At 73.6% G+C, this 56,231-nt stretch carries 47 protein-coding genes, 1 tRNA gene and 1 riboswitch (1 of these 49 only partly in view); of the genes, 24 read left to right on the top strand and 24 right to left on the bottom strand.

Annotation, left to right across the window (positions count from 1 at the left end; all coding sequences use genetic code 11):
* On the top strand, positions 1-202 hold the 3' portion of the coding sequence (gene fxsT / locus FRAQA3DRAFT_RS20230; protein ID WP_198286938.1) for an FxSxx-COOH system tetratricopeptide repeat protein. Its footprint begins 2,432 nt before the window's first position; the window shows 202 of its 2,634 coding nt (coding positions 2,433-2,634); its start codon lies beyond the left edge, outside the window; the stop codon is at positions 200-202.
* 157 nt (positions 203-359) lie between these two features.
* Here the strand turns inward: fxsT and FRAQA3DRAFT_RS20225 are convergent.
* From FRAQA3DRAFT_RS20225 to FRAQA3DRAFT_RS20215, 3 genes are all read right to left on the bottom strand, one after another.
* Positions 360-446, bottom strand: a tRNA-Ser gene (locus FRAQA3DRAFT_RS20225).
* A gap of 258 nt (positions 447-704) precedes the next feature.
* The gene (gene tadA, locus FRAQA3DRAFT_RS20220; RefSeq protein WP_009740914.1) at positions 705-1,151 is read right to left on the bottom strand and encodes a tRNA adenosine(34) deaminase TadA; all 447 of its coding nucleotides are present in this window, start codon (positions 1,149-1,151) and stop codon (positions 705-707) included.
* 37 nt (positions 1,152-1,188) lie between these two features.
* Positions 1,189-1,680, bottom strand: a complete 492-nt coding sequence (locus FRAQA3DRAFT_RS20215; protein ID WP_009740913.1) for a tRNA adenosine deaminase-associated protein — start codon at positions 1,678-1,680, stop codon at positions 1,189-1,191.
* A gap of 439 nt (positions 1,681-2,119) precedes the next feature.
* On the opposite strand from FRAQA3DRAFT_RS20215, the gene FRAQA3DRAFT_RS20210 reads away from it, so the two are divergent.
* The 3 genes from FRAQA3DRAFT_RS20210 (at position 2,120) to FRAQA3DRAFT_RS20200 (ending at position 5,032) form a co-directional block, all read left to right on the top strand.
* Complete coding sequence (locus FRAQA3DRAFT_RS20210; protein ID WP_009740912.1) at positions 2,120-3,370, top strand: MurT ligase domain-containing protein; 1,251 nt, start codon at positions 2,120-2,122, stop codon at positions 3,368-3,370.
* Complete coding sequence (locus FRAQA3DRAFT_RS20205; RefSeq protein WP_009740911.1) at positions 3,367-4,128, top strand: type 1 glutamine amidotransferase; 762 nt, start codon at positions 3,367-3,369, stop codon at positions 4,126-4,128. Before FRAQA3DRAFT_RS20210 ends, FRAQA3DRAFT_RS20205 begins: the two co-directional genes overlap by 4 nt.
* 235 nt (positions 4,129-4,363) lie before the next feature.
* On the top strand, positions 4,364-5,032 hold the full coding sequence (locus FRAQA3DRAFT_RS20200) for a PHB depolymerase family esterase (RefSeq protein WP_009740910.1): 669 nt from the start codon (positions 4,364-4,366) through the stop codon (positions 5,030-5,032).
* A 789-nt stretch (positions 5,033-5,821) separates the two neighbouring features.
* Here the strand turns inward: FRAQA3DRAFT_RS20200 and FRAQA3DRAFT_RS20195 are convergent.
* From FRAQA3DRAFT_RS20195 to corA, 3 genes are all read right to left on the bottom strand, one after another.
* Entirely contained in the window at positions 5,822-6,940 is a 1,119-nt protein-coding gene (locus FRAQA3DRAFT_RS20195; protein ID WP_232291678.1) for a C40 family peptidase, read from the bottom strand.
* A gap of 5 nt (positions 6,941-6,945) precedes the next feature.
* A riboswitch (cyclic di-AMP (ydaO/yuaA leader) is annotated at positions 6,946-7,115 on the bottom strand.
* Positions 7,116-7,477: 362 nt separating this feature from the next.
* Positions 7,478-7,861, bottom strand: coding sequence for a hypothetical protein (locus FRAQA3DRAFT_RS20190; protein WP_009740908.1), 384 nt, complete (start codon positions 7,859-7,861; stop codon positions 7,478-7,480).
* 416 nt (positions 7,862-8,277) lie between these two features.
* Entirely contained in the window at positions 8,278-9,600 is a 1,323-nt protein-coding gene (gene corA / locus FRAQA3DRAFT_RS20185; RefSeq protein WP_009740907.1) for a magnesium/cobalt transporter CorA, read from the bottom strand.
* Between the two features lie 286 nt (positions 9,601-9,886).
* Here corA and FRAQA3DRAFT_RS20180 point away from each other — a divergent pair, with 286 nt between their 5' ends.
* Positions 9,887-10,600, top strand: a complete 714-nt coding sequence (locus FRAQA3DRAFT_RS20180) for a PhzF family phenazine biosynthesis protein (protein ID WP_009740906.1) — start codon at positions 9,887-9,889, stop codon at positions 10,598-10,600.
* A 136-nt stretch (positions 10,601-10,736) separates the two neighbouring features.
* Positions 10,737-12,437: a DUF4139 domain-containing protein gene (locus FRAQA3DRAFT_RS20175; RefSeq protein ID WP_009740905.1), complete on the top strand. Its 1,701-nt coding sequence runs from the start codon at positions 10,737-10,739 to the stop codon at positions 12,435-12,437.
* A gap of 95 nt (positions 12,438-12,532) precedes the next feature.
* On the opposite strand, the gene FRAQA3DRAFT_RS20170 is transcribed toward FRAQA3DRAFT_RS20175, so the two are convergent.
* A complete protein-coding gene (locus FRAQA3DRAFT_RS20170) occupies positions 12,533-12,889 on the bottom strand; it encodes a hypothetical protein (RefSeq protein ID WP_157467517.1) in 357 nt (118 codons plus the stop codon).
* Positions 12,890-13,092: 203 nt separating this feature from the next.
* On the opposite strand from FRAQA3DRAFT_RS20170, the gene FRAQA3DRAFT_RS20165 reads away from it, so the two are divergent.
* The 6 genes from FRAQA3DRAFT_RS20165 to FRAQA3DRAFT_RS20140 all read left to right on the top strand — a co-directional run bounded on the left by FRAQA3DRAFT_RS20165 (position 13,093) and on the right by FRAQA3DRAFT_RS20140 (position 19,169).
* Entirely contained in the window at positions 13,093-13,878 is a 786-nt protein-coding gene (locus FRAQA3DRAFT_RS20165; protein WP_009740903.1) for a hemerythrin domain-containing protein, read from the top strand.
* 240 nt (positions 13,879-14,118) lie between these two features.
* Positions 14,119-15,315 carry a PP2C family protein-serine/threonine phosphatase gene (locus tag FRAQA3DRAFT_RS20160; protein WP_009740902.1) on the top strand — a complete coding sequence of 399 codons (1,197 nt, stop codon included), beginning with the start codon at positions 14,119-14,121 and terminating at the stop codon, positions 15,313-15,315.
* Positions 15,315-17,129 carry a CHASE3 domain-containing protein gene (locus FRAQA3DRAFT_RS20155; protein ID WP_009740901.1) on the top strand — a complete coding sequence of 605 codons (1,815 nt, stop codon included), beginning with the start codon at positions 15,315-15,317 and terminating at the stop codon, positions 17,127-17,129. The genes FRAQA3DRAFT_RS20160 and FRAQA3DRAFT_RS20155 overlap by 1 nt, the downstream gene beginning before the upstream one ends.
* A complete protein-coding gene (locus FRAQA3DRAFT_RS20150) occupies positions 17,126-17,566 on the top strand; it encodes a response regulator (RefSeq protein WP_009740900.1) in 441 nt (146 codons plus the stop codon). Before FRAQA3DRAFT_RS20155 ends, FRAQA3DRAFT_RS20150 begins: the two co-directional genes overlap by 4 nt.
* 227 nt (positions 17,567-17,793) lie before the next feature.
* Positions 17,794-18,453, top strand: coding sequence for a TIGR03085 family metal-binding protein (locus FRAQA3DRAFT_RS20145; protein ID WP_009740899.1), 660 nt, complete (start codon positions 17,794-17,796; stop codon positions 18,451-18,453).
* A 236-nt stretch (positions 18,454-18,689) separates the two neighbouring features.
* Entirely contained in the window at positions 18,690-19,169 is a 480-nt protein-coding gene (locus FRAQA3DRAFT_RS20140; RefSeq protein WP_009740898.1) for an NUDIX hydrolase, read from the top strand.
* Between the two features lie 123 nt (positions 19,170-19,292).
* Here the strand turns inward: FRAQA3DRAFT_RS20140 and FRAQA3DRAFT_RS37470 are convergent, their stop codons facing one another.
* Positions 19,293-20,153, bottom strand: a complete 861-nt coding sequence (locus FRAQA3DRAFT_RS37470) for a glycoside hydrolase family 26 protein (RefSeq protein ID WP_232291677.1) — start codon at positions 20,151-20,153, stop codon at positions 19,293-19,295.
* Between FRAQA3DRAFT_RS37470 and FRAQA3DRAFT_RS37465 the strand changes: the two genes are divergently transcribed.
* From FRAQA3DRAFT_RS37465 to FRAQA3DRAFT_RS20125, 3 genes are all read left to right on the top strand, one after another.
* Entirely contained in the window at positions 20,152-20,343 is a 192-nt protein-coding gene (locus FRAQA3DRAFT_RS37465) for a hypothetical protein (protein ID WP_232291676.1), read from the top strand. The two genes, FRAQA3DRAFT_RS37470 and FRAQA3DRAFT_RS37465, sit on opposite strands and share 2 nt — an antisense overlap.
* Positions 20,344-21,218: 875 nt before the next feature.
* Positions 21,219-21,857, top strand: a complete 639-nt coding sequence (locus FRAQA3DRAFT_RS20130) for a CD225/dispanin family protein (protein WP_009740896.1) — start codon at positions 21,219-21,221, stop codon at positions 21,855-21,857.
* Positions 21,858-21,869: 12 nt separating this feature from the next.
* Entirely contained in the window at positions 21,870-22,385 is a 516-nt protein-coding gene (locus FRAQA3DRAFT_RS20125) for a CD225/dispanin family protein (protein WP_009740895.1), read from the top strand.
* Here FRAQA3DRAFT_RS20125 and FRAQA3DRAFT_RS20120 read toward each other — a convergent pair.
* The 5 genes from FRAQA3DRAFT_RS20120 to FRAQA3DRAFT_RS36180 all read right to left on the bottom strand — a co-directional run bounded on the left by FRAQA3DRAFT_RS20120 (position 22,354) and on the right by FRAQA3DRAFT_RS36180 (position 25,976).
* Positions 22,354-23,151 (bottom strand): cytochrome b/b6 domain-containing protein, encoded by a 798-nt coding sequence (locus FRAQA3DRAFT_RS20120; RefSeq protein ID WP_009740894.1) that lies wholly within the window; start codon positions 23,149-23,151, stop codon positions 22,354-22,356. The genes FRAQA3DRAFT_RS20125 and FRAQA3DRAFT_RS20120 overlap by 32 nt on opposite strands.
* The gene (locus FRAQA3DRAFT_RS20115) at positions 23,138-23,797 is read right to left on the bottom strand and encodes a molybdopterin-dependent oxidoreductase (protein WP_009740893.1); all 660 of its coding nucleotides are present in this window, start codon (positions 23,795-23,797) and stop codon (positions 23,138-23,140) included. Before FRAQA3DRAFT_RS20115 ends, FRAQA3DRAFT_RS20120 begins: the two co-directional genes overlap by 14 nt.
* Before the next feature lie 141 nt (positions 23,798-23,938).
* Positions 23,939-25,045 (bottom strand): CD225/dispanin family protein, encoded by a 1,107-nt coding sequence (locus FRAQA3DRAFT_RS31705; protein WP_009740892.1) that lies wholly within the window; start codon positions 25,043-25,045, stop codon positions 23,939-23,941.
* A 140-nt stretch (positions 25,046-25,185) separates the two neighbouring features.
* A complete protein-coding gene (locus FRAQA3DRAFT_RS20105; RefSeq protein ID WP_198286937.1) occupies positions 25,186-25,629 on the bottom strand; it encodes a hypothetical protein in 444 nt (147 codons plus the stop codon).
* Positions 25,629-25,976, bottom strand: a complete 348-nt coding sequence (locus FRAQA3DRAFT_RS36180; RefSeq protein WP_198286936.1) for a hypothetical protein — start codon at positions 25,974-25,976, stop codon at positions 25,629-25,631. The genes FRAQA3DRAFT_RS20105 and FRAQA3DRAFT_RS36180 overlap by 1 nt, the downstream gene beginning before the upstream one ends.
* A gap of 145 nt (positions 25,977-26,121) precedes the next feature.
* On the opposite strand from FRAQA3DRAFT_RS36180, the gene FRAQA3DRAFT_RS20100 reads away from it, so the two are divergent.
* Positions 26,122-26,565 (top strand): hypothetical protein, encoded by a 444-nt coding sequence (locus FRAQA3DRAFT_RS20100; protein ID WP_009740890.1) that lies wholly within the window; start codon positions 26,122-26,124, stop codon positions 26,563-26,565.
* Positions 26,562-27,206, top strand: coding sequence for a dTMP kinase (locus FRAQA3DRAFT_RS20095; RefSeq protein ID WP_009740889.1), 645 nt, complete (start codon positions 26,562-26,564; stop codon positions 27,204-27,206). Before FRAQA3DRAFT_RS20100 ends, FRAQA3DRAFT_RS20095 begins: the two co-directional genes overlap by 4 nt.
* A gap of 81 nt (positions 27,207-27,287) precedes the next feature.
* Here the strand turns inward: FRAQA3DRAFT_RS20095 and FRAQA3DRAFT_RS20090 are convergent, their stop codons facing one another.
* Positions 27,288-27,803 carry a hypothetical protein gene (locus FRAQA3DRAFT_RS20090; protein ID WP_009740888.1) on the bottom strand — a complete coding sequence of 172 codons (516 nt, stop codon included), beginning with the start codon at positions 27,801-27,803 and terminating at the stop codon, positions 27,288-27,290.
* A 142-nt stretch (positions 27,804-27,945) separates the two neighbouring features.
* The gene (locus FRAQA3DRAFT_RS20085; protein WP_009740887.1) at positions 27,946-28,884 is read right to left on the bottom strand and encodes an acyl-ACP desaturase; all 939 of its coding nucleotides are present in this window, start codon (positions 28,882-28,884) and stop codon (positions 27,946-27,948) included.
* 258 nt (positions 28,885-29,142) lie between these two features.
* Between FRAQA3DRAFT_RS20085 and FRAQA3DRAFT_RS20080 the strand changes: the two genes are divergently transcribed.
* Together FRAQA3DRAFT_RS20080 and FRAQA3DRAFT_RS20075 are read left to right on the top strand one after the other, a co-directional pair.
* Entirely contained in the window at positions 29,143-29,862 is a 720-nt protein-coding gene (locus tag FRAQA3DRAFT_RS20080; RefSeq protein WP_009740886.1) for a response regulator transcription factor, read from the top strand.
* The gene (locus FRAQA3DRAFT_RS20075) at positions 29,859-31,460 is read left to right on the top strand and encodes a HAMP domain-containing sensor histidine kinase (protein ID WP_009740885.1); all 1,602 of its coding nucleotides are present in this window, start codon (positions 29,859-29,861) and stop codon (positions 31,458-31,460) included. Before FRAQA3DRAFT_RS20080 ends, FRAQA3DRAFT_RS20075 begins: the two co-directional genes overlap by 4 nt.
* 18 nt (positions 31,461-31,478) lie before the next feature.
* On the opposite strand, the gene FRAQA3DRAFT_RS20070 is transcribed toward FRAQA3DRAFT_RS20075, so the two are convergent.
* A complete protein-coding gene (locus FRAQA3DRAFT_RS20070) occupies positions 31,479-32,636 on the bottom strand; it encodes a YafY family protein (protein WP_009740884.1) in 1,158 nt (385 codons plus the stop codon).
* 98 nt (positions 32,637-32,734) lie between these two features.
* Here FRAQA3DRAFT_RS20070 and FRAQA3DRAFT_RS20065 point away from each other — a divergent pair, with 98 nt between their 5' ends.
* Positions 32,735-33,190 (top strand): VOC family protein, encoded by a 456-nt coding sequence (locus FRAQA3DRAFT_RS20065; protein ID WP_009740883.1) that lies wholly within the window; start codon positions 32,735-32,737, stop codon positions 33,188-33,190.
* Between the two features lie 12 nt (positions 33,191-33,202).
* Here FRAQA3DRAFT_RS20065 and FRAQA3DRAFT_RS20060 read toward each other — a convergent pair whose 3' ends face one another.
* Positions 33,203-33,817, bottom strand: coding sequence for a DinB family protein (locus FRAQA3DRAFT_RS20060; RefSeq protein ID WP_009740882.1), 615 nt, complete (start codon positions 33,815-33,817; stop codon positions 33,203-33,205).
* 183 nt (positions 33,818-34,000) lie between these two features.
* Here FRAQA3DRAFT_RS20060 and FRAQA3DRAFT_RS20055 point away from each other — a divergent pair, with 183 nt between their 5' ends.
* Complete coding sequence (locus tag FRAQA3DRAFT_RS20055) at positions 34,001-37,165, top strand: toll/interleukin-1 receptor domain-containing protein (protein WP_009740881.1); 3,165 nt, start codon at positions 34,001-34,003, stop codon at positions 37,163-37,165.
* A gap of 24 nt (positions 37,166-37,189) precedes the next feature.
* Here FRAQA3DRAFT_RS20055 and FRAQA3DRAFT_RS20050 read toward each other — a convergent pair whose 3' ends face one another.
* Positions 37,190-37,660, bottom strand: coding sequence for a hypothetical protein (locus FRAQA3DRAFT_RS20050; protein ID WP_009740880.1), 471 nt, complete (start codon positions 37,658-37,660; stop codon positions 37,190-37,192).
* A 188-nt stretch (positions 37,661-37,848) separates the two neighbouring features.
* Entirely contained in the window at positions 37,849-39,006 is a 1,158-nt protein-coding gene (locus FRAQA3DRAFT_RS20045) for an amidohydrolase family protein (protein ID WP_009740879.1), read from the bottom strand.
* A 432-nt stretch (positions 39,007-39,438) separates the two neighbouring features.
* On the opposite strand from FRAQA3DRAFT_RS20045, the gene FRAQA3DRAFT_RS20040 reads away from it, so the two are divergent.
* Positions 39,439-41,067 (top strand): glutamine synthetase family protein, encoded by a 1,629-nt coding sequence (locus FRAQA3DRAFT_RS20040; protein WP_009740878.1) that lies wholly within the window; start codon positions 39,439-39,441, stop codon positions 41,065-41,067.
* A 62-nt stretch (positions 41,068-41,129) separates the two neighbouring features.
* Here the strand turns inward: FRAQA3DRAFT_RS20040 and FRAQA3DRAFT_RS20035 are convergent, their stop codons facing one another.
* Complete coding sequence (locus FRAQA3DRAFT_RS20035; RefSeq protein WP_009740877.1) at positions 41,130-42,413, bottom strand: saccharopine dehydrogenase NADP-binding domain-containing protein; 1,284 nt, start codon at positions 42,411-42,413, stop codon at positions 41,130-41,132.
* 119 nt (positions 42,414-42,532) lie between these two features.
* Here FRAQA3DRAFT_RS20035 and FRAQA3DRAFT_RS20030 point away from each other — a divergent pair, with 119 nt between their 5' ends.
* Complete coding sequence (locus FRAQA3DRAFT_RS20030) at positions 42,533-46,012, top strand: pyruvate carboxylase (protein WP_009740876.1); 3,480 nt, start codon at positions 42,533-42,535, stop codon at positions 46,010-46,012.
* 139 nt (positions 46,013-46,151) lie between these two features.
* On the opposite strand, the gene FRAQA3DRAFT_RS20025 is transcribed toward FRAQA3DRAFT_RS20030, so the two are convergent.
* Positions 46,152-47,552 (bottom strand): bifunctional glycosyltransferase family 2/GtrA family protein, encoded by a 1,401-nt coding sequence (locus FRAQA3DRAFT_RS20025; protein WP_009740875.1) that lies wholly within the window; start codon positions 47,550-47,552, stop codon positions 46,152-46,154.
* 1,498 nt (positions 47,553-49,050) lie between these two features.
* On the opposite strand from FRAQA3DRAFT_RS20025, the gene FRAQA3DRAFT_RS20020 reads away from it, so the two are divergent.
* Complete coding sequence (locus tag FRAQA3DRAFT_RS20020; protein WP_009740874.1) at positions 49,051-50,529, top strand: HNH endonuclease signature motif containing protein; 1,479 nt, start codon at positions 49,051-49,053, stop codon at positions 50,527-50,529.
* A gap of 170 nt (positions 50,530-50,699) precedes the next feature.
* Here the strand turns inward: FRAQA3DRAFT_RS20020 and FRAQA3DRAFT_RS20015 are convergent, their stop codons facing one another.
* The 3 genes from FRAQA3DRAFT_RS20015 to FRAQA3DRAFT_RS20005 all read right to left on the bottom strand — a co-directional run bounded on the left by FRAQA3DRAFT_RS20015 (position 50,700) and on the right by FRAQA3DRAFT_RS20005 (position 56,159).
* Complete coding sequence (locus tag FRAQA3DRAFT_RS20015) at positions 50,700-53,258, bottom strand: glycosyltransferase family 39 protein (protein ID WP_009740873.1); 2,559 nt, start codon at positions 53,256-53,258, stop codon at positions 50,700-50,702.
* A gap of 123 nt (positions 53,259-53,381) precedes the next feature.
* Positions 53,382-55,400 (bottom strand): cell wall metabolism sensor histidine kinase WalK, encoded by a 2,019-nt coding sequence (locus FRAQA3DRAFT_RS20010; protein ID WP_009740872.1) that lies wholly within the window; start codon positions 55,398-55,400, stop codon positions 53,382-53,384.
* 12 nt (positions 55,401-55,412) lie between these two features.
* Positions 55,413-56,159: a response regulator transcription factor gene (locus tag FRAQA3DRAFT_RS20005; RefSeq protein WP_009740871.1), complete on the bottom strand. Its 747-nt coding sequence runs from the start codon at positions 56,157-56,159 to the stop codon at positions 55,413-55,415.
* Positions 56,160-56,231 lie beyond the last annotated feature (72 nt).

Raw genomic sequence — 56,231 nt, 5'->3', positions numbered from 1 at the left:
GACCCTCGGTGAGGACCATCCGAACACGTTGACCGTCGCCGCGAATCTTGCTGTCACGCTGCGGGCGACGGGTGACTATCCGGCGGCCCGTCGGCTGCAAGAAGATGTGCTGGCTCGACGGCGGGAGACCCTCGGTGAGGACCATCCGGATACCCGCGCGGCGCGCCGCGCGTTGGCCGACAGCGGATCAGACGATCTTTGATCCTCGTCGCCGACCGACAAAGGCGGTCCTGCCGCCGGCAGGTTGCGTGGATCGGGTAACGGCCGGGAATGGCGAACGGGACCAGAAGTGGGACCGGGGCGGGGAAGCCGGGCCGACGTGGTGAGCGTCGGACCCGGCGTTCTGCCTGGCCCACGGGCGGTGGAGGTGGGATTTGAACCCACGGAGGGGTTGCCCCCTCACACGCTTTCGAGGCGTGCGCCCTCGGCCACTAGGCGACTCCACCGTAGGCGAGCTTACCGGACGTCTCGACGGTCCGTTCGCGGGGGTCGTCAGGCCGGTCCCCAGGGGCTCGCCGCCGGCCGGGCATCGGCGTGCGGTTCCGCGGAACCGCACCACGAGAGGGCGATGGCTCGTGCGTCGGCGGCGGATGCGTGGGAGAGCGTCTGCATGGCTCTTCCGCAGGGTTCGGTGTCCGATTTATCCATGTGGAAGAGACAGGAGGCGCCGCTCCCGTGCACACCGCCCTGGGCTGAGGGGCGGGCTAGCGGGCTGCCGGGCGGCGGCGGGCGGTGAAGAAGTCGGCGAGCAGGGTGGCGCACTCGGCGGCGCGGACGCCGGCGATGACCTCGGGACGGTGGTTGAGGCGGCGGTCGCGCACGACGTCCCACAGGGAGCCGACCGCGCCGGCCTTGTCGTCGACGGCGCCGTAGACGAGCCGGTCCACCCGGGCGAGCACCAACGCGCCCGCGCACATGGTGCACGGTTCCAGGGTGACCACGAGGGTGGCGCCGGACAGCCGCCAGGAGCCGACCCGGGCCGCCGCCGCCCGCAGCGCGATCACCTCGGCGTGGGCGGTCGGGTCGCCGTCGCGCTCGCGGGCGTTGCGGCCCTCCCCGAGCACCGTGCCGTCCGAGGCGACCACGACCGCGCCGACCGGGACGTCGCCGTGCTCCGGTGCCAGCCGCGCCTGAGCCAGCGCGAGGCCCATCGCCGCGCCGTGATCGGACCCGCCCGCCGGGGCGGGGTCAGCCACGGGCGTCGTCGAGGATCTCTCCTGCGCCGGCGCGCTCGCTCAGGGCGCTGATCAGGTCGGCGGGCAGCATGCCCTCCTCGCCGATCAGCTCCAGCAGCGCCTCCTCGGAGGTGCCCAGGTCGGCGAGCAGGTCGAGATCGCCGACCGGGGCAGCCTGGGTCAGCGCGGAGGTGTCGTCGTCCTCGTCGTCCGTGGTCAGCCCGGCCATCGACGGCAGGGCGTCGGCGAACAGGCGTTCGGCGAGCTCGGAGGTGATCAGGACCCGGCGGTCGGAGAGGAAGACCTTGGGGTCCGGTTCGTCGGCGCCGAGCCGGACGATCGCGAGGTACTCGTCGTCCTCCTCAAGGAAGGCCACGATGGTGTCGTCACCGAAGTCGCGCATCGTGTCGGTGAGTGCGTCGAGGTCCTCGGCGCCCGCCGGGTCCAGATCGTGCACCGACCAGCGGCCGTGGTCCTGCGCGATCGCGATTGCCTTCGTGGTCACTGTGCGCCCTCACGTCCCTTCTGCAACCGCGTGGTGCCCTGGCGGCCAGCCGCTGCCAGCCGGGGTCCGGGCCCCGCGCGGCCTCGGCCGGATCGATGGCCGGCCGTGCTCCGCCTGTGATTCTCGTCCCGAGGACCGGTCTTGGGTATTCCGGTTCACCCCGTCGGGTGAGTTCTACCGCGCCGCCGGGGCGATTCCCCCATGGTGGTCCAGCTGACACCCGTTCGCCCAGCGGGCGGTAACACGGAAGTTCCGCCGGCGCCGAACGCAGGGTCACTCCGCTTGACCTGCGGTGACGGCGGCTGGCAGGAAGACTCGGCGGCAACGGCGGTGGCTGCGGTTCGCCGCCGACGGCAAGGGCGACGATCGGGGATGTAACCGAACGGAAGCGGGGGTGGTCTTCGTCTCCCGGCACCCTCGTGGCACTGTAGAAAGCGCGATGACGACATCATTCCCGCGTAGGTTCACCGCCCGGACCCAGGCCGCGCTCGCCGTCGAACGCCTGGCGGCGGAGGCGTCGCGCCGCCTCGGCCGCGGTTCGGGAGAGATGATCGGCGGCAAGCTCGCCCTGCGGGTCTCCCCGGGGGCGCTGGCCGAGGTCGGCTCCCACCGCCGCACCGCCTGCGTGTCGGGCACCAACGGCAAGACGACCACCACCCGGCTGCTCGCCCGCGCGCTGGGCACCCTCGGGCCGGTGAAGTCGAACAGCGGCGGGGCGAACATGGCGCCCGGCGTTCTCGCCGCGCTGTCCCGCCCCCCGTTCGACGCCGCCGCCGCCCTGGAGGTCGACGAGATCTGGCTGCCGAAGGTGGCCCGGGAGATCTCGCCACGGGTCGTGCTGCTGCTCAACATCAGCCGCGACCAGCTCGACCGGTCCAACGAGACCCGGCGCATCGCCTCGATGTGGCGGGAGCTCGGCGCCGAGCTGAAGGACACCACGGTGGTCGCGAACGTCGACGACCCGTTGGTGGCCTGGGCGGCGGGCGGCTGGCACCGGCAGGTGTGGGTGTCGGCCGGCCAGAACTGGACCGCCGACGCGATGGTCTGCCCCCAGTGCGCCCGCCTGCTGCACCGCAACGACAGCGGCTGGTGGTCCGAGTGCGGGCTGGCCCGGCCCGAGCCGATCGTCGCGGTCACCGGGCCGCGGGAGCTGCTCTGGTACGGCCGCACCATCCCGGCCCACCTCGACCTGCCCGGCCGGGTCAACCTCGGCAACGCGGCGATGGCCGCCGCCGCGGCCCGCGAGTTCGGCGTCGAGGTCGAGGCGGCGTTCGCCGCCATGGCCGGCCTCGGCGACGTCCAGGGCCGCTACCAGGAGGTCGTCCTCGGCGAGCAGGGCCGCCGCGGCCGGCTGCTGCTGGCGAAGAACCCCGCCGGCTGGGTGGAGATGATGGAGCTGCTCGCCGACGCGCCGCCCCGGCCCGTCGTCATCGACTTCAACTCGCAGACCGCCGACGGCCGGGACCCGTCCTGGATCTGGGACGTCCCCTTCGAGCGCCTGGCCGGCCGGCAGGTGCTCGTCACCGGCGGGCGCAAGGAGGACATGAGCGTGCGGCTGGCCTACGCGGAGGTGCCGCACAGCGTGCACGCCAGCGCCGAGGACGCGGCGCTGGCGGCCAACGAGAAGGTGGTCGACGTGGTCGCCAACTACACGGCGTTCCGGGACCTGCTGGTGCGGTGTTCCCGATGAGGCGCACCTCGGCGACCCGGATCGCGCTGATCTACCCCGAGCTGCTCGGCACCTACGGGGACGGCGGCAACGCGATCGTCCTCGCGCAGCGGCTGCGCTGGCGGGGCCTGCCGGTCGAGGTGGTCAACGTCGCCGCCGGTTCGCCGGTGCCGGACAGCTGCGACATCTACCTGCTCGGCGGGGGCGAGGACGCCCCGCAGGTCCTCGCCGCCGACGGCATCCGGCAGAACCGGGCCATCGTGCGCGCGGTGGGTTCGGGGGCGGCCGTGCTCGCGGTCTGCGCCGGCTACCAGGTGATCGGCGCGACGTTCCCGTCGGGCGGGGAGATCCACGAAGGGCTCAACCTCGTCGACATCGAGACCCGCCGATCCTTCGCGCCGCCGGAGACGCCGCCGCCCACCCGGGCCGTCGGCGACATCGTCGTCGAGCCTGATCCGCGCCTCGGCCTACCCACCCTGTACGGGTACGAGAACCATGCCGGGCGTACCAGGCGGCTGCCCGGGGCCGGTGGTTTCCCGCTGGGGGCGGTGCGCCGCGGGATCGGCGACGGCGACAGCGGTGACGGCGGCGGCGGCACCGACGGCATCGTAGACGGCCGGGTCATCGGCACGTACCTGCACGGGCCGGTCCTGGCGCAGAACCCGGCGCTTGCCGACCTCCTGCTGACCTGGGTCCACGGCCAGCTCCCGCCGCTGGAGGCCCCCCAGGAGGCGCAGGTGCTGCGCGAGGCCCGCCGCCGGGCGCTCGCCGCCCCCTGAACCCCGCCCGCGCTGAACCCCGCCCGCGCTGAACCCCGCCCGCGCGGCGGGGCGGGGCCGTGACGTCGGGGCCGTGACGTCGGGGCCGTGACGTCGGGGCCGTGACGTCGGGGCCGTGACGTCGGGGCCGTGACGCCGTCGGTCGCATGACCCGCTCGGCCCTTCGGCCGCCTCCGACCAAGGGGTAGGTCCGAGCGTCATCTGGTCGCCCGTTTCCGACGTTTTCCGGCTACCGGTGTGGTTCGGTTGGATCGTGGCGTCGAATCCACTTGCCGGCTGGTGGGGCAAGAACAAGCGAACCCTACTCATCATCGGGGCCGTCATCGTCGTGCTCTGGGTCTTCATCGGGCACGGCAACGGCCCGAAGACCAAGCGCGTCAGCATGCCGAAGGACTACGGCTCGGCCGATCGGGAACTGCTCCTGCACGCCCCGTCGGACCGGAAGGACCCGATCCCGCTCGTGCTGATCCTGCACGACGACAACGCCGACGCCAAGAGCCTCGACCATGACAGTGCCGCCGGCTCGGTGGCGAACTCCCGCAACTTCGCGGTGGCCTACCCCGAGGCGGTCGGCGGCACCTGGCGGATCGACTCCCCGGATGGCGCCGACGCGAACTACCTGCGCGACGTGGTCAGCTACGTCTCGGCGAAGAAGACCAAGGTCGACCCGAACCGGGTCTACGTGTGGGGCGTCGGCGAGGGCGCTCGGCTCGCGCTGACCGTCGTCTGCGGCGGGGCCAAGCCGATCTTCGCGGCCGTCGGTGTGGTGGGGCAGTTCACGCAGGAGCCGCAGACCGCCTGCCCCGGTCGGGCGCCCGAGGCGAGAGTCGCCGAGACAGACTGGGACAAGAAGGTCAGCGAGACGCTGTGGACGGCCTCCGCCAAGCACCGCCTGGGAGCCTGAGAGCCTGACCGCGCGCCGAGGCGGGGCCCCCGGGGGGCGGGGGCGGCGGGGCTCCTTCCGCGGCCCTCAGCGTCCCTCAGCGGCCGCGTACGCGCCCGGGACGGCTGGGTAGAAAGGCGATGGGTCCGCCGATGCCGCCGGGAGGGGGGTAGCGGCATCGGCGGCCCTCAGCGGCCGGGTGAGCCCGAGGGCCCGCCGGCCTTCCGCTGCGGATGGGGGGGGAATCCGAGGGAAGGCCGGCGGGATCGGGGGCCTTCCGGCCGGACGGACGTCAGATGGGGGGGAGATCTGACGTCCGTCCGGCCGGAAGGAGGCGTCGTTCGGCTGCCGCTGGAGCGAGGTCGGTGGTGCCGCGGGCGGTGACAGGGCCCGCGTGGCTGGGTCGGTCTCGACTCGGCCGGGGCGGCGCGAGCGACGAGGCCACGGGATTGCGGCGGGGGGATCGTGGACCGGGGGCGGGTGGTCCGGCGGCTCCGGGGCGGATCTCGGCGGGGCTGCGTCGTGGGTCTGCGTCCGGGGCAGCGGCGATGATGACCCGGACGGGTCCAAACGGTGCGCCTTCCGCCGGCCGGGGGGAGCAGGCCCGGCGAGGCGTGCGCGGCGGGTTCAGGCGCGGAGTCGATCGTGCCGAACCGGCGGTCTGGACCGCACGCGCGACCGGAGGGGGAGGCCGCGTCGCGGTCGGCTCGGGGCTGGACGGGCTTCGTCGTCCTTCCAGCCGGACGAGATGACCACCAGGGGCCGGCGCTGCGCCGCATGGCACGGTGCGCTGGCGCGATGCGGACGGCTCTAGACGCGTCCGACGTAGTAGGAGGTGGTGTAGATCTTCTGGAGCTTCACGACACTGCCGGTGTGCGGGGCGACCCACATCTTGCCGTCGCCGGCGTAGATGCCGACGTGGTAGATGTTCCCGGGCGAGCCGAGGAAGATCAGATCACCGGGCTGCTTGTTGTACTGCGACACCCGGGTGGCGGCGGCGAACTGGGCGTCCGTGGTCCGCGGCAGGCTCTTGCCGAGCTGCTTGTAGACGTACTGGACCAGGCCGGAGCAGTCGAACGAGCTCGGGCCCTCGGCGCCGTAGACGTACGGCTTGCCCGCCTGCAGGGAGGCCAGGTAGACGGCCTTCGCCCCGATCGAGCTGGACGGGATCGGCACGGACACGCGGGTGCCGGCCGAGCCGACGGAGACGCCGCCCGCGAGGCTCCCCAGGCGGGAGGACACGCCGGCGAGCTGCGGGGCCGACTGCGGCCGCACGTTCAGGGTCGCGTCGTTGACCGAGTGGGCGGACTGCAGGGCGTCCGTGCCATCGAAGATCGCGGTGACGTTCGTCGTGGTGAGCACCCGCGCCGTGTAGGACGCGTAACCCTGAGCGTTCGTCTGGAGGTGCTTGAAGGTGGCCCACCCGGTGGGGAGCTTCACCTGCACCTTGACGAGCTGGTTCGCGAGCGGCTCGTGGGTGGCCTCGTTGTACAGCGAGAAGCCGATGTCGATCGGCTCGTCCGCGTTCACGGTCACGTTGGGGTTGGTCACCCGCAGGCCGACCTGGACCTTGCCGGCCAGGGGCGGGGCGTCGACGCCGCTCGTCGTGCCGAGAGTGGCTCCCGAGGAGCTGTGTTCACTGACCGCCGCCGCGGCGATGCTGCCACCCAGGGCGGCGCGTGAGCCGATCTGTGCGGCGAGGGTGATCGGGGCGGTGTTCGACGACTCTTCCAACGCCGTGTCGGCGTTGACGTCGGTGCTGCAGCCGGCCAAGGCCACTCCGGAGACCGCGACGGTCCCGGTGGTCATCGCGGCGAAGGCACGAGCACGGGCCCGGCTACGGGCGACCGGCGGCGCGGACTGGGCGCGGTGACGGCCGCGACCGGCGACTCGCGAATCTTCGTCGAGCTGCACGCTTTGCGCGGACAACGGTGTATTCCTTCCCGTACGCCTGCGAAGTGAGCTGTCGGGTTCGGGCTGGGCTGCCCGGTCCGAGGCGTGACCTTCACGCGCTTCGGACTTGACCCCGAGACCGGCGCCGCGGATCGGTGCCGGCCGATGGAGGTGGGTCCCCCGCTCCTGCCCCAGATGACGACTCGGAGGGGACACCGGGGCCGGGGGCAGGATTCGGCGTTCGGCCCGGTGTTGTCGTGACGTCGGCGTGAGACTAGTCCACTTTGACCGGGTGGGTAAACACTAGTCCTTCCCAACTACAGCGAGTGTGCACCGAAGTGCCCCTCGCGCGGCGCTCGGCCCCGCTCGTACCGGCGGGCGGAGGGGCGGCCCGCCGGCCACCGGGACCGGGGATGACCAGTGGTTCTGCCCTCGCGCCAGGGGATCGCGGGAAGGCTGGGGCTGGCGCGGACGGGGGCACCGGCCCGTTCCGGCGACTCCGGCCGAGCATCAGGCGATTACGTCAAGTAGCAGAGCGGGTGAGGCTGCCGACATCCCCGGCCGGACGCGGGTTCACCGGGTCCGGCCGCGCCGCGTCAGGAATCCGGCTGCGTCGAGCACCTGGAGTTCGACGGCGAGCTCGTGGACCTCGCGGGGCACGGAGCGGTGGTGGGCCAGGGCGGCCACGGCGGCGCGCGCGTGGTCGGCGAGCTCGTCCAGCGCGTGCTGGCGCTGGCGCATGCGGGCTCGCTCCTCCTGGATGGTGCGGACGGTGTCCTCCTGCCAGCGCCGGGTCCGGATGAGGTGCTCGCTGGCGTCGGCGGCCTGGCGCTCGGCGTCCTCGAGCCGGTTCAGGAGCGCGTCGAGGGCTTCGAGCCGCCCGGCGAGCTCGGCGATCAGGTCGCCCCGCTCGGGCAGGATGGCGGTCTCTCGCCGCTTGGGGTCAGACGAGGGCATGTACTCCCCTGACGGGTGGGGGATCGGGGAACCGCACCGAGCGGCGGGCACGAGACCCGGTTGCTCCGACACGGTTGGTTACGGTAACCGACGGGGAGGGCCGGGTGTAACCCATCGTACGGATTCGTCACGGCAGTCAACTGATAGCGAAAACGAGCTATGGACCGGCTACCCTCGCCAGGGTTTCGAGTGCATAGCACGCCATGTGTTGTTTGTGGGCTTTTTCGCCCGATTCGGGGCCCCCTGGTGCCCAACGGATCGGCACCGGTGGGGTGGGGGCCATCGGTCGCCCCCGTTCGGGTCGCCCTCGTACCAGGGCGCCGATGACCGGCCGGTGCCGGCCGGGTCCCCCGCTTTTGTGACGTTGAGTAACTGCAGGGCGGGTGTCGGGGAAACCGCGGTGGCCGCCGGCGGCGCTAGAGCCAGCCGTTGCGTTTGAACGCCCGGTACAGAAACAGGCACGCCGTCGCCATCACGGCGAGGACTGCCGGATAACCCCAGGTCTGGCGCAGTTCGGGCATGTGCTCGAAGTTCATTCCATAGATTCCGGCCAGCGCCGTGGGAACGGCAGCGATCGCGACCCAGGCGCTGATCCGCCGCATGTCCTCGTTCTGGGCGATCGTCACCTGCGTCAGAGTGGCCTGCAGCACCGACGACAGCAGCTCGTCGAAGTGCTCGATGCGCTCGCTGACCTGCTCCAGATGGTCGGCGACGTCCCGGAAGTACCGCCGCATCGCCACGTCGACCAGCCGCGGGCTGTCCGTGGTGAGCGTGCGCAGCGGGCTGGCCAGCGGCTGGACGGCGTGCTTGAGCTCCAGCAGCTCGCGCTTCATCTGGTAGGCGCTTTCCGTGGACGGGATCTGGTCGCGCCGGAACACGCCGGCCTCGATCTGGTCGACGTCGACCTGGATCTTCTCCACCGTGTCCACGTAGTTGTCGACGACGCTGTCGCAGATGGCATGCAGCACCGAGGTCGGCCCGTGCCGGAGCATCTCCGGGGCGGCCTCGAGCCGGCCCCGCAGCCTGGTCATCTCGCCATGCTGGCCGTGCCGCACCGTCACCACGAAGTCCTCGCCGAGGAAGATCATGATCTCGCCGGTGGTGACCACCTCCGAGGTACCCGTCACCTCGGTGTGCGCCACGTAGCTGGCGGTCTTGAGAACCATGAACAGGTGGTTCTCGTACTGCTCGAGCTTGGGCCGCTGGCCGCCGGTGACGGCGTCCTCCACGGCGAGCTTGTCCAGTCCGTACTCCTGCGCGATGGCGGCGAGCTGGTCGTAGCTGGGCTCGAACAGGCCCAGCCAGGCGAAGCCGTCGCGTTCGGTCCGCGCCAGCCGCAGCGCGTCGGCATGACCGACCTCCATCGTCACGCACCGCCCGTGGCTGTAGACCCCGCACGCCATCACCCGGCCGTCGGGGGTCGCCGGCAGCTCGACCCGCCGCGCCCGGCGGCGCTTGCGACCGACCCGGACCAGCGACACCGGACGGCTCAGCGCACCGGCGATCCGGTGCGCGTTCGCCGACGCCTGCTCGAGGGCGTCCTCCAGAGCGTCGAGCACCGGATGCTCGGCGCCCGCCTGGCCGGGCACGCCCGCCTGGCCGGGCACGCCCGCCTGGCCGGATCGCCCCCCGGTGGTCCCGGCCGTGCCACCGCCGGCTGCCCCGCGGCCGCCTGATCCCGGGGGACCGCCCGGTTCCGCGCGCGCCGTCTCCGCGCTCGCCGCGTCGTCTCGCACCATCGCCTCTTTCCCGTCGCCCACGTTTCCCGTCGCTTACGTGCCCGGCCGCCCCCGTGTCCAGCCGCCCCGTGTCCAGCCGCCCACATTCGTGGTCGCCCGGCGTTCCCACCGCGAACGTGCGCCGCGGGTCCATCTCTTTATGGTGACAAGCCGGGCTCCGCTGCCACGACGTGATCCGCGGCTCGCCATGGGCGCGGCTGCGCGGGGACTGTGCCAGCGTGGGACCACGGACGCCGGGACCGGATGAATCCCGACGGCCCCCACGGACGAGCCACGGGAGGATCAGGTGAGCGAGCTCGAGGTACGCGTGCTGCGGGTGTTCGCCGACGAGACCGGCGCCGGGGGGAGCCTGCTCGCGGTCATCCTCGACGCCGGGAAACTGCTTGCGGATCCCCGGGACCGCGCCCTGACCGCGCACCGTCTCGGCACCCCGGCCACGGTCTTCGTCGACGACCCGGAGCAGGCGGACCTGGCCGTCTACACCCCCGACCGGCAGCTGCCCACCGCCGGCGACGCCCTGGTGGGCGTCGCCTGGCTGCTGGGCCGGCTGCTCGGCGGACATCCGCAGACCCTGCGCCCGGCGGGCGGCGACGCCGTGAGCTGGCAGGAGGCCGGCCGGGTGTGGATTCGCGGCGCGCTGGCCGCCGTTCCCCCCTGGGCGCACCGTCAGCTCGCGGACGCGGCCGAGGTCGACGCGATCGAGCTGCCCCGCCCGCCCGGCGACGACCTGATGCAGGTCTGGGCATGGCTGGACGAGACCGCCGGGATCGTCCGGGCTCGCGCCTTCGGTGAACGCCACGGGGTCGCCGAGGACGAGGCGTGCGGATCGGCGTCCATGCTGCTGGCCGCCGCGCTCGGTCGGCGCCTGACGATCCGCCACGGCGCCGGTTCGATCGTGCTCGCCCAGCCCGGGCCGCCGGGGTTCGCCGACGTCGGCGGCCTCGTGGTCGAGGACGAGACGCGCGTCGTGCCCGACCTTGACGAGTTCCTCGCCGGCTGAGACCCGGACCACGATCCTTCCCGTCGGGCGTCACCGCCCCCCGTCGGCTGGTTCTCGGCGCACCGGTCGCTCGCCGGCTCGGCGGGGCGGATCCGCTGCGCCGCAGGCTGATCGTCCGGGACTAGTGTGACCCGTCATGGTGACCGACGACCCGCCGCAGCCCGTGCGACTCGACGCGCCGATCGCCGGTGTCGTCGTCCACCCCCGCGGTGCCCGGATCACCCGGCTCGGCCGGGTCCGGCTGCCCGTCCCCGCGGGCGACGGATCCGCGGTGACCGGGGTCCGGGTCGAGCTGGACGGCCTGCCATGGGAGCTCGCGCCCGACTCGGTCCGCGTCGGTGGCCGGGGGCCGGCCCGGGTGCTCGGGGTCGACGTGGTTGCCCGGACGCACCCGCAGGCCGCCGACACCGCCGGCGCCGACCTCGCCGCGCGCCGGCTCGCGCTGGCAGCAGAGCTGTCCGCCGTCGCCGACGAGGATGACGCCGAGCAGGCCCGGCGGGGCTTCCTCGACGTCGCGGCGCGCACCGGGGCCGCAGCCCTGGCCCGGTCCTGGGCCTCGGCCGCCGGCGCCGCCGAGGGGTTGGCCGCCGCCGAGGACCTGCTCGCGACCAGGATCGGCGAGGTCCACGCCCGCCGCCGCGCCCTCGCCGAGCGCCGAGCCGAGCTCGAACGGCGGATCGCGGCGCTGGACCGGACGATCGAGGCCCGGCAGGCCCCCCGCCTCCCGGACACCCGCACCGTCGTCGTCGCCCTCGCCGCCGACCTCGACGCCGCCGACGCCGACGCCGCCGACGCCGACACCGCCCTCGACGCTGATAACGAGGCCGGCCCTGACGCCGACGCCGCCGAGGGCACCGAGGTCGAGCTGGAGGTGTCGTACCTGGTCCCGACCGCGGGCTGGCGGGCCGGCTACGACGCTCGCCTCGACGGGGAGCGGGTAACGCTGACCTGGTTCGCGCTGATCACCCAGCGCAGCGGCGAGGACTGGCCGGCCGCCGATCTGGTGCTCTCGACGGCCCGCCCGGCGGCGCACGCGAAGCTGCCCGAGCTCACCCCCCAGTTCGTGGACCTGCGTCAACCGCCACCGCCCCCGCCGCCGGCCGCGGCCCCGACGGCGATGGAGTTCGCCAGCTCGATGCCGCTGGGGTCGTCCCGGGGGCGGGCGAAGGCGAAGCAGACCATGAGGACGCTGGTCGCCGACGAGCCGGAGATCGACTTCGCCGGGTCGGCGACGTACCGGCCGCCCCGCCGGGTCGCGGTCCCGGCCGACGGGGACGGGCACCGCGTCACCGTCGCGGTGATCGAGTTCGACGCCGCCCTCGATCATCTGACCGTCCCCAGGATCTCGCCCGATGCCTACCTGCGGGCCACCATCACCAACACCTCGCCGCACACCCTGCTGCCCGGCAAGGTCTCGATCTTCCACGGCGCGGACTTCGCCGGCAGCGGCGCGATCGGCACGGTGCCGCCTGGGGCCGAGGTCGAGCTGCACCTCGGCGTCGACGACCGGGTGCGGGTCGAGCGCGAGCTGGTCCACCGCGCGACGGGCCGCCGCGTGGTCGGCGGCAACCGACGGATCGAGGCCGGCTACCGCATCGAGGTGACCAATCACACCCCCCGGCCGATTCGGACGGTGGTGCACGACCAGATCCCGGTCTCCCGGCACGAGAGTGTCACCGTCCGGGACTTCCAGGCACGGCCCGAACCGGACGAGCGGACCGACGTCGGCCTGCTGTCGTGGACGCTCGCGCTCGGTCCGGGAGCGACCGGGCGGGTGGAGTTCTCGTTCCGGCTGGAGCATCCCCGCGGGATGGAGCTGACCGGCTGGCACGACTGAGCCGCTCGGGCAGTTGAGGCCGTTCGGGCAGCCGAGGCGGCTCGGGCAGCCGAGGCGGCTCAGGTGGGTGAGGCGGCTCGGGTGGGTGAGGCGGCTCAGGTGGGTGAGTCGGCGGGGGCCCGCAGCCGGCGGGTCCAGGCGCCCTCGACGATCTCGCCGCGGGCGTCGATGATCGCCCAGTCGACGACGTCGGCGCTGCGGATGCGCAGCGGCCGGCCCATCCGGATGTGCGCCACCGACGGGTGCGCCCCGTCGTTCAGGCTGCGCCCACCCAGCAGGGTCGCGTGCTGCCAGCTGGACACCAGGGCCCAGGGCCATTCAGCCCCGTCCGGGACCGCCACCTGATGGCGGACGATCAGGGTCCCCAGGGGCGGAAGGTCATGGCCGAGAAACCGGCGCCGGACGTCGGCGAGGCGTGAGCGGGCGGCGAAGACTGCCTGGTCCCGGGCCATAGGGACATTACTGCCAACCATGCCCGCAATAGTAGTGGAATCCTTCCTTACGGTAGGCATCGGCGCGGGCGACCAGCACCTTTTGTGGTGCTCTCGGTTCCGCTACGTGAGGACCGTCGGGATGCGGCCCCGGTCGCGAAGGCGTAACTTCACAGTGCTGGTAACTCTCCGCTAGGTATCGGCCCGTTGCGGGCGAGGTGATCATGGCTGAGACGTTGACGACCCTGGTGGACGCGGCGCACAAGGACGCCGTCCATCTGATCGAGCTGTCCCGCGACGGCGGCGACGCGGCCGGCGCCCCGGACGCGCCGCCCAGCGATCCGCGCCAGGCGCTGCACGCCAGCGACGCGGCGGTGGCGGCCGTCTCCGCCCACCTCAGCGCAATGGAGGCCGTGGTCTACCCGGAGATGGCCCGCCGGGTGTCGGGGGGTCGGGCGCGGGTCGCGGAGCTGGGCCGGCTGGCCCGCCGCTGCTCGTCGGTGATGCGCGGCATCGAGCAGTACGTGCAGGGCGACCTCAATCACCCGGTGGACAGCGTCGCCAGCCTGCGCCGGGACCTCGCGGCGCTGCTCGCCGAGCACGCGAAGACGGAGGACGGGCTGCTGCGTGAGCTCACCGAACGGCTCTCCGAGGCCGATCGCCAGCGTCTGCTCGAGCGCTTCGCCGATGCCATGCGCCACGCGCCGACCCGGCCACACCCGCATCTGGGGCACGGGGGGATCTTCGGCGGCAGCCTGGCGATCCGCCTGCTCGGCAGCTTCGACCACCTGCTCGACGTCATGGACGCGCGCGAGGTGGCCGGTGCCCCGGTGCGGGCTCCCGCGCCCGCCGGGCTGTGGGGCTGGTACCTGCTGGGTCGGCCCACCTCGCCCGCCCCGGAGTGGCCCGCGGCGGATCAGCCCGCCCCCGGGTCCGACCGGTCCGGGTCCGACCGGTCCGGGTCCGAGCCGGAGCCTTCCGCCGCCCGCGGGACCGGCCCGCGGCGCTGAGCCCGCCAGGTGCCCGCCCGCCGCGGGGCCGGGGCCCGGTGTGGTCGCCCGCCGGATCCCCGACGGTTCGGGCGCCGGAAGCCCTGACCCGATGGTGAAATGTTCCTAACCTCGCTCTGGTGGCGGCGGTAGTGGATAGCGCGTTCGGCGTTCCACTGCGCGCGGTTGCCCATGGGCATGCCATGCTTCGGGTCCAGGATGGGCCGATATGGCCCGCGTGTCGTGCACTGCCGAGGAGATGTGTCAGGAACCGAGAGCACCGCGGTCCGGGTGCCAGGAACGGAACCGGCGGATGCGGTTTGGCCGGTACTCCTCGTCGAGGACGATGATGCGGACGCCTTCCTGGTGTCCGAGCTGCTCGACGAGGTGGCGGCGCCGGTCGAACTGAGCCGGGTGCGCACCGTGGCCGAGGCGGTCCGCCGCAGCGAGCAGGTCGCCTGCGTGCTGCTGGACCTCGGGTTGCCCGACAGCGAGGGCCTCTCGGCGCTGCGCCGGCTGCTGGCGGTGGAGGCGGGCGCGCCGGTCGTCGTGCTCACCGGCCTGGTCGACGAGTACCGGGGCGCCCAGGCGGTCGCCGCCGGCGCCCAGGACTACCTCGTCAAGGGCCAGGTCGACGGGCGGGACCTGGTGCGCGCCGTGCGCTACGCGATCGAGCGCAAGCGGGCCGACACGGCGGCGCAGGCGCTGCGTGAGTCGGAGCTGCGGGCCGATGAGCGGGCCCGGCTCGAACGCGGGCTGCTGCCCCGTCCGCTCTACGACGACCACGGGCTGCGCCACGCCGCCCGCTACCGGCCCGGCCGGCAGCAGTCGCTGCTCGGCGGCGACTTCTACGACATGGTGTCCACCCCCGACGGGACGGTCCACGTGCTGCTCGGCGACGTCTGCGGGCACGGCCCGGACGAGGCCGCCCTCGGGGTCAGCCTGCGCATCGCCTGGCGCACCCTCGTCCTGGCCGGGGTTGCGGAGGCCGACCGGCTCGGGTATCTCCAGCGGGTGCTGGTCAGCGAACGTGAACGCGACGAGATCTTCGCCACGGTCTGTGCCCTCTCGATCGCGCCCGACCGGGACTCGGTGCGGATGCGCCTGGCCGGGCATCCGCCGCCCGCGCTGCTGCACCCACGGCTCGCCGCGCTTCCCGGCGACGTCGTCGGGCCGGCCCTCGGCATCCTCGACGAGGACCTCACCGAGGAGGTGCTGGTCGAACTCGGCCCGCGGTGGGTGCTGCTGCTGGCGACCGACGGCCTGCTGGAGGGGCGGGAGGGGCCCGGCGGGGAGCCTCTCGGCTGGGAGGGCGTGCTGCCCGAGATCGCCCAGCTGTGGCCCCCGGACGGACCGGACGGCCTGCTCGACAGCCTCATCGACCGGGTCGAGGCCCGCAACGGCGGCCCGCTCACCGACGACGTCGCCCTGCTGCTGCTGATGTGGGGGGCCGACTGATGGCATCGCCCGGAGAACCTTCCGGCGCGGACTCGGCCGCCTCGGCGCAGGTGGGCGACCCGACGGCGGGCGGCCCGACGGCGGGCGGCCCGACGGCGGGCGGCCCGACGGCGGGCGGCGATGGGGACGCGCCGAAGCGGTTCGGGTTCGGGCGGAACTGGCGGCTACGGCGCCGTCTGGGGGTCACCTACTCGGTCGCGGCGGCGGCGCTGCTCATCATCGTCGGGCTCGTCGTGTCGTCGCTGGTGCGGCTGGACAACGCCATCCACACCCGTAGCGACATCCTCGCGCCCGCGCTGCTCCGCTCCGCGCAGCTCGTCGGCAGCCTGGTCGACCAGGAGACCGGCATGCGCGGCTACCTGCTCCAGGGCAGGGAGGACTTCCTCGCGCCCTACGACGCCGGTCGCCAGGAGGAACGCGCCGACCTGACGGATCTGCACCGGTGGCTCGACGACCGGCCCGGCCTGCCCGCGAAGCTCGCCACGTTGGAGGCGCGGATCGGGGCATGGCACCGCGACTACGCCGACCCGGCCATCGCCGCGGTCCGGACGCGGGGGCCGACCGCGGCGACGCTGCTGTCGCCGGAGCTCGGCAAGGCCCGCTTCGACGCGGTCCGCGCCGCCTCCGACGATCTGGAGTCGACGCTGCGGGTGCAGGCGATCGCGGCCCGGGACAATGTCGGCGCCGCGCTGCGTTTCCTGGTCCTCTGTCTCGCGATCGGCGCGCTGGTCCTGGTCGTCCTGCTCGCGGTGATCGCACGGGCGCTGCGGGTGTGGGTCACCCGGCCGATCGAGCAGATGGCTCGCGACGCGCGGACCGTCGCCTCGGGCCATCTCGTCCATGTCGTCGAACAGACCGGGCCGCCCGACATCGTCGCGCTGGCCGGCGACGTGGAGTCGATGCGCCAGCAGCTCCTGGGCGAGCTGGGGGTCGCGCGGGCGGCGCGCATCGCGGTGGAGACGCAGGCCGAGGTGCTGCAGCGGTCCAACCGTGACCTGGAGCAGTTCGCCTATGTCGCCTCGCACGACCTGCAGGAGCCGCTGCGGAAGGTGGCGAGCTTCTGCCAGCTGCTGGAGCGGCGCTACGGCGACAAGCTCGACGAGCGGGGGACGCAGTACATCGCCTTCGCCGTCGACGGCGCCAAGCGGATGCAGCAGCTCATCAACGACCTGCTCGCGTTCTCCCGGGTCGGGCGGACCACCGAGGGCTTCGTCGACATCGGGCTCGGTGAGGTCCTCGGCCGGGCCACGACCACCCTGTCCATGACGATCGAGAGCCTGCAGGCCGAGGTCACCGCGGACGAGCTGCCCGTCGTGCGGGGGGACCCGGTTCTGCTCACCCAGCTGCTGGCGAACCTGATCGGCAACGCGCTGAAGTTCCGTGGCGACGAGGTCCCGCGCGTGCATGTCGGCGCCGTCGAGCGGGAAGAGGACTGGGAGTTCTTCTGCGCGGACAACGGCATCGGGATCGACCCGGAGTACGCCGAGAAGATCTTCGTGATCTTTCAGCGCCTGCACGGCCGGGACGTGTACGAGGGTACGGGCATCGGGCTGGCCCTGTGCCGCAAGATCGCCGAGTTCCACGGTGGCAGGATCTGGCTGGACGCGACGGTGAAACACGGCACGACCTTCCGGTTCACGCTGCCGAAGCGGTCACTGCTGGCCTCGATGTCCGAGCCGGCCGCGCTGGTCAGCGCCGTGGGGGCAGCCGGCCTGCCGTCGCCGGCACCGTCCGATCCCGCACCGTCCGATCCCGCACCGTCCACCCCTGCCCCCGCCCCCAGCAGCGCAAGGCCATCCGGAGGATCATCGTGAGCGAGCCGCTCGTCCCTGTCGAGGTGCTTCTCGTCGAGGACGATCCCGGGGACGTGCTGATGACCCGGGAGGCGTTCGAGGATCACAAGCTGCGCAACCACCTCAACGTGGTCAGCGACGGCGTCGAGGCGCTGGCCTACCTGCGCGGCGAGGGAGAGTACGCGGGCGCGCCCCGCCCCGACCTGATCCTGCTCGACCTGAACCTGCCGCGCCGCGACGGGCGGGAGGTGCTGCGCGAGGTCAAGGCCGACGAGCGGCTGCGGCGGATCCCGGTGGTGGTGCTCACCACCTCCGAGGCGGAGGAGGACGTGCTGCGCAGCTACGACCTGCACGCCAACGCCTACATCACCAAGCCGGTCGACTTCGACCGGTTCGTGGCTGTGGTGCGCCACATCGACGACTTCTTCGTGACGGTCGCCCGCCTGCCCGGGCAGTAGGCCCGCCCGGCCCGCCGTCCGCGGCCGCACCGCCGGGCGACACCGCGCTGGTGGGACATCTCACCGGCGCCGGCGGTGGCCTCGGCGTGGCCGGCCGTCCGCTGGGCGGATGACCTGCCGGGGGTGGCCGTCCTACCGGTCCCGGGCGGGGCGAAGATTACGGAATCGATGCGCGACGCCGATCGCGGTGCGCCCCGCGACGGCCGCCGTCGCCTAGAGTGCGGCTCATGGCGACCGGACCGGAACCCGCCCAGCGCCGCGCCCGTGCGCAGCGGCAGGCGCTCGCGGATCTGCTCACCGACCTCGGCCCAGGTCATCCCACCCTCTGTACAGGGTGGACCAACCACGATCTGGCCGCGCACCTCGTCACCCGGGAGCGGGTGCCCTGGGCCGCGCCCGGCCTGGTCATCAACAGCCTGCACGGCATCACCGAGTGGGCCGAGCGGGCCACCATGCGGGGCCACACCTATCCCGAGCTGGTGGAGACCTTCCGCGCCGGACCACCGTGGTGGCAGCCGACTCGCCTCGGGCTGATCGACGATGCGGCGAACTTCATCGAGTTCTTCGTCCACGTCGAGGACATCCGCCGCGCGGACGTCGGCTGGGAGCCGCGCGAGCTGGACGACACGAGCCGCGACGCGATGTGGGCGGCCCTGCGGCTGATCGGATTCGCCGGGTTCCGCCGGGCCGGCCTCGGCGTCGTGGCGGAGCGCACAGACCGGCCGGGCCGGCGTACCCTGCACGCCGGCGAGCCGGCCGTGGAGATCATGGGCCCGCCGGAGGAGCTCGTCCTCTACGCGTTCGGGCGCAGCGAGGTCGCGCGGGTCGAGCTGCGCGGCGCCGACGACGACGTCGAGAGCCTGCGCGCCACCCCCGTCGGCCTCTAGCCCGGCCTGGCCTGGCTCGGTTTGGCCACGATCCGGCCTCGATCCCTGCATATCCGGAGCCCTTCCGCGTCCGATTTATCCCTCCGGATAAGCATGGCGGCTTATCCCTCCGGATAAGCGTGGCGGCCGGTTGGCCGGCCAGGTGGGTGGTTGGCCGGCGGCGATTCGCGCCACATAGGGGGGTCGGGGTGTCGGTGGGGGGCATCTGAGGAGGCGCGGGCTGCGAGGCTGGCGGCATGGCCCCGCAAACCCGCCTGGCCGCGCGGGTCGTGCTCGTCGACCCCTCCGACGCGGTACTCCTGCTCAGGTCACATGATCCGACCCTCGACGTCGCGCCGCAGTGGTGGCACGTGCCCGGCGGCGGCCTCGACTCGGGGGAGAGCACCGAGCAGGCCGCGGTCCGGGAGGTGTTCGAGGAGGTCGGGTACCGCCTCCCCGACCCGGGGCCGGCGGTCGCCACCCGCCGGACGTCGTTTACCTACCTGGGCCGCGAGTACCGGCAGTTCGAGACGTTTTTCGTCGCGCGGGTCCCGCACCGCCTCGAACTCGACCCGTCGTCCTGGACGGAGATCGAGCGCCGGTCGATCCTCGGCTGGGCCTGGTGGACCGTGCCCGAGCTGCGGGCGACGGAGCAGACCGTGTACCCGACGTGCCTGGTCGACCTCGTCGACGGCTGGCTGCGAGCGGGACCGCCGACGGCGCCGATCCGGCTGTGACCGCCGTCGGCGTCCGCCCGCCCCGTCCGGCGGTCGGCGGTCGGCGGTCGGCGGTCGGCGCATGGTGCGCGTGGGTGGTGGGTGGCGGCCCGGCGCGATCACCGCGGCGGGCCGCCACCCGGTTCACCACAGCGAGGCGTAGCTGGCGGCGCCGCTCGGGTTCTCGTTCGGGCCGACCAGGGACGAGTGCACGTTGCCGGCCTCGGAGTTGTTGAAGTACGTCTCGTAGGCGAGCACGTCCCGGTTCGCGGCGAACGTCTGGTACATGTTGCGGATGTAGACGGGGTTGTCCCCGCCGGCCTGCCCGGCCCGGCCCGCGCCCGTGTCGGACCTGCCGACCAGGCCCCATTCCGGGACTGAGAACTGCTTGCCGTGCGCCCGCGCAAACGCGATCACCGAGCACAGCCCGGTCGCCTCGGCGCACTGCTTGGCGAAGGCCGCGTCGGTGGTGCTCGCCGGCCACTGGTCGTAGGTGTCGATCCCGATGATGTCGACGTACTGGTCACCCGGGTACACCGACCAGGCGCCGCCGCTGTGGGCGTTGAGCGCCCAGTCGATGCGGGCCTGCGGGTCCGTCGAGCGGATCGCGCTGACGACCTGCCGGAAGCAGTTCACCCAGGTGGTGGCGTTCGTCTTGGACACCGACCAGGGGAACCAGTTGCCGTTGAACTCCCAGGCGAGCCGGACGATGCTCGCCGGGCGGCCCTTGTTGACCAGCCAGCGGCCGAAGTCGGCCCAGCGGCTGGAGTAGGCGCCACTCGCGCACGAGTTCATGTCGCCGCCGCCGGTCGGGTAGAAGGGCTGCGAGATGATCCACGTGCCGTTGAACGTCGAGAACTTCTCCGGCCCGCTGCCGACCCACGGGTTGGTGATGGTCTGCCAGCTCGACCGGTCGGTGAAGGTGAGCACGGCGTTGACGGGCGAGCCGCGGAAGCTCTCCCACGCTCGCACCTGCGTCATCGAGCCGGCGGAGACGCCGCTCATGCCGCCGGGCACGGAGCCGCCCCCGCCGCTGACGGGCACGATGGGTATCTGGACGACCGGGGGCTGCGTCGGCGGCCTGGTGGTCGGGGCCGCCGGCCTGGTGGTGGTCGGGGCCGCCGGCTTCGCAACGGTCGTGCTGGTCCCCGCACCCGCGGCCGGCCGGCTGGGGGACGGCGAGGCCACGACGTGACCGCGACCCGTGCCGCGCGTCCGCGTCGACGCGCTGGGCGTCGCCTTCGGATCGCCGCCGCGGGGGCGCGAGTTCACGTGGGCGGCGGCTGCCTCGACGGTGGTGGATCCGCTCTCGCCGACCGAGTCGCGCTCGGGGGCGATGTTCCAGCCAAGGGCGGCGGCCATCAGGGCCAGAACGCCGAGTGAGGCGATCCAGGCAGGGTGGTATGGACGGCGGCGTCGACGTCGGGAGCCGGCTCGGGCTCTGGGTGGGCTGGGGTTGCCCTCCGGTCGGTGTTTCACCGCTGATATCCCTCCGTGCGTGGCGGTGGCGTCGTCAGAACCCCCCCGGGTCCCTGCTTCGGCGTCGAAGCTGATGACCTCCATGTCGCGCAGCGGCCTGAGATGTATGGGTTGGCCGCCGGGTTACCCCCTCGGTGCCCCGGCTGCCTGCCTAGTTAGATATGACGAGACCCTACACGGACGGAATCTGAACCGTTGTCCCTGGTCGAGCGCTATGGGCGATTCGTCCGGGCTGGTGGCTCCCGAACCATGTGAGTGTCTTGTGGGAGTCGTGTGTTTGATGGGTTCGGCGGCCCCCTCGGGGACCCCCGCCCGCTCGCCGGTCCAAGGGCCTGGCGGTCCGGTCGTTCCGATCGCGCCGCGTGGTGTGGACATATGGCGGAGAGAGATCCCGGTTGTGTCACAATGTGCGCGCGGACTGGGGCGCCGTGGTGGTTCACGTCGGTGACCCACGGGATTTCGCGGGGATCGGGGTGCATGGCCGGCGCGAGCCGGCGACACCTGGTCTGGTGCCCCGGTGGTCATGGCAGCCAGGCGCGGCGGCGGTCGGGCTTCGGCCCGGCCGCCCCGCCGACATCAGGAGTGCACCGTATGTCCCAGCCACCCGAGTACCCGCCGGGCGGGTATCCGCAGGGCGGTCACGACCAGGGCGGTTACGGCCAGGGCCAGGGCGGTTACGGCCAGGGTCAGGGCGGATACGGCCAGGGTCAGGGCGGATACGGCCAGGGTCAGGGCGGTTACGGCCAGGACGGTTACGGCCAGGGCCAGGGCGGTTACGGCCAGGGCGGCTACGGGGCCCCCGCGCCGGGCTATGGACCGCCGCCGGGTGGGTATGGCGCGCCGCAGGGCTTCGGAAGCCCGGAGGGCTACGGCGCGCCCCCGGGCTACGGGGCTCCCGGAGGTTTCGGCGGCCCCGGCGGATTCGGCCCGCCGCCGCCGTACGGCCGACCGATCCCGACCTACCTGTGGCAGTCGATCGTCGTGACAATCCTGTGCTGCCTGCCCGCGGGGGTCGTGGCGATCGTCTACGCGACCAAGGTCGACGGCCGCCGGCAGATCGGCGACGTCAACGGCGCGCTCGACGCCTCCAAGAAGGCGCGGCTGTGGTGCATCATCTCGGCGCTTGCCGCCCTCGTGCCGGTGATCGTCGTCATCATCGTGGCCGCGGCCGGCGGTTTCGACAGCAGCTCGGGCACGTCGTATTCGACGCTCGGGCCGATCGCGGTCTGAGAGCGCCCGCCGGTGACCAGCCCGCCCGGTGATGAGCGACCGGACCCGTCCGACGTCGGCTCGCCCTCGCCGTGGAACCCGCGCCCCGCCGACCCCACCACCACGGGCCTGCCGGACAGTTCAGGCTGGCCGGACAGTTCGACCCGGTCGGCTGGCTCGGGCTGGTCGGACTTCTCGGGGCCGCCGGGCGTCCCGGGCTGGCCGGACGGGTCCGGTCAGCCCGGCGGCTACCCGCAGCAACTGCCGGCTGCCGTCCCGACGCCTGCCGCGGACCGGCCCATCCGGACCTACCTGTGGCAGTCGCTCGTCGCGACGTTGCTGTGCTGTCTGCCCACGGGGATCGTGGCGATCGTCTACGCCACGCAGGCACAGACCCGGCTGCAGGTCGGCAACCTCGCGGGTGCCCGGGAGGCGTCGGGCCGGGCCAGACGTTGGTGCATCGTCTCGCTCATCGCCTTCGTGGCGGTCCTGCTGGTCTACATCGTGGCCATTGTGATCATTGTGGCGATCGCGTCGCGCAACGACTGATCCCGCCGCCGCCGCTGGCACTGGTGCCGCCGCTGGCACTGGTGCCGCCGTCGCGGCCGGCGGTCTCGCCCGTCGGCGCGGGGTGGTCCGGTCCGGCCGCCCCCGGCGACCACGCGGGATGTTCCCGGGCGGCCCACCAGACGGGCACCGTGCCGGTGCGCATCCCGACCCGCGCGACGGGGTCGTGGGCCGCCATCCACAGATGCCCGACGACTCCGAAGAACAGGCCGTAGGCGAGCAGGTCGTGCACGAACGTGGCGCCGGTGCGGTAGCCGACCGGGATCGGGCCCAGCGGCCCGGCTCCCCACTGCATGATCACACCGGTGCCCAGCATCACCAGGGCGCCCCCCGCCACGAAGGCGGCGAACAGCTTCTGCCCGGCGTTGAACTTCCCGACGCCGGGGGCGATCCGGGCCCGCGCCGCGGCCCGCCGCCATGAGCCGAACCGCAGGCTGGCGCGCAGCCAGGCGCGGTCGGCCGCGGTGAACCGGTTGAGCGCCCGCAGGTCGCGGCGGTAGCCGGCCGAACCGGCCGCGGCGAGCATCGGCACCGGCAGGGCGAGCCCGGCGTAGAGGTGAACGGTCTCGACGAGCTGGCGGCGACCCACCAACCGGGCCAGCTGCGGCAGGTAGAGCGTGGCGCCGGTGAGAAGGCAGCAGCCCATCAGGGCCGCCGTCGACCAGTGCACCCACCGGGGCACTCGGCCGAACCGGCGGACCAGGCCCGACGCGAGGGCGGTCGGCGGCGGAGGGTCAGACGGCTTCATCGGCACGCCCGTTCGACCGGCCGACCCAGCCGTCGACGTCGTACCCCTGGCGCTCCCAGTAGCCCGGGGCGACCGCGTCGACCACCTCGATCTCGTCCAGCCATTTGATCGACTTGTAGCCGTACATCGGCGCCACGTACAGCCGGACGGGGCCGCCGTGGTCGTGCGTCACCGGCGCGCCGAGCATGGTCAGCGCTACCAGGACGTCCGGCCGGGTGGCCTGGGCGAGAGTGAGGCTCTCGTCGTAGAGACCGTCGAAGGAACGGAAGGTCAGTGCGGTGGCGGTGGGCTGGACGCCGGCCGCGGCGAGCAGGTCGCGCAGTAGCACGCCCGACCAGTGCACCGCTGCGACCCGCCAGCCCGTCACGCACTGGAAGTCGCGGACCAGGGTTGTCTGCCGCATCCGGCCGAGGTCGGCCAGCGTCAGCGTCAGCGGCCGGTCGACCAGGCCGTGCAGGCGTAGTCGGTAGTCGTTCGGGCCGAGCCTGGGGACGCTGGAGGTCACCGTGTAATAGCGGAAACCCCCGACGGGCACGAGGTCGGACAGCCCCGTCGGGTCCTTCTCCCGGATCGGGGTGACCACCCGCTCGACGGCGCGTTCCACCGGCGCCCCGAAGGCGACCCCCGCGGCACCGAGGGTGATCATGCCGAGGACGACCCGTCGTCCCACCGGCGTGCCGTCGGATGCCACATCGTTCAGTGAACACCGCCGTCGGTCCATTCGGCGGCGGAGCCGGGATCGGCAGCACTCCGTAAGGATCGGGCTGCCGTAAGGATCGGGCTGCCGTCAGCCCGGGCCGTTACGGCCCCCGACGGCGGCCAGGACGCCGAGGATGACGACGCCGGCGGCGGTCGCGGCCAGGCACCAGACGCGGCAGCGCCGCGAGGCCAGCCGCGCCCCGGCCACGTCGCCCCGGGCGAGCCGGTCGGTGGTCCGCAGCGAGTACACCAGCCCGAACGCCCCGACGGGCGCACACAGGATGGTCGCCACGATGGACAGGCCGAGGTGGTTGCGGACCCGCACGGCCCGGTGGCTGGGCGCCCGCCGCTGCGGCAGCCGATCCCCGCCACCCGCGGGCGGGCGGGTCGGCGGCCAGGGCCGGGGATCCGGTGCGTGCCGGGTCCTGGCATTGGGATGGACGCCGTTCTCGGTTCGGGTGCCGTTCTCGGTCCGGATGCTGAAGCCGGTCCGGATGCTGAAGCCGGTGCGTGTACTGAAGGCAGCCCGCGTGCTGAAGCCGGCGGGGGCGGTGGAGTCTGTGGCGGCGCTGGAGTCGGCGTGGGCGGCGGGACCGGTGTGGGTGCCGAGATCGACGCCGGGGCCCGTCGGTCGGGCGCTGCCGACGGGTGCGCCGGTCGGCCGGGTGGGCGGGGACGTCGACCAGGCCGCCCGGCGGTGGGGGTGGGTGCCCGGCCCCTGGAACCGGCTCGTCGGATAGCCGGTCGAGTAGTGGTGACCGCTGGAGAAGAAGTGGTGGCCGGTGGTGTCGTCGCCGCCCGCCACCCGGCGGCTGGGGTGCCGGGCGCGGGCGTCCGTGGGTGGCTGGGTGGCGCGGACCTCCCCGGACGGTGGGGTGGCGCGGACGTCCCGGGTCGGTGGGGTGGTGTGGGTGTCCTTGGGCGGGCGGGTGGCGTGCGCGTCCCGGTGGGGGCGGCCGGTGTGGGCGTCGTAGTCGGCGCGCCACTTGTCGAGCAGCTCGTGCGAGGCGACGATGAGCTGCATCGTGCGGATCGAGCCGGGATGCCGGCTGACCGGGTTGTCCGGGTGGTGGGCGCGGACCCGGGCCCGGTAGGCGCGGCGGATCTCGGCGCGGTCGGCGGAGCGGCTCACACCGAGGACGGCGTAGGCGTCGGTCCCGTCGAGCTCGCGGACGAGCCGGTCGAACGGGCTCACGCGGCAGGGCGATCGGAGCAGGCGGTGTGCCGCTGCCGTCCGGAAGGCGCCATCCGATCCTCCGTCGTCGGCCGGGCACGTTAGGTGGCAATCATAGGCTTTTGCCGGGCCTGCCGTCCGCTCCCATGCCGTCTGTGTGATCAGGCGGTGACATCGCGGCGGCTCAGAGCAACCGCCCCGAGCATGGTGGCCCCGATCGCGTATGCCGTCCCGACGAGCAACGCCGTCCCGTAGCCGGCCTCGGCGACGCCGCCCCGGCCGATCGCGTCGAACACGAGGCCGGGGAACACGCGGGTCGACGCGCCCCACGAGTCCTGGACGATGTGCTCGATCGGGAACGTCCAGGCGACCCCGACCGCCAGGGTGAGCGCGGTCGAGCGCAGCACGAGCCCGAGCACCGTGCCGGCCACCCCGAAGAAGGCCGCGGCGACCAGCGCGTTGAGGTAGCCCGAGGCGAGATGGCCGAAACCGTCGGCGCTCCACCAGGCGGACGTGTCGATCCCGCGGATCGCGGCGACGGCGAGCCCCACCGCCACGCTGAGCACGAGCGCGGCGATCAGCGCGACCGCGACCAGGGTGAGCATCAGCGACATCCGGCCGGCCAGCCAGCCCAGCCGGCGGCGAAGAAGAGGCCGAGCAGCAGGCTCGTCGCGAGCAGCATCACCAGCGGGGCCCGGCGGCGCAGCAGGACGGTCGCTGCGAGCAGGGCGAGCAGCACGAAGGCCGGCGCGTCGAGGGCGCGGGCAGGTGGGACCTGGTCGTGGGCGGCGCCGTTCGACCCGCCGATGACCACCGCGGCGATGGCGATCAGGGCCGCGACCTCCCCGACGGCACGCAGGGGGCCCCGGCGGCGCGCTCGCTGCCCAGGCTGCAATGACGGGCGTGCGAGCGCCGCCGCCCGCGCGGCCACTGACCTGTCCGTGCTCGTCATCACCTGCGACGGTAGCGAGCCGGCGGCGGCGTGCCATCCGTCCGTGGGCGTACGTGGCGTACCGATCGCGGCGTACCGACCGCGACCCGCCCGTCTTGTTACGCTCCCGACCGGATCCGGTGGACGCCGTCGTCGGGGAGGCCGCATGCTCGTGTCGGGAACGCCGCCGACGTTACTGTCGCTGTGGTATCTGGCGGCCTGCCTGGCCGAGCGGGGCGACCAGCTTGAGTACCGGCACCCCCTGGTCGCGGTCCGCAACGCGAACAACCTGGTCGTCGGGGGGCTGGACGTGGTGCGGGGCGAGCCGGCGGCGTCGGCGGTCATCCGTGGGGATGGGTGGTGGTCGCGGGCCGTGCTCGGCACCGCCGCCGCAGCCCTCCCGCCGATCGACGGCCGGGCGCTCACCGGGCTCTGGGCGACCTTCCAGGGCAAGGCGGGCGCGGTGGCGCTGTTGCCGCCCGAGCTGCGCTACGCCCGGATCGAGGCGGCGGCGGCCCGGGCGGGAATCCCCGCCACCCTCGCCGGCCGGCTGCTGAGCTGGTCCGACGCGGTCGTGGAGCACTTCCGCCAGCAGCCGGTGATCGGATGATCATCGCTATCGAGGGCGTCGACGGGGCGGGAAAGAACACGCTGACCGGCAAGCTCGTCGGCCGGCTCACCGACTCCGGGCACAGCGTGGCGACGCTGGCCTACCCGCGGTACACCGCCGAGCCCCTCGGCCCGGCCATGCGCGGGCTGCTCGGGGGCGATGCCCGGCTCGCCGCGCTGGCCGCCGCGCCCCGCGCCACGGCGATGATGTTCGCGCTCGACCGGGCGGCGTCGCGGCCCGAGCTCGACGCCCTGGCCGACGCCAACGACGTGGTCATCCTCGACCGGTACATCGCGTCGAACGCCGCCTACGGCGCGGCGCGGCTGCCGGCGGCCGAGCGTGCCGGCTTCCCCGACTGGGTCGCCGACCTCGAACTCGGCTCGCTGGCCCTGCCCGCCCCCGACCTGCAGGTGCTGCTGCGGGTCCCAGTCGCCAAGGCACGTGCGGGCGCGGCGGCGCGGGCCGACGACGACCCGGACCGGCCGCTGGACGCCTTCGAGACCGACGGCGGCCTGCAGGCGCGGTGCGCGCGGATGTACGAGGACCTGGCCGCCCGGAACTGGGTCTCGCCCTGGTTGATCGTCGACCGGGACAGCGGTGTCGACGCCATCGAGGGGTGGCTCGGCGCGCTGCTGCGCTAGTTCCGCCGCGGCCTCGCGGCTCGGGCGCGGCTCGGGTGCGGCTCGGCGGGTCGGGTCGGGTCGGGTCGGTGGGTCGGCGGGTCAGCAGCCGACGAGGCAGCTCGGCATGACGATCGGTGGGACCCGCACGACGACGCCGGGATCGGCGCCCGAGCCGCGGCGGGGCGGTGCGGGCGTCGGGGCGCGGTGCGGCCCGGACGGTGCCGCCACGGTCATGGCCGTGCGGCCGGCGCCCGTGGTGCTCCCGGCGCTCGGGCCGGCCCAGGCCGGGTTCGTCGCCGGCGAGTCCGCGACGGTGGCGCGTGGGACTGGGGGCGCCGCGTCCTTGCGCCCGTCCGGCGGGGAGGCGGTGCCTCCGCCGGCCGCGACCGAAGCGGCGGCGGAGGGCCGGCTGGTGAGGGGCCGGCCGGGGAGCGGTGCAGCGGTGGTGACGTCGGTGGCGGAGGGGATCGGTTCCCTGGCGCCGACCGCGTCGTCGTCCGGGGCGGGGGCGCCGCGCTGCCCGATCAGGACCGCGACGGCCACGGCGGCGATGGCCACGATCCCCAGCCCGAGCTGCGGGAGGGTGATCCGGACGCTCCCTCGGTGCACGCTCACGGGAGCTCCATCCGTCGACGGCTGCGACGGTCGGACCCTAGCACGAACATCCCAGATCGGGACACTACGGACAGTGGGTCCGCGCACCGCGGCGCCGTCGGACGCAGTCCGGCCAGGCGCAGTCCGGCCAGGCGCAGTCCGGCTAGACCGTGGTCAACGCCTCCGCGCGCCGCGCCAACCGGGCCTGGGTCTGTTCGAACTTCGCCTGCTGCTGAGTGGCGGCCGCGTCGAGGCCGGCGAGGAAGGCGGCGACCTCCTCGCGGGCCTGCTCGCCTGCGGCGTCCAATCCCGTCAGGTCGAAGAAACGCCACTGGCGCAGGATCGGCACCACCACGTCGTCATGGTGAATGCGCAGGTTGTAGATGCCGGCTCGGGCGATCTGGATGGCCTTGCGGCCGAAGTCGCGGATGCCGACGCCGGGCATCTGGAAACCGAGGATCTCGTCCCGGATGGCCTCCACCGTCCGGGACGGGGCGATCTCCAACGCGGCGGCGACCAGGTTCCGGTAGAAGATCATGTGCAGGTTCTCGTCAGCGGCGACGCGGGCCAGCAGCTTCTCGGCGACCGGCTCCGCGCAGAAGCGCCCCGTGTTGCGATGGCTGACGCGGGTCGCCAGCTCCTGGAAGGACACGTAGGCCATCGACTGCAGCGGCGTGATGCCGGGCCGGTTGAAGGCCCTGCTCATCTGGTACATGCGGTCACGTTCGAGGGCGACCGGGTCGACCGCCCGGGTGACCATCAGGTAGTCGCGCATCGCGATCGCGTGGCGGCCCTCCTCGGCCGTCCACCGGTGCACCCAGGTGCCCCAGGCGCCATCCTGGCTGAAACCCTCCGCGATGACCCGGTGATAGCTCGGGAGATTGTCCTCCGTGAGCAGATTGACCTCGAAGGCGATCTGCGCGGCCTTCGAGAGGGACGACTGGCCGGGCTCCCAGGGAACGGTGTCGAAATCCCGGCCCTGGCTCCAGGGGACGTAGTCGTGCGGCATCCACTCGGTGGCGATGCCGAGATGCCGGTTCACGTTCGCCTCGGCGATGGGCTCCAGCTCGCGAAGTAGCTCGGTGTCCGTGAGTGCTGTCATTGGGAAACTGTTCCAGACTGGACGCGCGTCAACCATGTCCCACGGGTGTGGATTCCCGGTCGCCAGACTGTTCCGGCCGGCCAGTCCGGCTGTGCCACCAGGATGTCTGGACCGGGCCCTGGGCGGGCCGGCCGGCGCGCGGCACCGGTCCCTTCACATGGAACTCTCACGATGCTCGGATGAACTCGACCTCCGGGTCCGGATCGGCCGCCGGATCGGCCGCCGGGTCGCCGCAACGAGACATCGAGGGAGCCGGACATGGCAGGAGCCCCGCGGGTGCTGGTCGTCGACGACGAGCCGAACATCGTCGACCTGCTCCGGATGGCCCTGCGCTTCCACGGCTTCGACGTCCTGACCGCGGCGACCGGCCGGGCGGCGCTGGAGCTCGCGGTCCAGGCCCGCCCGGATCTCATGATCCTCGACGTGATGCTGCCCGACGTCGACGGCTTCGAGGTCTGCCGGACCCTGCGGGCCGGCGGCCAGAGCGTGCCCGTCGTCTACCTCACCGCCCGGGACGCCCACCGCGACAAGATCGTCGGCCTGACCTACGGCGGGGACGACTACGTCACCAAGCCGTTCGCCGTGGACGAGCTGATCGCGCGGGCGCGGGCCGTGCTGCGCCGGACGTCCCCGCCGCGGGCCGAGCCCGCGCCCGACCCGTCGGCCATCCTTCGCTTCGCCGACGTCGAACTCGACCCGGACACCCACGTCGTCCGCCGAGCCGGCGAGCCGATAGAGCTGTCGCCGACCGAGTTCTGCCTGCTGCGGTACTTCCTGACCAATCCCCACCGGGTGCTGTCGCGGGCGCAGATCCTCGACGCGGTGTGGAGCTACGACTTCGCGGGCGAGCCGACCGTGGTCGACCAGTACGTCAGTTACCTGCGGCGCAAGCTGGGCCGGCACGGCCCGTCGCTCATCCATACCCAGCGCGGATTCGGCTACGCACTGCGCCTGCCCGCGATGGGGACCGGCCGGTGACGCTGCGACTGAAACTGATGGCCGGACTCGTGGCGCTGTGCGCCCTCGGCCTCGCCGTCGCCGGCACGGCGAGCGCGTTCGCGCTGCGCTCCTACCTCTACGACCGCGTCGACCAGCAGCTCGGCCGCGCCGAGGTGCTCGGCCGGCTGCCGATCATCGCCCTGCTGACCCGCTCCCCGACGCTGGACCGTGCCGGGGTGGAGCGGGCCGTGGGCCCCACCGACTATCTGGTGGAGATCCGCCGCCGCGACGGCACGGTACTGCGGGTGGCCGGTTCCGCGAGCCCCCCGCCGCCGGCCACGCCGTTGCTGGACGTGGTTGGGCTGCCGTCCGTCGCCGGGCGGTCCGGTGCGGGCGGCGAGGGTGGTGCGGGCGGTGGCGCCGGGACCGGTGCGGGACGGTCGGAGCTTTCCGCCACCTTCACGGTCGCCTCGGCGGGGCAGCGCTACCGGGCGGTGCAGCGCGCCTTCCCGGGTGGCACCCGGGTCCTCGTCGCGCTGCCGCTGCGGCCGGTCGCGGACACGGTGCGCCGGCTGGTGCTCATCGAGCTGGCGGTCGGGGCGGCCGTGCTCGCCGCGATGGCCGCCCTGGCCTGGCTGTGGCTCACCCGCGGCCTGCGCCCGCTACGGCAGATGGTCGACACCGCGGCGGCGATCGCCGGCGGGGACCTCGACCGGCGGGTGCCGACCGGGCCGACGCGCTCCGAGACCGGGCAGCTCGCCACGGCGCTCAACATGATGCTCGGCCAGATTCAGGCCGCGTTCGCCGCCCGGGTAGCCTCCCAGGAGCAGGTGCGCCGCTTCGCCGCGGACGCTTCGCATGAGCTGCGCACGCCGCTGACGTCCATCCGCGGGTACGCCGACCTGCTGCGCGCCGGAATAGTGCCGGCGGACGAGACCGACCGGGCGTTGCGCCGCATCCAGCAGGAGGCGGCGCGGATGGGCAGCCTCGTCGACGACCTGCTCTACCTCGCCCACCTCGACGAGCAGCGCCCGCCGCGGCGGGTCGAGCTCGACCTCGCCGCCCTCGTCCGCGACGCCGTCGCCGACCTGCGCGCCGCCGCCCCCGACCGCCCGGTGCGCGCCGAGCTCCCGGCGGGCTGCCCCGTCCTCGGGGACCCGGACGCGCTGCGCCAGCTCGTCGGCAACCTGCTCACCAACGCCCGCGTCCACACCCCGCCCGACGCGGCCGTCGAAGTCCGCCTGCGTGCCACGGCCAGGGCGGCAGCCCAGGGAGGTGCTGCGGGTCCGGGAGACGCGGCCGACGGGCCGGGGACCCCTCCCGGCGGCGCCGTGCTCGACGTGATCGACCACGGGCCGGGCCTGCCGCCCGAGGTTGCCGACCACGTCTTCGACCGCTTCTACCGGGCCGCGGACAGCCGGGCCCAGGGCCGCGGCGGCAGCGGGCTGGGCCTGTCGATCGTCGCGGCGACGGCGCAGGCCCACGGCGGCCGGGTCGAGGTCATCAGCGCCGTCGGCGCCGGCACCACCTTCCGCCTCCTGCTGCCCCCGCCGGTCGGCGCGCCCCCGCCGTCCCCGCCGGTCGCCGCGCCCACCGCGCCCGCCTCGCGCGTCGCCGCACTCCGCCCGGCGCCCTGAGGACGTCCCGAGGACGTTTCAACGGCTGTCCGGTGAAGCCGTCCGGATGCGCGTGGCGGGCTCCGGCGGGCTGGCGGCATAGAGGCGGGCGAGGGCGGCGGCCGCCTCGGCCAGGGTGGCGCGCAGTTCTGGGGGATCGAGCACCTCCAGGTCGGGGCCGAGCGCCAGCAGCTCGCCCTGCGCGTGCCGGACCGACTCGATCGGCAGCCGCGCGCGGACCCAGCCGTCCGTCTCCGGCGCTCCCGCGCTGTTCCGGATGGCCCGACTGACCGCCGGTGGCAGCCGAAACGGCGCCATCGCCAGCCCCGCCGGGGACAGCCGCACCGTCGCCGTCGCCCGGTAGACCGCGGCCTCGTAGCGGGCCGTCCAGGTCGCCCAGTAGGCGGCGAGGTCGAAGTCGGGCGGCCGGTCGAAGCCCTCCCCCGTCAGCGCCGAGGACAGGATCTTTCCTACCCGGTATACCCGCGTCCCCATGGGTGCCTCGGGTCTGGCCGGCGTCTCGGGGCCGGTCGGTGTCGTGGGGCCGGCCGGGGGTACGGGTTCGGCCGGTGGGGCGGGTTCGGCCGGTGGGGCGGGTTCGGGTGACGGGGCGGGTTCGGGTGACGGGGCGAGGGCCGCGACGAGGTACCATGTGCCGCTTTTGAGGACGATGCCGAGCGGGTCGAGGACGCGGTCGACCTCGCGGGGGGCCCGCCAGCGGCGGTAGGTGACCCGGATGCGGCGCTGCGCCCAGACCGCGTCGGCCACCTCAGCGAGCAGCGGCGTGTCCTCGGTCGCCCGGAACCAGCCGGGCGCGTCGAGGTGGAAGCGCTCGCGCACCCGGCCGGCCCGCTCGCGCAGTGGCTCCGGCAGCGCCGCCAGGAGCTTCAGCTCGGCCGCCGCGAGCATCGCGCCGAGGCCCAGCTCGGCGGCGGCGGCCGGCATTCCGGCGAGGAACAGCGAGTCGGCCTCGTCCGCGGTCAGCCCGGTCAGCCGGGTGCGGTAGCCGGCGAGCAGCCGGTAGCCGCCGGTGACGCCACGGTCGGCCAGCACCGGGACGCCGGCCTGCGCCAGGGAGTCCAGATCCCGGTGGACGGTCCGGACGGACACCTCCAGCTCGTCGGCGATCTGGCGCGCCGTCAGTTTGCCCCGCGTCTGCAACAGCATCAGGACGGACAGCAGCCGGCTGGCACGCATGCCCGCATTCTTGCGCGCCAATCCTGACAGAGGAAGTCAGGTATCCCGCCCAGGATGGATGGCGCAGGCAACTTCACCAGGTCCGAAGGGAGATGACCATGACGGGAACGGAGAAGGTCGGCGGCGCGGTGGCCGAAGAGGCGACGGCCTCGGCGGGCGTCACGCCGGCGGCGTGGGCGGGGCTGATGCTCGACTGTCCGGACGCCCGGGAGCTCGCGGCCTTCTACGGCGAGCTGACCGGCTGGGGCGTCGGGGGCGCCGACGACGGGGGCGCCTGGGCCTACCTGACCCCGCCGGGCACCGAGATCATGATCGGATTCCAACGGGTGGCGGACTACCGGCCGCCGCGCTGGCCGGACCAGGAGGTGCCGCAGCAGTTCCACCTCGACTTCCGAGTCGAGGATCTGCCCGCTGCGATCGCCCGCGCCGAGGAGCTCGGCGCCACCCAGGCGGCCTTCCAGCCCGGCGGCGAGCGCTGGCGGGTGCTGCTCGACCCCGCCGGGCACCCGTTCTGCCTGTGCCCACCGGCCCCCGCCGACGCCGCGGCCGGCTGACGCCCCGGCGCGTCAGCCCATTGTGCGGGCGCCGTCGAGCGACTCGCGCAGGATGTCGGCGTGCCCGCAGTGCTGGGCGGTCTCGGCGATGAGGTGCAGCAGGACCTGTCGCACCGACCAGCTCGCGCCGGGCTCGAACCACGGCGCCGAGGGCAGCGGGTGGGCGTCGTCGAGGTCCGCGGCCTCGGTGACGATCCGCTCGGTGCGGCGGGCGACCTCGTCGTAGAGGTCGAGCATGCCGGCCAGCGTCTCACCGGGCAGCAGCCGGAACCCGTCGTGGTACTCCTTCTCGCGGGCCGTCAGGTCGCCGTCGAACGCCGCCGTGCCGACGAGGACGAAGTCCAACCACTGCCGTTCCGTGATCGCGACGTGCTTGATCAGGCCGGCGAGGTTCAGCTCGCTGACCGTGGTGCGCCGCCCGGCCTCCTCGTCGCCGAGGTTCTGCACGGTGAAGCGGAGGAAGAAGCGGCGCCGGGCCAGGCTCGCCAACAGCTCGGCGCGTTCGCCGGTGGGCGCGGCCGGGGCCGTGCCCGCAGCCTGCCCGCCGGTCCCCGCGCTCGGGGTGGCTGCGGTCGGGGTGGCTGCGCTCGGAGTGGCCGTGGTCGCGTCGGTGCTCGTGATGGTCATCGTCTGCCGTCCTTCGTCGTCGGTCTGATGACGTCGACGCTAGGGGTGATTGCGGTCAGGATCCGACCTCAATCACCGGGTCGGGGCGGCAGGTGGCCGACAGTCCGCTCCCGTGGTGGCCGAACCAGGACAGCCCGTAGCAGTTCCGATGAGACGTTTGGGTGACTATGCGATCCTTATCGGGTGACGGACGAGGGTGATGGGGGCGCTCTCGACTGCTTCGTGTCGTACACCGAGGACGGGCGCCCCTGGGCCGAATGGATCACCGGGACGTTGCAGGACGCCGGGCTGCGGGTGCGGTTCGCGTCCTGGGACCTGATCCCGGGGATGCATCGCGTGGCCTGGTTGGACCAGGCCACGCGGCAGGCGCGGCACACGATCGCCGTGGTCTCCGACGGCTATCTCGAGTCGCCGTCCGCCGTTGCGGAGTGGGGTGCCGCCTGGTCGCCGCGGCTGGCGGACGGAGAGCGCCGCCTGCTGGTCGCGCGGGTGACGGACCGTCCCGTGCCGGGGCTGCTCGGCCAGCTCGTGCCGATCAACCTGGTCGACCGGGGCAGGCTTGCCGCGCAGACGGCGCTGCTCGCCGCCGTGCGCGGCGACTCCGCCCGGGTCGAGGGTTCCGCGCCTGGCCCGGGCCGGTTCGAGTCCCCGGGCCGGTCGGCCATGCCGGGCGGGTCGGCGTATCCGGGCGGTCCGGTGTTCCCGCCGGAGCTGCCGGCGGTGTGGAACGTGCCGCAGACCCCGGCCCGCTTCGTGGGCCGGGCCGAGGAGCTGGGCCGGCTGGACGCGGCCATGGCCGCCTCGCCGCTGGTGGCGCTGACCGGCATCGCCGGGATCGGGAAGAGCAGCCTGGCCGCCGCCTACGTCCACCGGCATCGGGCGGATCTGGACGCGGTCTGGTGGGTGCCGGGGGGACGCCCCGAGCTGGTCGGTGAGCGGGTACGCGCGCTCGCTCCCGCGCTGGGACTTCCGGAGCGTGCCGAGCCGCAGGCAGTGCTGGCGCGCCTCGGCCAGGCGGACGGCCGCTGGCTGATCGTGCTGGACGACGCCGCCGACACCGCCGCGGTGCCGGACTGGTTACGGCCCGCCGGCACCGGCCGGCTGCTGGTGACCTCGCGCAATCCCGACTGGGAGCGGTTCGGGCCGGCCGTGCCGATCGGCCCGCTGGAGCGGGCGGAGGCGATCGCGTTGCTCGCCGACCGACTACCCACGGTCGATCGGACGGTGGCCGGAGGAATTGCCGCACGGCTCGGGGATCATCCGCTCGCCCTGGACGGGGCGGCGCACCACATCCGCGTCGACCGCATCTCCGCGCAGGACTATCTCGGCCTGCTGCGGGATCGACCGGAGATCCTCCTGCCGGAGGGGCGGGTTCCCTGGCGGCCGGGGGACAGCGTCGCCTCGCTGTGGGACGAGCCGATCCGCCGGCTGGACGCCGAGACGCCGGCGGCCGGCGAGCTGCTGCGCTTCGCCGCGCACGGCGGTGACGCGCCGTTCCCGATCCGGCTGACGCGCGTCGACGCGGAGCTGATCCCCGGCGCGCAGCTGCGTGAGGCGGCCGAGCATCCCCTCGGCCTGCACCGGACCGTCGCCGCGCTGGAACGCTCCGGTCTGGCCCACCGCGACGGCGACGCCGTGGTCATGCACGCCCTGGTCCGCAGCGCCGTGCGCGCCCACACCACCCCCGAGCAGGCCGACCGCCTCGTCGACGCGACCGGCCGGATGCTGCGCGCCGCCCTGCCCGAGCAGATCACCGCGAATCCGGATGCCTGGCCCGCCTGGAGCGACCATCTGCCCCACGCGCTTGCCGTCCTCGACGCCACGAGTGCGGACGCCGACACCCCGCACACCGCCTGGCTCGCCGAACACACCGCCGCCTACCTGCTCGAACAGGGCCACCCCGACCAGGCCACCCCGCTGGCCGACCGCGCCAGCGCCGCCCGGGAACGCCTCGACGGCCCCGACCACCCCGACACGCTGGCCGCCCGCGAAACCCACATCCGCGCCACCCTGGCCACCGGCCGCGTCGAGGACGCCGGCCCCCTGGCCGCCGCCAACGCCAACGACCGCGCCCGCGTCCTCGGCCCCGACCACCCCGACACCCTGGCCAGCCTCGACACCGTCGCCCAGGCCTACCAACAGGCCGGCCACTCCGACGCCGCCATAAACCTGTTCGAACACACCCTCGCCACCCGCACCCACCTGTACGGCCCCGACCACCCTGACACCCTCACCAGCCGCCACCACCTCGGCCGCGCCTACGACGCCGCCGGCCGCAGCGACGAGGCAGCGCACCTTCTCAGCAGGACCCTCATAGATCGGCAACGAATCCTTGGGACCGAGCATCCCGCCGCCCTCGACACCGGCCACCAGCTCGCCGTCACCTACCAGCGGGCCGGTGCAACCGGCGATGCCTCCGCGCTCGCCGAACAGACCCTCATCGCACGCGATCGCGTTCTCGGTCCCGATCACCCTGACACCCTTGAGACCCGCCACCAGATGGCCCTCACCTATGATCAGGATGGTCGTTTCGACGATGCGGCGCGAGAGTTCGACGAGGCGCTGAGCGGCCGAACCCGTGTTCTCGGCCCCGAGCATCCGGCGACCCTGGACAGCACACATGGGCTCGCACGCGCGCATTTTCTCGCCGGCCGGCCCGAACAGGCTGTGCCCTTGTTCGATCGTGCGCTGGCAGGTCGCGAACGCGTCCTCGGCCCCGACCATCCAGATACCATTCTGACCCGCGTGAGAACCGCCGACGCGCATCTCGTGCTGGGACGGCCCGCGGAGGCCGCCCGACACCTCGAACGCATCCTCGACCGCCATGAACGTATCCTCGGCCCCGAAGATCCGGTGACGGTCGGCGCCCGGGAGGACCTAATCGGCGCCTATCGCCACACCGGACGCGTCGAGGCGGCCCGGCCCCAGCTCGAACGGTTGCACGCCGACCACGGCCGCATGCACGGCAACGGCGATGCTCGCACCCTGCGCACGGCCGACGACCTCGCCGCCGTCTATCGCCAGACCGGCCGGCTACCGCAGGCCGTGGAGCTGACCGAGCGGACCCACCTGATCCGCACGCAGGTCCTCGGCGCCCATCATCCCGACACTCGTGCCAACCGGGACACCCTCGCCGACACCTACCGCCAGGCCGGGCGCGCAGCCGATGCCGTTCCCCTCTACCGCGACATGCTCAACGACACCATGCGCGAGAGCGGCCCCTTTCACGCCGACACCACCCGCGCCCGCCGCGCCCTCACCGACGCCATCGGCCAGACCCGTCACGACCGGCCGGCCGCCACGGAACGGCCGGCCCCCACCGAGCCGCTGTTCGACCATCTTCGATAGGCCCAGGTGCCAGTCGCTGACCGCTCATCCCGGGCCGGCGGACCCGTCGGATTCGGGGGATTCCTCGCCGTCGTCAGGCGACAACCGGTCAAGCTTGTCCAACTTGCGCTCCAGCTCCGCATTGCGTATCCGAACCGCCGGCTTCTCGCCTTCCTCATGCCTCTGCTTCTCCGCACGCGCAGCCTCAGCGTCCAGACGCGCCAGCGTTGCACGCAACGACTGCCGGGCGGCGTTCTCCTCCCATTTCCTTTCGTGTTCGGCTGCGAGGCGTCTCGTCAGCTCGTTGCCCTCACGTTCGCGCCAGGTCCGGCTGAAGTTGCCGTCCCAGTCGACGGGGCGCAGGGGATAGCGGCTTTCGAAGGACGGCTCGGACGGGTCCGCGCTCGCGGCGGCGTCCGGGTCGGTGCCGGGTGGTCGGGTCGGGTCGGTGGCGGCGGGCGGTGGGGCGTGCTCGGCGGTGGGGTCGGGCTGCTGGTCGGCGGGGTTGTCGGGCATCGCGGTCCTCCCCGGTTGCTGGGACTGTGCGTAATGATCCCACCGCGGCCGGTTTGCCGTGCGCGCGACCGGTCGATCAATCGGGGGTTTCGCGTCCCGCGTGGGTGTTGCTCCGCCGACGCCGGTACCGGCGTCGCACCGGGCACCGGGCACCAGGCACCGGGCACCAGGAGCGGCACGGCGTGCGGCTAGGGCAGGTCGTAGACGCGCCGGGCGTTGTCGGCGCAGACGAGCCGGGCGATCCGGGTGGCGTCGGCGGCGGTCCAGGCGTCGTCGTCGATGCCGTCGGCGAGGAAGGCGGCCAGGCCGCGGCGGAACAGCGTCGCGCCGAGCAGGAACAGCTCGCCGAGCGCGTAGGCGTCGGTGGAGAACAGGAACTTGCCGAACGGGGCGAGTTCGAGGGCCTGCGCGATCAGGCCGATGGAGCCGCGCCCGGTGTTGTTGATCGCGAGCCCCAGATCGAGGTGGACGTTGGCGAAGACCTGGGCGAGGTAGGCGGCCTCACGGTGGAACGGATAGCAGTGCAGCAGCAGGACGGTGACCTCGGTCGGCGCGATCGCCCGCAGCAGGCCGGTGAGCAGCAGGGGGTTGCCGCGGGCGAGGTCGAGATCGGCGTCGCCGTAGCCGACGTGGATCTGCACCGGCAGCCGCGCCTCGACCCCGCACCAGATCAGGAACGAATGCAGGACGGGGTCATGCAGCCGGATCGGGGCGCCGCCCCGGATCTCGTTGATCCAGGTGCGGGTGGCGGCGGCGACCTCCCGATCGGTGGGCCGCTGCGCCGGCAGGTCCAGCCCGGCGCGGTAGGCGGCGACCGACTTCACCGCGATCGTCGACGGGGTGCGTTCCGTCAGCCGGGCGCGCACCGTGTCGGCGAGGTGGGCGACCCCGATCTGCCCGGTGAGCACGTCCACGGCCGCCAGTTCCGCGATCCGTTCGAGGCGCACGACGTCGAGGCCCCGCCCGCCAGCGAACGCGGCGAGGTCCGCGGCGCAGGTGAGCGGCTCGGGCTGGAAGCCGGTGTCGACGCAGAAGGTGGTGATCCCGGAGGCGCCGAGCAGCCGCCGGTGCACCTCGGCGTGGCCGAGCTCGGCCCGCCGCTCCAGGTAGGTCTCGGGGTCGGCGTGCGGCGGCAGGTCGAGGGCCGGGGCGCACCAGCGCCGCACGGCGAGGCCGATCTGGCTGTCGAACAGCGTGGTTCCCGGCGGGCCGGGCTGATCGGCCTCGGTCAGCATGCTCTCGAACTCCGGGCGGGTCAGGTCGCGCCGGATGAGGCCGTGGCAGTGATGGTCGACGAGCTCGTGATCGACGAGATCAGGTCCGCCGACGCCTCCGGAGCGCCCCATCCCCGACTGATCCCCCCTGGGAGGTCGGGTCATGCCTGGCCCTAGCTGTCACTTTGCGTTATTGGCACTTGTGAACAGGGCCTGTGGATAACTTGTGGATTACTTCGGCCTCCCTGGGGACAGTCGAGCCGAACATCAGTGATGTTGGCGTGTTTTCAGATCTTCTTGTCGGGGCGACAGCTGTGGACAACTGTTGGCGGCCGCGGGATGCACAGTGGGCATCCCCGGCGAGATCTCGATTCGATATGACTGTCCGTGACAGGTGAACCAGTGTGGGCGGGGTCTCGTCCGGTGTTCCACCCGACATTGGACCCGCGGGCGCGCGAGCATGGTGCCAGGCGAGACCCACCGGGGGGTGGGATCCGTGGGGAAGGCGACATCCGTGGGACAGCGATATCCGTGCCGCAAGCGGCATCCGCGGGAAGGCCGATCATGAACGAGCCTGCGTTGGACGAAGCCGCGCCGCGGATCAGCGCCAACGCCGGCCGCGAGCGCGACCGGCTCGCCGCGGCTGCCCGGCACGCGGCGACGAACCTGGAGGTCCGCGGCGTCGTCTGCGTCGCCTGCACCTTCGTCGACAACAGCGGCATCACCCGGATGAAAGGCGTGCCGGTCGGCCGGCTGGACGCGGCGGTGGTGTGGGGCGTCGGCGCATCCCCGGTGTTCGACGCGTTCGGTGTCGACGATGGGATCATCGCCGGCCGCGTCGCCGGCGGCCCGGTCGGCGACCTGCGGCTGCATCCGGACCTGGAGCGGCTGACCGCGCTCGCCGCCCAGCCCGGGTGGGCCTGGGCGCCGGTGGACCGCCGCGACCAGAGCGGCGTGCCCCATCCCCAGGACGCCCGGGAGCTCGTCCGGGTCGAGGCGGCGCGCCTGGCCGAACGCGGGCTGGGGGTGGCGATGGCCTTCGAGATCGAATGGGCCGTCGCGCCGGCCGGCTCCGACGGCTTCGCCCCCGCCGCCCGCGGCCCCGCCTACGGGATGGCCCGCGTCGCCGAGCTCGGCGACTACCTGCGCGACGTGGTCACGGCGCTGACCGAGGAGGGGCTCGTCGTCGAGCAGATCCACCCCGAGTACGCGGCCGGCCAGTTCGAGGTCTCGGTCGCCGCGCAGGATCCGCTCGGCGCCGCGGACACCTGTGTGCTGGTGAAGGAGACCGTGCGCGGGGTCAGCGGGCGCCACGGCCTGCGCGCCTCGTTCGCGCCGAAGGTCCTCGCCGACGGCGTCGGCAACGGCGGGCACGTCCACCTGAGCCTGTGGGGCGAGGACGGCGACGGCCCGTCGCGGCCGGCACCGTCCGGGCGGGCCGGCGCCGCGGTCACGGGCGGTGTCCCGGCCGTGCCGCCCCCCGGCCTGTCCGCCCTCGGCGGCGCGCCGGGGACGGCGGCAAACGGTGCGTCCGGGCTCGGCGGCTACGGGCCGGGCACGGGTGCAGGCGGCGCGGCGCCGGGCGCCGGGCTGACCGGCGGCGGTCGGGTCAACCTGATGGGCGGCGGGGACGGCCCGGCCGGCCTGACCGCGACCGGTGAGGCGTTCGCCGCCGGGATCTTCGCCCGGCTGCCGGCGCTGATGGCGCTCGGCGCGCCGAGCGTGGCCTCCTACCTGCGGCTGGTGCCCTCCCAGTGGGCGAGTGCGTACGCCTGCTGGGGGTTGGAGAACCGGGAGGCGGCGCTGCGGATGATCCCCGGGCCGCCGGCGGCCGCGGGCCGGGCGGCGAACCTGGAGATCAAGTGCTTCGATCTCGCCGCCAACCCCTACCTCGTGGTGGCCGGCCTGCTCGCCGCCGGGCACGCCGGCCTGGTCGACCAGGCCCGGCTGCCCCCGCCGGTCGATGTCGACCCGGCCTCGCTCGACCCCGCCGAGCGGGCCCGGCGCGGCATCGCCCGGCTGCCGACCGACCTCGGCGCGGCCGTCGCCGCCTTCGCGGCCGACGACGTGTTGCGCCGCGCCTGCGGGCCGGCGCTGCACGACACCGTCGCCACCGTCCGGCGCGCGGAGATCGACCGGTTCGCCGGCGCCGACCCGGCCGCCATCGTGGCCGCCACCCGCTGGCGCTACTGATTCCCGCTGGGCGATCCCCGCTGGGTGGCCCCTGCGGGGACGCACCGGCCGCGGTCGGCCGGTCAGGTGAGCCGGTGCAGCCCGGCCGTCTGCGCGGCCCGCTCCAAATCGCCCACGCCGAACGCCTCGACCGGGCCGAGTGCGCCGACGCGGCGGACGGTGCCCGAGGCGAGGTGCCCCGCCATCCAGGCCATGATCCGCCCGGTGAACGTGTACGGGTCGTGGCCGGCCAGCGCGACGGTGGCGAGCTCCCGGCCGGTGCCGTCGCGGACGCAGGCGACCACCCGCGCCTCGGCGCGTGCCCGGGTCCGGGCGTCCGGCCCGCGCCCGCTGGTCGACAGAGCGGCGCGGGCCAGCGCGCCGAGCGCCGCCCGGGTCGGCGGCAGGCGTCGCAGCCCGGCCAGCGGGAACGACAGCGCCTGCGCCGCCCGGGCGCCACCGCCGCCGCCGACGTAGGTCGAGACGTCGGTCAACGCCGGTGCGAGCCGGGGCAGCGTGACCGCCTCCCCGCCCGACCACAGCACGGCCCGCCGGGCGCGCCGCGCCGCCCGGTCCGCGGGGACGGCCCGATCGGCGGAGGTCGAGAACGCCCGAACCTCCCGGGCGAGGGGCCGCTGCACGAGCCGGCCGTCGCGCAGCGCGAGGACGCCCCCGCCGAACGCGGCCAGCAGCGTCGCCCGCGTACCGCTGCTCATCCCCCGCGGGCCGGAGACGAAGTAGCCGACGTCGAGCCGGCGGGCCGCGCCGCCGGCCGCGTGCAGGGCGAGGGCTCCGGCCAGGTTGCCCGGTACGAACTCGAAACCGGCACCGGGGAGCAGGGCGCCCCCGGCCGCCGCCGCCCGCGGCCCGACGTCGGCGAAGACGTGGCGCAGGAACGCCCCCTCGCCGGAGCAGTCGACGTAGTGCGCCCCCGCCGCGGCGGCCGCCGCCACCGCCGGGCGGCCGAGCCGGTCGAACGGGCCGACCGTGGAGACGAGCACGTCGCCCGCACGCAGCAGCCGGCGCAGCGCCGCGGCGTCCCCGGCGTCGGCGACCGCGGTCGGCAGCCCGTCGTAGTCGGCGGCGAGAGCGGCGACCCGCGGGCCGACGCGGCCGGCCAGCACCGGCCGGTGCCCGGCCGCGACGAGCTCGGCGGTGACCAGCCGGCCGGTGTACCCGGTCGCACCGAACACCACGATGTCGCCCGGCGGGTTCCCCGCGTTCCCGGGCGCGTTCCCGGGGTGCCCGGCTGGGTGCCCCAGCGTGGAATCGTTCCCCGGCGGCGTGGCGTCCGGCGATTGCATGAAGTTCTCCGGCCGCGCGGCAGCACCACCTGCCGCGGCCGCCGTCGCGGCTTGGTTCTCCATAGCGCCATCCTTGTGGTGACGTTAGCCCGAACAGTCGATCGTGACCCCCGACACGTTGCTTTGGCGCGTGGGCGCGTGCGGCCCTCACAATGATGCGCACCCCGTCCGAGGAGGCGCGCGTGCGTAAGGTTCTGGTCGCAAACCGCAGTGAGATCGCCGTCCGCGTCTTCCGAGCCGCCCAGGAACTGGGGCTGCGCACGGTCGCGGTGTACACCCCGGAAGACGTTTCCGCGCTGCACCGGACGAAGGCGTCCGAGGCCTACGAGCTCGGCGGCCCGGGCCACCCGGTGCGGGGCTACCTCGACATCGATGCGCTGCTCACGGTGGCCAAGCAGGCGGAGGCGGACGCGCTGCACCCCGGCTACGGCTTCCTGTCGGAGTCGGCGGTGCTGGCGGAGGCGTGCGCGGCGGCGGGCGTGACCTTCGTCGGGCCGCCGCCGTCGGTGCTGCGGCTGACGGGGGACAAGGTCGCGGCGCGCGACGCGGCGATGGCGGCGGGCCTGCCGGTGCTGCGCGCGTCGACGCCGCTGCCCGACGGGGCGGGCGCGGCGCAGGCGGCCGAGGAGGTCGGGTTCCCGCTGTTCGTGAAGGCGTCGGCGGGCGGCGGCGGGCGGGGCCTGCGCCGGGTGGAGCGGGCGGCGGACCTCGCCGACGCGGTGGCCAGCGCCTCCCGGGAGGCCGCGGCGGCGTTCGGCGACGGGACCGTGTTCCTGGAGCAGGCCGTGGACCGGCCCCGTCACATCGAGGTACAGGTCTTCGCCGACGCGTACGGCAACATCATCCACCTGTTCGAGCGGGACTGCTCGGTGCAGCGCCGCCATCAGAAGGTCGTCGAGATCGCCCCGGCGCCGATGCTGGACGAGGCGGTCCGGGCGAGCATCTGCGCGGACGCGGTCCGCTTCGCCCGGCACGTCGGCTACGTCAACGCCGGCACCGTCGAGTTCCTCCTCGGCGCCGACGGCCAGTACACGTTCATGGAGATGAACCCGCGCATCCAGGTCGAGCACACGGTCACCGAGGAGGTCACCGGCGTCGACCTGGTCGCGGCCCAGCTGCGCATCGCCGACGGGGAGAGCCTCGCCGACCTCAACCTCGGCCAGGAGCAGATCACGCTGCGCGGCACCGCGATCCAGTGCCGGGTCACCACGGAGGACCCGGCGGACGGCTTCCGGCCCGACACCGGCACGATCAGCTTCTATCAGTCCCCGGGTGGTCCCGGCGTCCGCCTCGACGGCGCGACCTACGCCGGCGCCGAGGTCAGCCCCTACTTCGACTCGCTGCTGGTGAAGCTGACCGCGCGGGGCGGCTCGCTGGAGAAGGCGGCCCGGCGGGCGCGCCGCGCACTCAACGAGTTCCGGGTCCGCGGCGTCCGGACCAACATCGATTTTCTGGGGAGGGTGCTGACCGACCCCGACTTCCTCGCCGGCGGGGTGACGACGTCGTTCATCGACGAGCGCCCGGAGCTGCTCCTGCCCGGCCGGGGCACCGACCAGACCAGCCGGACGCTGGCCCGCCTCGCCGAGAGCACCGTCAACGGGTTCCGGCGCCCGGCGAACGTGCTGGTCGACCCGCGCACCCGGCTGCCGGAGCTGCCGCTGCTGCCCGACGGGCAGGGGGTGGCGATCGGTCCCGGCTCGCCCGCCTGCCTCGGCGCCGGCGGCGGCCATGGGTTGTCCGGCGGCGCGGGCGTCGGCGGTGTCGCGGTGCCCGCCGGCTCGCGGCAGCTGCTCGCCGAGCTCGGCCCCGCCGGCTGGGCGGCACGGCTGCGCGCCCAGGAGGCGCTGGCGGTCACCGACACCACGCTGCGCGACGCCCACCAGTCGCTGCTGGCGACCCGGCTGCGCAGCTTCGACATCCTCGCGGCGGCGCCGTCGTTCGCCGCCCTGACACCGAACCTGCTCAGCCTGGAGGCGTGGGGCGGGGCGACGTACGACGTGGCGCTGCGGTTCCTGGCCGAGGACCCGTGGGAGCGGCTCGCGGCGCTGCGGACCACCGCGCCGAACCTGTGCCTGCAGATGCTGCTGCGCGGCCGCAACGCGGTCGGCTACACGCCGTACCCGGACGATGTGGTGCGGGCGTTCGTCGCCGAGGCCGCCGCGACCGGCGTCGACCTCTTCCGGATCTTCGACGCGCTCAACGACATGGAACAGATGCGCCCGGCGATCGAGGCGGTTCTCGAGACCGGCACGGCGATCGCCGAGGGCACCCTGTGCTACACCGGCGACCTGTCCGACCCGGGTGAGCAGATCTACACCCTCGACTACTACCTGCGTCTCGCCGAGCAGCTCGTCGCCGCCGGCGTGCACGTGCTGGCAATCAAGGACATGGCCGGGCTGCTGCGTCCCGCCGCGGCGGCGACGCTGGTCACCGCCCTGCGGTCACGCTTCGACCTGCCCGTTCACCTGCACACCCACGACACCGCCGGCGGTCAGCTCGCCACCCTGCTCGCCGCGTCCGCGGCCGGGGTGGACGCCGTCGACGCCGCCGCCGCGCCGATGTCCGGCGGCACCAGCCAGGTGAACATGTCGGCGCTGGTCGCGGCGACCGACCACACCCCCCGGGCGACGGGCATCGCGCTGTCGGCGCTGTCGTCGATGGAGGCGTACTGGGAGGCGGTGCGCGACCTGTACGCGCCGTTCGAGGCGGGCCTGCGGGCGCCGACCGGGGCGGTGTACCGGCACGAGATCCCCGGCGGGCAGCTCACCAACCTGCGCCAGCAGGCGATCGCGCTGGGGCTCGGGGAGCGCTGGCCGGCCGTGCAGGAGGCGTACGCGGTCGCCAACGAGCTGCTCGGCAAGCCGATCAAGGTGACGCCGACCAGCAAGGTCGTCGGCGATCTGGCGCTGTTCCTCGTCGGCGGCGGGGTGGACGTCGCCACGCTGCGGGAGCATCCGGAGCGCTTCGACCTGCCGGCGAGCGTCCTGGGCTACCTCGCCGGGGAGCTCGGCACCCCGCCGGCCGGGTTCGCCGAGCCGTTCCGGGAGCGGGCGCTGGCCGGCCGCCACCCGGCGCCGCCGTCCGCCGACCTCGACCCCGCCGACGCCGCCGAACTCGCCGTCCCCGGCGCCCGGCGCCGCGCGGCGCTGTCCCGGCTGCTGTTCCCCGGCCCGTGGAAGGACTACCTGGCCGCCGCCGACAGCTACGGCGACTCCTCGCTGGTCCCGACCGAGCCCTACCTGTACGGGCTGCGTCCCGGCGTGCCGGTGGCCGTCACGCTGGAACCCGGCGTGGAGATCATCATCGAGCTGGAGACGCTGTCCGAGCCGGACGACGCCGCCATGCGGACCCTCTACCTGCGGGTCAACGGCCAGCCCCGCCCGGTCCGGGTCCGGGACAACTCCATCACGGCGACGACGGCCGCGGCGCGCCGCGCCGACCCGGCCGACCCGAACCAGATCGGCGCCGGGCTGCCCGGCATCGTCACCTTCACCGTCGCCGCCGGGGACACCGTCACCCAGGGCCAGAAGCTCGCGGTGGTGGAGGCGATGAAGATGGAGGCCGCCGTGACCAGCCCCGTCGCCGGCACCGTCGGCGAGCTCGTCCGCACCAGCGGCGACTCCGTCGAGGTCGGCGACCTGCTGCTCGTCGTCCGCCCCTGAGCCGAGGGCTCGACCTCGCACCCGCAGGGCCCGCCGCGCGATCCCGGCGGCGGGCCCTGCGGGTCGAGTCCCGCGGGTCGTGCGGCCCTGTGGGGGTCTTGGCCGGTTGCGCCCGGGCCTCAGCGCCCGAGCCTCAGTCTCAAGGGGCCCCGGGCGTCGCCGGGCGCGGGCGGAACACCCAGGCCCGCAGCAGCAGGAACCGGATGACGGTCGACAGCAGGTTCGCCAGCACGAGGACCGTGACCTCCAGGCCCCGGCCGGGATGGTCGCTCGCCGCGTGCAACGTCGCGAGTGAGCCGCTGGTCAGCCCCAGCCCGATGGCGAACACCACCAGACCCTGCAGGTGGTGCCGGCCGGCCTGGGCCGCACCGGTGAGCCCGAAGGTGAGCCGCCGGTTCGCCGCCGTGTTCGCCACCGCGGTGATGAGCAGCGCCAGCAGGTTCGCCGCCTGCGCGCCGGTGGCCGTCCGCAGCAGGACGAACAGCACCAGGTAGGCCAGGGTGCTGGCCACCCCGATGACGGCGAAGCGGACGAGCTGACCCGGCAGCCCCCGCGGCACTCCCGGCACCTGCACCCCTCCCGCCGCCCCGCCGCCATCCGCCTCGCCGCCGCCATCCGTGCCGCCGCTGCCATCCACACCGCCGCCACCGCTCGCGCCGAGGCCGGCCGTGGCGGTCAGCGGGCCGCGGCCGAACTCGCGGCGCAGCTCGGCCAGCGGCAGCGCCCCGGTGCCCAGCGCCCGCAGCAGCCTGATGACCCCCTTGAGGTCCGCGATCGCCGTGGCGAGGACGTCGACCCGACTGTCCGGATCGTCGATCCAGTCGACGGGCACCTCGTGGATGCGCATCCCGGCCCGTTCGGCGAGGACGAGCAGCTCGGTGTCGAAGAACCAGCCGGTGTCCTCCACCAGGGGCAGCAGCGCCGCGGCGGCGTCGGCACGGATCGCCTTGAACCCGCACTGCGCATCGGAGAACCGGGCGGCGAGCGTCCCGCGCAGGATCAGGTTGTAGCAGCGGGAGATCACCTCCCGGCGCGGCCCGCGCACCACCCGGGAGGTCCGGGCGAGCCGGGTACCGATCGCGAGGTCCGAATGCCCGCTGATGAGCGGCGCGACCAGCGGCAGCAGCGCGGCCAGATCGGTGGACAGATCGACGTCCATGTAGGCGAGTACCGGCGCGGGCGACATCGCCCAGGCGGTGTGCAGCGCCCGGCCGCGGCCCTTCGCGTCGAGGTGCACCGTGCGTACCCCGGGCAGCTCCTCCGCCAGCGCCAGCGCGATCCCGAGGGTGCCGTCGGTGCTGGCGTTGTCGGCGATCGTGAGCTGGAACGGGTAGGGGAACGTGTCCCGCAGGTGGGCGTGCAGCCGGCGCACGCAGGGGGCGAGATCGGTCTCCTCGTTGTAGACCGGGATGACGACGTCGAGCACCGGGCGCGGTCGGCCGTCGTCCTCCACTGCCGTGCTGGCGTGCGTCTGCTCCGCGGGAACGCGCTGCGCGGGGGCACCGGTTCCGGTCGCCGAGGAAGGCATCCACGTCGTCATGCTCCTCACCCTCGGTCGGCGAGCTGTGCCACCCGTGTGCCGATGCTGTGTGCCGCCTGTGAGATGCCGGCGCGCGCCGGCATCTGTGGGCAGCCAGGCGCTGCCTGCCCCCTTCTCCTCTTGTCGCGGTTGGTCTCCTACCTTTCGTCCCGATCCGGGCAGGATGAAGAGCGATCTCGACGGCATCGACGGAACCGCCGGTCTTCGACGTCGGTGCCCGATCGCTCGACCGCGTCAACGGCGAGCGGCTACCGATCTTCCATTCGCCGGGTCGGGTGGATCGGTGGTGGCTGGGGTTCGGGGGTTGGGGTTCGGGGGTTGGGGTTCGGGGGTTGGTCGTGCTGGCTGTGCGGGGTGGGTGGGTGGTCCCGGGGGGTGGCTGTCGCCGTGTCGGCGGGAGAGCGACGGCTGTGCTGCGGTGACGGCGTGGGTCGGGTCTGGGCGGGGGTCGGGTCTGGGCGGGGGTCGACGCGGGCTGGGGTCGGCCTGGGCGCGGTGCTGGTTCCGCGGAACACCATGATCGTCGGACTCGGTTCCGCGGAACACCATGCCCGGACGCGGGTCCCGGTTCCGCGGAACACCATGATCATCGATGTTCGGTTCCGCGGAACACCATGATCACCAGGGCTGGGGTCGGGAACAGGTCGGGTCGAGATCGGGTGGGGTCGGGGTCGGGAAAGTGTCGGTGGTGGATGGGAGCCTGCCCGGGTCCGATGATCCACGACACCCTCGGCCCGGTGATCACGGTGGTTGGCCTTGCGGCAACTCCGACGGCTGTGTCTACGGCGGTCCCGGTAGCCGGCACGTCCCTGGCGGAGGGGAAGGTGGATACCGCCCGGCAGTGCCGGCCACCACCCACACCGTGGAACGGCTCCCCGCGATCCGGGCAGCGTGCGCCACGGGCACCCTGTCCTACGCCACGGTCCCTGCGGCCACCCGAGTCACCGAGACCGCCCCACATCGAGAAAGATCAACACCCGCCGCCACCGGGACCGACCCGGGAACCATCAACAGGAACCATCAACCGACACCACACATTAAAGATCAGTAACCGCTGTAACCAGCCGACTTTCCGATCATGTAGAAGGAAGCGGCTGGGCATCATATCGAAGGAAGTCTCCGCCGCGCTTCACTCCTCCCCTTGACGTATTGACGAGCATCTCTAGCAAGGCATCTACCTAATAATGACTCGTCCTCTCATTCTCGGCGCCGCGGATCGCGACGTGTGGTTCCCGTGTCATACGGCGGGGCCTCGATGCCTCGACCCATCTCAGGCTCCGCAGTGTCTTCCATACTAACGGGCAACGCAAGATCAAATTGCTGGTGCGGCCGAACTTCTTCATTTCTGCAAGGGGCCGTTCCTCGGTAGGTGTCTGCAGTGAGAGGCCCTTGGTGTTGTGGCTGTGGTCGGTCTTCCTGCTGCGACCATACATCGGCAATGGTTACGTATCCGAACATGCGTTCGACATCGGTTAGCTGTTCGGCTAGGCTTTTTCGCATGGTCTCGAATCCTGATTTCCCTAGTGGCTTGCATGTACTGGTCGATGGGTTGACCGCGGTGTCTGCGCGGGTGGATGGCCTGATGGGTGGTCCGGTGTGGTCGTTGTCGGATGCGGGTCTGCTGGATTTTCTGGTGGACTGTTCGGCCGTGTTGACGCGGCTGGCGGCGTTCCGGCTTCAAGTGGTGGCGGAGGTGCATGGTCGGGGGTTGGCGCGGCGCGCGGGTGCCAGTAGCACGGTGGCGTTACTGCGGGAGCGGCTACGGGTCCGGGCGGCGGATGCGGGTCGCCTGGTCGATGTTGCCGTGGCGGTGGACGGTCCGTTGGCGGCGACGGGGGCGCGACTGGCCGCGGCGGAGATCAGTGTGGAGCAGGCACAGGTGATTGCCGCGGGGATGCGATCGCTGCCGGCCGGTGTCACCGCGGATGTGCGCCGGCAGGTGGAGGCGTTCCTGCTGCGCCAGGCCGACGAGTTCGACCCGACCGCACTGGCCCGCCTGGCCCGTCACATCCGCGAGACCCTGACGTGGGTGGACGAGAGCCCCGGCGATGATCCGCCTGGCCCGGCCGCCGGCGGGGAGTCCGGCAGTGAGGGCAGTGGGCCTGGCGCCGGTGGTGAGTCCAGCGACGGCAAGTCCAACAGCGGCGCTGCGGGCGACGTCCAACCTGGCAGTCCCGCCGATTCCGCCGGTGTGGCTGACGCGGATGGGGAGCAGGGGGAGGATCCGGCGGGTCGTCGGGGGCTGTGGATCTCGGAGTTGCCGGATGGGATGACCCGGATCAGCGGTGAGCTCGACCCCGAAGCCGCTGCCCTGGTGCGTACCGCCCTCGACCCGCTGGCCGCTCCGCGCCCCGCCATCGACGGTGCCCTGGACTCGCGTAGCCCCGCCCGGCGGCGTGCCGACGCCCTCGTCGATCTACTCGGTCGGACTCTCGACGCCGCCGTCCTGCCCGCCGGCGGCGGGATCCGCCCGCACCTGAGCGTCACCATCACCTGGGCGGCACTGGTCGGCGGTTCGGGCGTGCCCGCCACCACCAGCTGGGGTCAGCCCCTGCCCCGCGAGGTGCTGCGCCGCCTGGCCTGCGACGCCTCGGTCCGCCGCATCGTCCTCGACCCCGCCGGCGTTCCTCTTGATGTCGGACGCGCGCAGCGCACCGTCACCCCCGACATTCGCCGCGCTCTTATCGCTCGCGACAACGGTTGTGCGTTCCCGGGGTGCGACCGGCCCGCAGGATGGACCGAAGCACATCACATTCGACATTGGGCCGATGGGGGAGACACCTCGCTGGACAACAGCGTACTGCTTTGCGGTTATCACCACCGGGTTGTCCATCACCAGGGTTGGACCGTCCAGCTCGGGCCTGACCGGCGCCCCGAATTCCTCCCCCCAGCCTGGATCGACTCTCACCGTAACCCCCGCCGAAACCCCTACACACTCCACCCCCACGGCCTGCTCTACGGCATCGCCGCCGGATGAAATTCCGTCCGTATCCCGTCCAGCTCGTGTCGCGACGGCCCTATAAGCGCGGACCGGACGCGTGCAGTGGATTTGGAATCTCATATATCGGGCGAGACACGGTAGCGGCCGTGTGCTCCGGGCCTGAGAAAGAACCCGGAACACACGGCCGGCCTGACGATCGCGATAGATCAGGCGGTACGAGCGGTGGTGCTGGTGGCGGAGGTGCCGGTGCTCGCCTTGGGGGCGGTCAGGTCGTAGAGGGTGACCCCGTCGACCGTCTTCTCGGTGAAGTTCTCCGTCACCCAGGAGGAGATCTCCTGCGAGGAGCTGCTGCCGCCGTTGGCGCGGCCGAAACCGCCGCCGCCGATGAAGTAATGAATCTTCCCGTCGCTGACGTACTTCTTGAACTGCGCGAGGGTCGGCGACGGGTCGCTGCCGTTGAAGCCGCCGATCGGCATGACCGGTTCGCGGGTCGCGAGCTGGTAACCGGCGGCGCTGTTCGAGCCCACCGCTGCGGCGACCCAGGTGTAGGAGTCGGCGTCCTGCTTGAACAGCTTCACGATGGCCTCGCTGGGTTTCGCGGCGTCGAGCAGGCCGCCCATGCCGCCGCGCATGCCGCCTTCGGCGGTGAACCCGTTGCCCTGCTGGCCGGTGCCGGTGCCGCCTTGGCCCGGGAGGGTGCCCTGGCCGCCCGCCGCGCCGTTGCCGGTGCCCCCGCCCGTCGTGCCACCGGTGCCACCGGTGCCACCCGGGAATCCGCCGGCCTGGCCGCGGCCGGGGAAGCCGCCTTGGCCCCCGCCGGAGAAGCCGCCTTGGCCCCCGCCGGGGAAGGCGCCGCCCTGGCCGCCGCCCGGGAAGGTGCCTGCCTGGCCGCCGCCGGGGAAGGCCCCGCCGGCCTGGTTCTGGCCCTGGCCGCCGGTGCCCTGCTGGCCGCCGGCCTGGTTCTGGCCCATGCCGGGCGGGCCGCCCTGCTGGCCGTTCATGCGGCGCATGAAGCCGCCCGGGCCGCCGAAGCCGGCGCCGGCCGGACCGGCCGAGGGGATCGAGCCGGTGTGCGGCGACCCGGCGGTGGCCACCGCATAGGCGCCCGGCCCGAGCAGGCCGGCGACGAGCGCCACCGCGGCGACCCCGATCGAGACCCGGCGGGGCAGCCGGACGGTCGCGAGGAAGCCGAGCGTCGCGATGATCCCCGCGACCAGCACGGTGTAGCGGATCCACGGGTGCCAGTCGGCGGTGCGGTGCAGCAGCGTCCACGACCAGGCGGTGGTCGCGGCGATCGTCGCCGCGCCGGCCAGCGCGGCGGCGGGGTGGCTCCGGTGCCGCCACAGCAGGACCGCTCCCATGCCCACCAGGGCACCGACCGCCGGGGCCAGGGCCACCGTGTAGTAGGCGTGGAAGATGCCCTTCATCTGGCTGAAGATGATCCCGGTGACGAGCAGCCAGCCGCCCCAGAGGGCGAACGCGGCCCGCAGCCGGTCGGTCCGCGGCGCCCGTCGAGTGATCCACAGCCCGGCGACCAGCAGGATCAGTGCGGCCGGCAGCAGCCAGGAGATCTGACCGCCGACCTCCGAGCCGAACATCCGCGTCCAGCCGGTCTCCCCCCACATGCCGCCGCCGCGCCCGCCGCCCGGGCCACCGCCGCCCGGGAACGGCATCCCGCCGGCGGCGCCGTTCGCCAACCCGGCCGCGCCGCCGGTGCCGGTGCCGCCGCCCGGCAGCGCCGCGGTCGCGCCGTCCTGGAGCATGCCGAAACCGCCGCGGCCGCCAGCCCCACCGCCGCCGACGCTGCCAGTCTCGTTGCCGGTGAGCCGGCCGAGCCCGTTGTAACCGAGGGTGAGTTCGAGCAGGCTGTTGTGCTGCGAGCCGCCGATGTACGGCCGCGACGAGTCGGGGACCAGCTCCACGATCGCGATGAACAGTCCGGCCGGGACCAGCAGCCCGAGGCCGCCGGCCAGCGTCTGGCGGACCCGGCGCCAGAACGACGTCGGCGCGCAGGCCAGGTACACCAGCGCGAAGATCGGTACGACGACCAGCGCCTGCAGCAGCTTCGTCAGGAACGCGAAGCTGACCAGCACGCCGGCCAGCACCATCCAGCGGGTGCTGGCCTGTTCCACCGCGCGCAGCGTCGCGTAGGCGCCGGCGACGAGCAGGAGCACCAGCAGCGCGTCCGGGTTGTTGAACCGGAACATCAGCGCCGCCACCGGGGTGAGTGCGAGCACCGCGCCGGCGAGCAGCCCCGCCCCGGCGGACAGCTGTCGGCGCACCGTCGCGTAGAGCAGCCCGACGGTGCCCACGCCCATCAGCGCCTGTGGGACGAGCAGGCTCCACGAGTTCAGCCCGAAGATGCGCGCCGAGAGCGCCATCACCCACAGGGAGGCCGGCGGCTTGTCGACGGTGATCGAGTTGCCGGCGTCCGAGGAGCCGTAGAAGAACGCCTTCCAGCTCACCGAGCCCGCCTGGACCGCGGCCGAGTAGAAGGCGTTGGCCCAGCCCGAGGCGCTCAGGTCCCACAGGTACAGCACGCCGGTGCCGACCAGCAGGACGATCAGCGCCGGGCGGACCCAACGCGGGTCCGGCTCGGTGGCGACCGGCGGTGCGGTGTCCTCGGCGGCGGGCCCGACCACTGTGGGCGCGTCGTGGTCCGTCGGCTGAGCCGGATCCGTCCTGGTCCACGGCAGCCGGCGACGGTGTCCCTGAGCGCGCCGACCCCCGGCGTGCGGGATCGGGTCGGTGAGTGTGGGCGACATAAGGATCACCCTGGGCCATCGACCTTTCGGGTCCTTGTGCTCCGCCTGTGCGCAACCTGTGAAGCTCGGTTGAGGACCCTCGCCTGTGTCACGGCCCCGGAGCCGGGCGTGGCGGAGACGTGCTCAGGCGCGGCGTGTGGGCCCGGCGAGGCCGGCCGCCGTTGCCGGCGGTGCGGGTGGCGCCACCGGCGCCGGTCCTGGCAGCGCGGTCAGGACCGGGGTCGTGGTCATCGGGGTGGCCGGCTCGCCCTGCGCCGAGACCGCGGCCGACCAGCGCGGCAGCGCGACGACGAACGCGGTGCGCCCGGGTTGGCTGGTCGCCTCCACCCGGCCGTGGTGCGCCTCGACGACGGCCGCGACGATGGCGAGGCCGAGCCCGGTGCTTCCCGCGGCCCGCGACCGGGAGCTGTCCCCGCGGGCGAAGCGCTCGAAGACCTCGGGCAGCAGGTCGGGAGGGATGCCGGGGCCGTCGTCCACGATGGCGACGGTGACCTCGTCGTCGGTGACGGACAGGCTGGCCGTCACCCGGGTGCCCGGCGGGGTGTGGGTGCGGGCGTTGGCCAGCAGGTTCGCGAGCACCTGGTGCAGCCGGGCCGAGTCGCCGGTGACGGTGACCGGCTCCTCGGGCAGGTCGAGCGCGAAGCGGTGGTCGGGGGCGGCGACGTGCGCGTCGCTGACGGCGTCGACGACCATCCGGGAGATGTCCACCGGCTCGTGCTCCAAGGGCCGCCCGGAGTCGAGCCGCGCGAGCAGCAGCAGGTCCGCGACCAGAGCCGTCATCCGCGCGCTCTCCGACTCGACCCGGCTCATCGCGTAGGTGACGTCCGGCGGGACGGGTTCGCGGGTGCGGCGGGTGAGCTCCGCGTAGCCGCTGATCGCGGCGAGCGGGGTGCGCAGCTCGTGGCTGACGTCGGCGAGGAACTGCCGCATCCGCGTTTCGCTGGCGTGCCGGGCCGCCAGCGCCGCCCCAATGTGGCCGAGCATCCGGTTGAGCGCCGAGCCCACCTGGCCGACCTCGGTCCTCGGGTCGGTGTCGACCTCCGGCACGCGGACCGACAGCGCCACCTCGCCCCGGTCGAGCGGCATCTCCGCGACCCGGGACGCGGTCGCCGCCACCCGGCGCAGCGGGCGCAGGGTCACCCGGACGATCACCGTGCCGGCAACCGCCGCCGCGGCCACCCCCGCCAGGGCGACGGCGCCGGCGATGGCCGCCATCTTGGTCAGCGTCGCGTTCACCTGCTTCATCGGCAGGCCCGTGACGACGGTGGTGCCGTCGGGCAGGGTACGGCTGAGCAGCCGGTAGTCGCCGGCGTTCGCGAGACCGCGAGTATGCGTGCCGCTGTCACGCGGGACGGCCGCGACGGTAGCGGCCTGACTGGCGGAGAGCACCTGCGGCGAGTCGGCCGTGCCGATGTAGGCGCCGTAGATACCGGTGTCGTCGATGACCGCGGCCAGCGTGCCGGGCTCGACCGGCCCGGTAAAGAAACGGCTGAGCAGGGTGCCGCCGCTCACGCCATACAGCGTCTGCACCGTGGACGTCGCCGAGCCGGCCGTCGTCGCTTTCGGGACCGCGGCGGAGATCACGCGCGCGGACACCCCTTGAGCCGTGATGGCGCCGGTCGGGGCGGTGCTGGTCGTGCTGCTCCCGCTCGTCGTGGCGCGGATCATGCCGGCAGTGGTCGTCGCGGAGACCACGGTGGCGCTGATGGTCGCCGTCGTGGCGGCAGGCCGCCAGGAGGTTGTCGTGCCCGACCCCGACCCCGAGCCCGAGCCATAGCCATAGCCATAGCCCGGCGCGGGAACCGTGCCCGATCCGGAGTCCGATCCGTCGCCGGGGAGCTGCTGCGGCAGGGGCGTGTCGAAGAACCGCGACGGGGGACGCTCCCACCGGTTGCTCGCCTCGTGCAGCCGGCGGTCGAGTTGGTCGAGCAGGACGCCGCGCAACGCCACCGCGGTCACGAACACGATCGCCAGCGACACGGTGGCGAGCAGCACCATGAGCAGGGCGAGCAGCCGCGTCCGCAACGACCAGCGGGACGGGGCGACCGGCCAGCCGTGGCCGGCGCGGCGTCGCCCGGGGCCGACCTGCCCGGACGGGCCGGCCTGGGCGACCGAGGCGGTGTGCCGCGCGGTGGCGTTCACGCCGTCACGCCGTCACGCCGTGGGTGCGGGGGAGGCTGCGGCGCTGTCCGACCGGACGGGATAGTCGGTCTCGGCCGGCCGCAGCACGTAGCCGGCGCCCCGCATCGTGTGAATCATCGGCGGGCGGCCGGCGTCGATCTTCTTGCGCAGGTAGGAGACGTACAGCTCGACGACGTTCGCCTGCCCGCCGAAGTCGTAGTTCCAGACCCGGTCGAGGATCTGCGCCTTGCTGAGCACCCGGCGCGGGTTGCGCATGAAGAAGCGCAGCAGCTCGAACTCGGTCGCGGTCAGGTGCACCGGGACGCCGCCGCGGGCCACCTCGCGGCTCTCCTCGTCCATGGTCAGGTCGCCGACGACGAGCCGCGCGCCCTGCAGCGCCTCGGTGGTTCGCGCCGCGCGGCGCATCAGCCCGCGCAGCCGGGCGACCAGCTCCTCCAGGCTGAACGGCTTCGTCACGTAGTCGTCGCCGCCGGCGGTGAGCCCGGCCACCCGGTCCTCGACGGCGTCGCGGGCGGTCAGGAACAGCACGGGGACGTCCGGGCTCTCCGCCCGCAGCCGACGCAGCACCTCCAGCCCGTCCATGTCGGGCAGCATGATGTCGAGCACCACCGCGTCCGGCCGGAACTCGCGCGCGAGCCGCAGCGCGCCACGCCCGTCCCCGGCGCTGCGCACCTCCCACCCCTCGTAGCGCAGCGCCATCGACAGCAGCTCCGCCAGCGTCGTCTCGTCGTCCACCACGAGTACCCGCACCGGTTGCATACGGGACAGCTTCTCCCGAATGCCTGGCCGTAGCCTGAGTCCTGGCTGTGAACTTCCTGTGAGCGGTCCAGG

Source organism: Frankia sp. QA3 (assembly GCF_000262465.1).
Taxonomy (GTDB): Bacteria; Actinomycetota; Actinomycetes; order Frankiales; family Frankiaceae; genus Frankia.
Note: the sequence above shows the minus strand (reverse complement) of the source record. Positions and strands in the feature narration are given on the sequence as shown.

Bases quoted from the DNA above. Each gene is read 5' to 3' on its own strand.
- FRAQA3DRAFT_RS20165 (WP_009740903.1), top strand. From the start codon at position 13,093: ATGGCTGAGACGTTGACGACCCTGGTGGACGCGGCGCACAAGGACGCC.
- FRAQA3DRAFT_RS20205 (WP_009740911.1), top strand. From the start codon at position 3,367: ATGAGGCGCACCTCGGCGACCCGGATCGCGCTGATCTACCCCGAGCTG.
- FRAQA3DRAFT_RS20115 (WP_009740893.1), bottom strand. From the start codon at position 23,797: ATGATCACCCTCGGTGCCGCGGGGGTCGCCTTCGGGGCGCCGGTGGAA.
- FRAQA3DRAFT_RS20100 (WP_009740890.1), top strand. From the start codon at position 26,122: ATGCTCGTGTCGGGAACGCCGCCGACGTTACTGTCGCTGTGGTATCTG.
- FRAQA3DRAFT_RS20190 (WP_009740908.1), bottom strand. From the start codon at position 7,861: ATGCCCTCGTCTGACCCCAAGCGGCGAGAGACCGCCATCCTGCCCGAG.
- FRAQA3DRAFT_RS20045 (WP_009740879.1), bottom strand. From the start codon at position 39,006: ATGGGGCGCTCCGGAGGCGTCGGCGGACCTGATCTCGTCGATCACGAG.
- FRAQA3DRAFT_RS20155 (WP_009740901.1), top strand. From the start codon at position 15,315: ATGGCATCGCCCGGAGAACCTTCCGGCGCGGACTCGGCCGCCTCGGCG.
- FRAQA3DRAFT_RS20085 (WP_009740887.1), bottom strand. From the start codon at position 28,884: ATGACAGCACTCACGGACACCGAGCTACTTCGCGAGCTGGAGCCCATC.
- FRAQA3DRAFT_RS20170 (WP_157467517.1), bottom strand. From the start codon at position 12,889: ATGGCCCGGGACCAGGCAGTCTTCGCCGCCCGCTCACGCCTCGCCGAC.
- FRAQA3DRAFT_RS20130 (WP_009740896.1), top strand. From the start codon at position 21,219: ATGTCCCAGCCACCCGAGTACCCGCCGGGCGGGTATCCGCAGGGCGGT.
- FRAQA3DRAFT_RS36180 (WP_198286936.1), bottom strand. From the start codon at position 25,976: ATGACGAGCACGGACAGGTCAGTGGCCGCGCGGGCGGCGGCGCTCGCA.
- FRAQA3DRAFT_RS20080 (WP_009740886.1), top strand. From the start codon at position 29,143: ATGGCAGGAGCCCCGCGGGTGCTGGTCGTCGACGACGAGCCGAACATC.
- FRAQA3DRAFT_RS20065 (WP_009740883.1), top strand. From the start codon at position 32,735: ATGACGGGAACGGAGAAGGTCGGCGGCGCGGTGGCCGAAGAGGCGACG.
- FRAQA3DRAFT_RS20060 (WP_009740882.1), bottom strand. From the start codon at position 33,817: ATGACCATCACGAGCACCGACGCGACCACGGCCACTCCGAGCGCAGCC.
- FRAQA3DRAFT_RS20035 (WP_009740877.1), bottom strand. From the start codon at position 42,413: ATGGAGAACCAAGCCGCGACGGCGGCCGCGGCAGGTGGTGCTGCCGCG.
- FRAQA3DRAFT_RS20175 (WP_009740905.1), top strand. From the start codon at position 10,737: ATGGTGACCGACGACCCGCCGCAGCCCGTGCGACTCGACGCGCCGATC.
- FRAQA3DRAFT_RS37465 (WP_232291676.1), top strand. From the start codon at position 20,152: ATGCCGCCGGGCACGGAGCCGCCCCCGCCGCTGACGGGCACGATGGGT.
- FRAQA3DRAFT_RS20120 (WP_009740894.1), bottom strand. From the start codon at position 23,151: ATGAAGCCGTCTGACCCTCCGCCGCCGACCGCCCTCGCGTCGGGCCTG.
- FRAQA3DRAFT_RS20140 (WP_009740898.1), top strand. From the start codon at position 18,690: ATGGCCCCGCAAACCCGCCTGGCCGCGCGGGTCGTGCTCGTCGACCCC.
- FRAQA3DRAFT_RS20095 (WP_009740889.1), top strand. From the start codon at position 26,562: ATGATCATCGCTATCGAGGGCGTCGACGGGGCGGGAAAGAACACGCTG.
- FRAQA3DRAFT_RS20145 (WP_009740899.1), top strand. From the start codon at position 17,794: ATGGCGACCGGACCGGAACCCGCCCAGCGCCGCGCCCGTGCGCAGCGG.
- FRAQA3DRAFT_RS20070 (WP_009740884.1), bottom strand. From the start codon at position 32,636: ATGCGTGCCAGCCGGCTGCTGTCCGTCCTGATGCTGTTGCAGACGCGG.
- corA (WP_009740907.1), bottom strand. From the start codon at position 9,600: ATGGTGCGAGACGACGCGGCGAGCGCGGAGACGGCGCGCGCGGAACCG.
- FRAQA3DRAFT_RS20005 (WP_009740871.1), bottom strand. From the start codon at position 56,159: ATGCAACCGGTGCGGGTACTCGTGGTGGACGACGAGACGACGCTGGCG.
- FRAQA3DRAFT_RS20025 (WP_009740875.1), bottom strand. From the start codon at position 47,552: ATGACGACGTGGATGCCTTCCTCGGCGACCGGAACCGGTGCCCCCGCG.
- FRAQA3DRAFT_RS20050 (WP_009740880.1), bottom strand. From the start codon at position 37,660: ATGCCCGACAACCCCGCCGACCAGCAGCCCGACCCCACCGCCGAGCAC.
- FRAQA3DRAFT_RS20210 (WP_009740912.1), top strand. From the start codon at position 2,120: ATGACGACATCATTCCCGCGTAGGTTCACCGCCCGGACCCAGGCCGCG.
- FRAQA3DRAFT_RS20105 (WP_198286937.1), bottom strand. From the start codon at position 25,629: ATGCTCACCCTGGTCGCGGTCGCGCTGATCGCCGCGCTCGTGCTCAGC.
- tadA (WP_009740914.1), bottom strand. From the start codon at position 1,151: ATGGGCCTCGCGCTGGCTCAGGCGCGGCTGGCACCGGAGCACGGCGAC.
- FRAQA3DRAFT_RS20020 (WP_009740874.1), top strand. From the start codon at position 49,051: ATGGTCTCGAATCCTGATTTCCCTAGTGGCTTGCATGTACTGGTCGAT.
- FRAQA3DRAFT_RS20040 (WP_009740878.1), top strand. From the start codon at position 39,439: ATGAACGAGCCTGCGTTGGACGAAGCCGCGCCGCGGATCAGCGCCAAC.
- FRAQA3DRAFT_RS37470 (WP_232291677.1), bottom strand. From the start codon at position 20,153: ATGAGCGGCGTCTCCGCCGGCTCGATGACGCAGGTGCGAGCGTGGGAG.
- FRAQA3DRAFT_RS20015 (WP_009740873.1), bottom strand. From the start codon at position 53,258: ATGTCGCCCACACTCACCGACCCGATCCCGCACGCCGGGGGTCGGCGC.